The organism is Stenotrophomonas sp. FW305-3-2-15-E-LB1 (assembly GCF_058787375.1).
Window position 1 is genome coordinate 1 of the sequence record NZ_JBYSZR010000010.1, and the last position, 55,590, is coordinate 55,590.

The 55,590-nt window shown below is 69.1% G+C and carries 53 protein-coding genes and 1 tRNA gene (1 of these 54 only partly in view); 28 read left to right on the forward strand and 26 right to left on the reverse strand.

What is annotated here, in order from left to right; genetic code table 11:
- Window positions 1-161 precede the first annotated feature (161 nt).
- The 3 genes from tilS to AC3WL7_RS09360 are packed head-to-tail and all read left to right on the forward strand — an operon-like array spanning window position 162 to window position 2,613.
- Window positions 162-1,448, forward strand: a complete 1,287-nt coding sequence (gene tilS / locus AC3WL7_RS09350) for a tRNA lysidine(34) synthetase TilS (protein WP_492750096.1) — start codon at window positions 162-164, stop codon at window positions 1,446-1,448.
- Between the two features lie 36 nt (window positions 1,449-1,484).
- A complete protein-coding gene (locus AC3WL7_RS09355) occupies window positions 1,485-1,745 on the forward strand; it encodes an exodeoxyribonuclease VII small subunit (protein WP_492750097.1) in 261 nt (86 codons plus the stop codon).
- A complete protein-coding gene (locus tag AC3WL7_RS09360; protein WP_492750098.1) occupies window positions 1,735-2,613 on the forward strand; it encodes a polyprenyl synthetase family protein in 879 nt (292 codons plus the stop codon). Before AC3WL7_RS09355 ends, AC3WL7_RS09360 begins: the two co-directional genes overlap by 11 nt.
- A 117-nt stretch (window positions 2,614-2,730) precedes the next feature.
- Here the strand turns inward: AC3WL7_RS09360 and AC3WL7_RS09365 are convergent, their stop codons facing one another.
- Window positions 2,731-3,093 (reverse strand): DUF4870 domain-containing protein, encoded by a 363-nt coding sequence (locus AC3WL7_RS09365; RefSeq protein WP_079222677.1) that lies wholly within the window; start codon window positions 3,091-3,093, stop codon window positions 2,731-2,733.
- Window positions 3,094-3,180: 87 nt separating this feature from the next.
- On the reverse strand, window positions 3,181-4,548 hold the full coding sequence (gene pmbA, locus AC3WL7_RS09370; RefSeq protein ID WP_492750099.1) for a metalloprotease PmbA: 1,368 nt from the start codon (window positions 4,546-4,548) through the stop codon (window positions 3,181-3,183).
- A 68-nt stretch (window positions 4,549-4,616) separates the two neighbouring features.
- On the opposite strand from pmbA, the gene yjgA reads away from it, so the two are divergent.
- Window positions 4,617-5,204 (forward strand): ribosome biogenesis factor YjgA, encoded by a 588-nt coding sequence (yjgA, locus tag AC3WL7_RS09375; protein ID WP_492750100.1) that lies wholly within the window; start codon window positions 4,617-4,619, stop codon window positions 5,202-5,204.
- Window positions 5,205-5,245: 41 nt separating this feature from the next.
- Here yjgA and tldD read toward each other — a convergent pair whose 3' ends face one another.
- From tldD to AC3WL7_RS09395, 4 genes are all read right to left on the reverse strand, one after another.
- A complete protein-coding gene (tldD, locus tag AC3WL7_RS09380; protein WP_079222680.1) occupies window positions 5,246-6,691 on the reverse strand; it encodes a metalloprotease TldD in 1,446 nt (481 codons plus the stop codon).
- A 64-nt stretch (window positions 6,692-6,755) separates the two neighbouring features.
- Window positions 6,756-10,622: a YhdP family protein gene (locus AC3WL7_RS09385; protein WP_492750101.1), complete on the reverse strand. Its 3,867-nt coding sequence runs from the start codon at window positions 10,620-10,622 to the stop codon at window positions 6,756-6,758.
- A 30-nt stretch (window positions 10,623-10,652) separates the two neighbouring features.
- Window positions 10,653-12,140: a ribonuclease G gene (rng, locus tag AC3WL7_RS09390; protein ID WP_079222682.1), complete on the reverse strand. Its 1,488-nt coding sequence runs from the start codon at window positions 12,138-12,140 to the stop codon at window positions 10,653-10,655.
- Window positions 12,133-12,741 carry a Maf family nucleotide pyrophosphatase gene (locus tag AC3WL7_RS09395; RefSeq protein ID WP_079222683.1) on the reverse strand — a complete coding sequence of 203 codons (609 nt, stop codon included), beginning with the start codon at window positions 12,739-12,741 and terminating at the stop codon, window positions 12,133-12,135. The genes rng and AC3WL7_RS09395 overlap by 8 nt, the downstream gene beginning before the upstream one ends.
- Before the next feature lie 130 nt (window positions 12,742-12,871).
- Between AC3WL7_RS09395 and AC3WL7_RS09400 the strand changes: the two genes are divergently transcribed.
- The 3 genes from AC3WL7_RS09400 to AC3WL7_RS09410 all read left to right on the forward strand — a co-directional run bounded on the left by AC3WL7_RS09400 (window position 12,872) and on the right by AC3WL7_RS09410 (window position 17,733).
- A complete protein-coding gene (locus AC3WL7_RS09400) occupies window positions 12,872-13,609 on the forward strand; it encodes an SIMPL domain-containing protein (protein ID WP_079222684.1) in 738 nt (245 codons plus the stop codon).
- 453 nt (window positions 13,610-14,062) lie between these two features.
- Window positions 14,063-14,722 carry an energy transducer TonB gene (locus AC3WL7_RS09405; protein WP_492750102.1) on the forward strand — a complete coding sequence of 220 codons (660 nt, stop codon included), beginning with the start codon at window positions 14,063-14,065 and terminating at the stop codon, window positions 14,720-14,722.
- A gap of 221 nt (window positions 14,723-14,943) precedes the next feature.
- Window positions 14,944-17,733 carry a TonB-dependent receptor gene (locus AC3WL7_RS09410; protein ID WP_492750103.1) on the forward strand — a complete coding sequence of 930 codons (2,790 nt, stop codon included), beginning with the start codon at window positions 14,944-14,946 and terminating at the stop codon, window positions 17,731-17,733.
- Between the two features lie 227 nt (window positions 17,734-17,960).
- Here AC3WL7_RS09410 and AC3WL7_RS09415 read toward each other — a convergent pair.
- From AC3WL7_RS09415 to AC3WL7_RS09450, 8 genes are all read right to left on the reverse strand, one after another.
- Window positions 17,961-18,037, reverse strand: a tRNA-Asn gene (locus AC3WL7_RS09415).
- A gap of 22 nt (window positions 18,038-18,059) precedes the next feature.
- A complete protein-coding gene (gene rlmH, locus AC3WL7_RS09420; RefSeq protein WP_079222687.1) occupies window positions 18,060-18,530 on the reverse strand; it encodes a 23S rRNA (pseudouridine(1915)-N(3))-methyltransferase RlmH in 471 nt (156 codons plus the stop codon).
- Between the two features lie 65 nt (window positions 18,531-18,595).
- Window positions 18,596-19,009, reverse strand: coding sequence for a ribosome silencing factor (rsfS, locus tag AC3WL7_RS09425; protein ID WP_079222688.1), 414 nt, complete (start codon window positions 19,007-19,009; stop codon window positions 18,596-18,598).
- Between the two features lie 71 nt (window positions 19,010-19,080).
- Entirely contained in the window at window positions 19,081-19,746 is a 666-nt protein-coding gene (gene nadD, locus AC3WL7_RS09430) for a nicotinate-nucleotide adenylyltransferase (protein ID WP_079222689.1), read from the reverse strand.
- Between the two features lie 3 nt (window positions 19,747-19,749).
- The gene (gene holA / locus AC3WL7_RS09435; RefSeq protein ID WP_492750104.1) at window positions 19,750-20,787 is read right to left on the reverse strand and encodes a DNA polymerase III subunit delta; all 1,038 of its coding nucleotides are present in this window, start codon (window positions 20,785-20,787) and stop codon (window positions 19,750-19,752) included.
- Between the two features lie 13 nt (window positions 20,788-20,800).
- The gene (locus AC3WL7_RS09440) at window positions 20,801-21,385 is read right to left on the reverse strand and encodes an LPS-assembly lipoprotein LptE (protein ID WP_108747128.1); all 585 of its coding nucleotides are present in this window, start codon (window positions 21,383-21,385) and stop codon (window positions 20,801-20,803) included.
- Between the two features lie 138 nt (window positions 21,386-21,523).
- Entirely contained in the window at window positions 21,524-24,166 is a 2,643-nt protein-coding gene (gene leuS, locus AC3WL7_RS09445) for a leucine--tRNA ligase (RefSeq protein ID WP_492750105.1), read from the reverse strand.
- A gap of 105 nt (window positions 24,167-24,271) precedes the next feature.
- A complete protein-coding gene (locus AC3WL7_RS09450; protein ID WP_492750106.1) occupies window positions 24,272-24,871 on the reverse strand; it encodes a DUF998 domain-containing protein in 600 nt (199 codons plus the stop codon).
- 163 nt (window positions 24,872-25,034) lie between these two features.
- On the opposite strand from AC3WL7_RS09450, the gene trxA reads away from it, so the two are divergent.
- The 4 genes from trxA (at window position 25,035) to AC3WL7_RS09470 (ending at window position 29,895) form a co-directional block, all read left to right on the forward strand.
- The gene (gene trxA, locus AC3WL7_RS09455) at window positions 25,035-25,895 is read left to right on the forward strand and encodes a thioredoxin (protein ID WP_312739055.1); all 861 of its coding nucleotides are present in this window, start codon (window positions 25,035-25,037) and stop codon (window positions 25,893-25,895) included.
- Window positions 25,896-26,002: 107 nt separating this feature from the next.
- The gene (locus AC3WL7_RS09460) at window positions 26,003-27,703 is read left to right on the forward strand and encodes a FecR family protein (RefSeq protein WP_492750107.1); all 1,701 of its coding nucleotides are present in this window, start codon (window positions 26,003-26,005) and stop codon (window positions 27,701-27,703) included.
- Complete coding sequence (locus AC3WL7_RS09465; RefSeq protein WP_492750108.1) at window positions 27,700-29,325, forward strand: CHASE2 domain-containing protein; 1,626 nt, start codon at window positions 27,700-27,702, stop codon at window positions 29,323-29,325. Before AC3WL7_RS09460 ends, AC3WL7_RS09465 begins: the two co-directional genes overlap by 4 nt.
- Window positions 29,326-29,430: 105 nt before the next feature.
- Complete coding sequence (locus AC3WL7_RS09470; protein ID WP_492750109.1) at window positions 29,431-29,895, forward strand: DUF4442 domain-containing protein; 465 nt, start codon at window positions 29,431-29,433, stop codon at window positions 29,893-29,895.
- A gap of 1 nt (window position 29,896) precedes the next feature.
- Here the strand turns inward: AC3WL7_RS09470 and AC3WL7_RS09475 are convergent, their stop codons facing one another.
- A complete protein-coding gene (locus tag AC3WL7_RS09475) occupies window positions 29,897-31,174 on the reverse strand; it encodes a GAT domain-containing protein (protein WP_492750110.1) in 1,278 nt (425 codons plus the stop codon).
- 75 nt (window positions 31,175-31,249) lie between these two features.
- On the opposite strand from AC3WL7_RS09475, the gene AC3WL7_RS09480 reads away from it, so the two are divergent.
- The 9 genes from AC3WL7_RS09480 to AC3WL7_RS09520 all read left to right on the forward strand — a co-directional run bounded on the left by AC3WL7_RS09480 (window position 31,250) and on the right by AC3WL7_RS09520 (window position 40,023).
- Complete coding sequence (locus AC3WL7_RS09480; protein WP_079222700.1) at window positions 31,250-31,933, forward strand: DUF502 domain-containing protein; 684 nt, start codon at window positions 31,250-31,252, stop codon at window positions 31,931-31,933.
- The gene (locus AC3WL7_RS09485; RefSeq protein WP_108747133.1) at window positions 31,930-32,727 is read left to right on the forward strand and encodes a queuosine precursor transporter; all 798 of its coding nucleotides are present in this window, start codon (window positions 31,930-31,932) and stop codon (window positions 32,725-32,727) included. The genes AC3WL7_RS09480 and AC3WL7_RS09485 overlap by 4 nt, the downstream gene beginning before the upstream one ends.
- A gap of 94 nt (window positions 32,728-32,821) precedes the next feature.
- On the forward strand, window positions 32,822-34,762 hold the full coding sequence (locus tag AC3WL7_RS09490; protein ID WP_108758080.1) for a DUF885 domain-containing protein: 1,941 nt from the start codon (window positions 32,822-32,824) through the stop codon (window positions 34,760-34,762).
- Window positions 34,759-35,166: an SMU1112c/YaeR family gloxylase I-like metalloprotein gene (gloA2, locus tag AC3WL7_RS09495; RefSeq protein WP_492750111.1), complete on the forward strand. Its 408-nt coding sequence runs from the start codon at window positions 34,759-34,761 to the stop codon at window positions 35,164-35,166. Before AC3WL7_RS09490 ends, gloA2 begins: the two co-directional genes overlap by 4 nt.
- 511 nt (window positions 35,167-35,677) lie before the next feature.
- Complete coding sequence (locus AC3WL7_RS09500) at window positions 35,678-36,127, forward strand: DUF2147 domain-containing protein (RefSeq protein WP_079222704.1); 450 nt, start codon at window positions 35,678-35,680, stop codon at window positions 36,125-36,127.
- Between the two features lie 102 nt (window positions 36,128-36,229).
- Window positions 36,230-38,311, forward strand: coding sequence for a methionine--tRNA ligase (metG, locus tag AC3WL7_RS09505; RefSeq protein WP_492750112.1), 2,082 nt, complete (start codon window positions 36,230-36,232; stop codon window positions 38,309-38,311).
- Window positions 38,312-38,386: 75 nt separating this feature from the next.
- Complete coding sequence (locus tag AC3WL7_RS09510; protein WP_492750172.1) at window positions 38,387-38,977, forward strand: HAD family hydrolase; 591 nt, start codon at window positions 38,387-38,389, stop codon at window positions 38,975-38,977.
- 25 nt (window positions 38,978-39,002) lie between these two features.
- Window positions 39,003-39,416, forward strand: coding sequence for an Rnf electron transport complex subunit RnfB (gene rnfB, locus AC3WL7_RS09515; RefSeq protein WP_079222707.1), 414 nt, complete (start codon window positions 39,003-39,005; stop codon window positions 39,414-39,416).
- 250 nt (window positions 39,417-39,666) lie between these two features.
- Window positions 39,667-40,023, forward strand: a complete 357-nt coding sequence (locus AC3WL7_RS09520; protein ID WP_492750113.1) for a hypothetical protein — start codon at window positions 39,667-39,669, stop codon at window positions 40,021-40,023.
- 57 nt (window positions 40,024-40,080) lie between these two features.
- Here the strand turns inward: AC3WL7_RS09520 and AC3WL7_RS09525 are convergent, their stop codons facing one another.
- Entirely contained in the window at window positions 40,081-40,428 is a 348-nt protein-coding gene (locus AC3WL7_RS09525; RefSeq protein WP_079222708.1) for a RidA family protein, read from the reverse strand.
- A gap of 192 nt (window positions 40,429-40,620) precedes the next feature.
- On the opposite strand from AC3WL7_RS09525, the gene mprF reads away from it, so the two are divergent.
- On the forward strand, window positions 40,621-43,185 hold the full coding sequence (gene mprF, locus AC3WL7_RS09530) for a bifunctional lysylphosphatidylglycerol flippase/synthetase MprF (RefSeq protein WP_492750115.1): 2,565 nt from the start codon (window positions 40,621-40,623) through the stop codon (window positions 43,183-43,185).
- A gap of 46 nt (window positions 43,186-43,231) precedes the next feature.
- Here the strand turns inward: mprF and AC3WL7_RS09535 are convergent, their stop codons facing one another.
- The 4 genes from AC3WL7_RS09535 to AC3WL7_RS09550 form a co-directional block, all read right to left on the reverse strand.
- Complete coding sequence (locus tag AC3WL7_RS09535) at window positions 43,232-44,578, reverse strand: virulence factor family protein (RefSeq protein WP_492750116.1); 1,347 nt, start codon at window positions 44,576-44,578, stop codon at window positions 43,232-43,234.
- Between the two features lie 78 nt (window positions 44,579-44,656).
- Window positions 44,657-45,274, reverse strand: a complete 618-nt coding sequence (locus tag AC3WL7_RS09540) for a DUF998 domain-containing protein (protein WP_492750117.1) — start codon at window positions 45,272-45,274, stop codon at window positions 44,657-44,659.
- Window positions 45,271-45,444, reverse strand: a complete 174-nt coding sequence (locus AC3WL7_RS09545; RefSeq protein ID WP_174208733.1) for an oxidoreductase-like domain-containing protein — start codon at window positions 45,442-45,444, stop codon at window positions 45,271-45,273. The genes AC3WL7_RS09540 and AC3WL7_RS09545 overlap by 4 nt, the downstream gene beginning before the upstream one ends.
- 58 nt (window positions 45,445-45,502) lie before the next feature.
- Window positions 45,503-46,105, reverse strand: a complete 603-nt coding sequence (locus AC3WL7_RS09550) for an HD domain-containing protein (RefSeq protein WP_492750118.1) — start codon at window positions 46,103-46,105, stop codon at window positions 45,503-45,505.
- Window positions 46,106-46,335: 230 nt separating this feature from the next.
- Here AC3WL7_RS09550 and AC3WL7_RS09555 point away from each other — a divergent pair, with 230 nt between their 5' ends.
- Complete coding sequence (locus AC3WL7_RS09555; RefSeq protein ID WP_492750119.1) at window positions 46,336-47,487, forward strand: tetratricopeptide repeat protein; 1,152 nt, start codon at window positions 46,336-46,338, stop codon at window positions 47,485-47,487.
- Between the two features lie 7 nt (window positions 47,488-47,494).
- Here the strand turns inward: AC3WL7_RS09555 and AC3WL7_RS09560 are convergent, their stop codons facing one another.
- Window positions 47,495-47,830: a zinc ribbon domain-containing protein YjdM gene (locus AC3WL7_RS09560; RefSeq protein WP_200734310.1), complete on the reverse strand. Its 336-nt coding sequence runs from the start codon at window positions 47,828-47,830 to the stop codon at window positions 47,495-47,497.
- A gap of 581 nt (window positions 47,831-48,411) precedes the next feature.
- On the opposite strand from AC3WL7_RS09560, the gene AC3WL7_RS09565 reads away from it, so the two are divergent.
- The 3 genes from AC3WL7_RS09565 to AC3WL7_RS09575 all read left to right on the forward strand — a co-directional run bounded on the left by AC3WL7_RS09565 (window position 48,412) and on the right by AC3WL7_RS09575 (window position 50,489).
- Window positions 48,412-49,773 (forward strand): Hsp70 family protein, encoded by a 1,362-nt coding sequence (locus AC3WL7_RS09565; protein WP_108747142.1) that lies wholly within the window; start codon window positions 48,412-48,414, stop codon window positions 49,771-49,773.
- 228 nt (window positions 49,774-50,001) lie between these two features.
- On the forward strand, window positions 50,002-50,295 hold the full coding sequence (locus AC3WL7_RS09570; RefSeq protein ID WP_108747862.1) for a YkgJ family cysteine cluster protein: 294 nt from the start codon (window positions 50,002-50,004) through the stop codon (window positions 50,293-50,295).
- A gap of 11 nt (window positions 50,296-50,306) precedes the next feature.
- Window positions 50,307-50,489, forward strand: a complete 183-nt coding sequence (locus AC3WL7_RS09575) for a hypothetical protein (RefSeq protein WP_079222716.1) — start codon at window positions 50,307-50,309, stop codon at window positions 50,487-50,489.
- A gap of 48 nt (window positions 50,490-50,537) precedes the next feature.
- Here the strand turns inward: AC3WL7_RS09575 and AC3WL7_RS09580 are convergent, their stop codons facing one another.
- The 3 genes from AC3WL7_RS09580 to AC3WL7_RS09590 are packed head-to-tail and all read right to left on the reverse strand — an operon-like array spanning window position 50,538 to window position 52,551.
- Complete coding sequence (locus tag AC3WL7_RS09580) at window positions 50,538-51,416, reverse strand: DUF4097 family beta strand repeat-containing protein (protein ID WP_492750120.1); 879 nt, start codon at window positions 51,414-51,416, stop codon at window positions 50,538-50,540.
- Window positions 51,417-51,427: 11 nt separating this feature from the next.
- Window positions 51,428-51,970 carry a hypothetical protein gene (locus AC3WL7_RS09585; protein WP_492750121.1) on the reverse strand — a complete coding sequence of 181 codons (543 nt, stop codon included), beginning with the start codon at window positions 51,968-51,970 and terminating at the stop codon, window positions 51,428-51,430.
- Window positions 51,967-52,551 (reverse strand): RNA polymerase sigma factor, encoded by a 585-nt coding sequence (locus tag AC3WL7_RS09590; RefSeq protein WP_108747145.1) that lies wholly within the window; start codon window positions 52,549-52,551, stop codon window positions 51,967-51,969. Before AC3WL7_RS09590 ends, AC3WL7_RS09585 begins: the two co-directional genes overlap by 4 nt.
- 122 nt (window positions 52,552-52,673) lie before the next feature.
- On the opposite strand from AC3WL7_RS09590, the gene AC3WL7_RS09595 reads away from it, so the two are divergent.
- On the forward strand, window positions 52,674-52,853 hold the full coding sequence (locus AC3WL7_RS09595) for a hypothetical protein (protein WP_079222720.1): 180 nt from the start codon (window positions 52,674-52,676) through the stop codon (window positions 52,851-52,853).
- Window positions 52,854-52,888: 35 nt separating this feature from the next.
- The gene (locus tag AC3WL7_RS09600; protein WP_079222721.1) at window positions 52,889-53,482 is read left to right on the forward strand and encodes a mechanosensitive ion channel family protein; all 594 of its coding nucleotides are present in this window, start codon (window positions 52,889-52,891) and stop codon (window positions 53,480-53,482) included.
- Window positions 53,483-54,178: 696 nt separating this feature from the next.
- On the opposite strand, the gene AC3WL7_RS09605 is transcribed toward AC3WL7_RS09600, so the two are convergent.
- On the reverse strand, window positions 54,179-54,445 hold the full coding sequence (locus AC3WL7_RS09605) for a DksA/TraR family C4-type zinc finger protein (protein WP_079225322.1): 267 nt from the start codon (window positions 54,443-54,445) through the stop codon (window positions 54,179-54,181).
- A 106-nt stretch (window positions 54,446-54,551) separates the two neighbouring features.
- Window positions 54,552-55,109: a DUF2058 domain-containing protein gene (locus AC3WL7_RS09610; protein WP_079222722.1), complete on the reverse strand. Its 558-nt coding sequence runs from the start codon at window positions 55,107-55,109 to the stop codon at window positions 54,552-54,554.
- A 62-nt stretch (window positions 55,110-55,171) separates the two neighbouring features.
- On the opposite strand from AC3WL7_RS09610, the gene AC3WL7_RS09615 reads away from it, so the two are divergent.
- Window positions 55,172-55,590, forward strand: partial view of a M48 metallopeptidase family protein gene (locus tag AC3WL7_RS09615; RefSeq protein ID WP_079222723.1) — the 5' portion only. Its footprint extends 82 nt past the window's final position; 419 of the gene's 501 nt are visible here — the first part of the coding sequence; its start codon is at window positions 55,172-55,174; its stop codon lies beyond the right edge, outside the window.

The window sequence follows — 55,590 nt, forward strand, 5'->3', positions numbered from 1 at the left end:
ATGGATGCGGCGACCGAGCTTACATGGACGTACTTGCAGCGTCCCCCTCAACCGGACCCACCCCGCCAACCCACGGAATGCAGGCTTTTGCTGTTGCTGTCGCTTCGGCCTCGGCGGGTGCAGGGCGCAGCCCTGCCAGGCCCCCCCTTATACTTCCCGCCGTGAGTACCTTCCCCACGCTCGTCACGCTGGAATCCCCCCTGCTGGTCGCCTACAGCGGCGGGCTGGATTCGACCGTGCTGCTGCACTGGCTGCAACGCAGCGCACTAGCCAGCGGCACGCCGCTGCGGGCAGTACACGTGCATCACGGCCTGCAGGCCAGCGCCGATGACTGGGTGCAGCACTGCCAGCAGCAGTGTGATGCCATGGGCATCGCGCTGGCCGTGCACCGCGTGCAGGTCGATACCGGCGCGGGGCTGGGCCTGGAAGCTGCGGCCCGCCAGGCGCGGCGCGCGGCGTTCGCCGCTGAACTGCGCGAAGGCGAAACGCTGGCCCTGGCCCAGCACCAGGATGACCAGGCCGAAACCTTCCTGCTGCGCGCACTGCGCGGCTCCGGCATCGATGGCCTGGCGGCGATGGCCGAAGACAGCCTCCTGCACGGCCACCGCCTGTGGCGGCCGCTGCTGCACACCGCGCGCAGCGCGCTGCGCGACTACGCCCATCACCACGCCCTGCGCTGGATCGAAGACCCCAGCAACGGCGAGGACCATGCCGATCGCAACTTCCTGCGCCTGCACGTCCTCCCTTTGCTTCGCCAGCGCTGGCCGCATGCGGCCACGGCCCTGGCCGGCAGTGCCGCGCACTGCGCGCAGAGCCGCACGTTGCTGGACGAGGAAGATGCAGAACTGATCGCCCACCTGGAAGTGGCGCCACGCGTGCTGTCACTGGAACTGCTGCGCCAGGTGTCACCGGCGCGCGGTGCCCGCGTGCTGCGTGCCTGGGTGCGCGCGCATGGCGCCGCGCCGCTGCCGGCCACGGTGCTGCGGCAACTGCAGCAGGAGCTGCTGGACGCGCCCAGCGATCGCCAGGCACAGGTGCGCTGGCAGGACCACGCCATCCAGCAATGGCGTGGCCACGCCTATCTGCTGCCGGCGCTGCTGCCCGCGCTGCCGGCTGACTGGCAGGCCGCATGGGATGGCCGCGCACCGCTCCCGCTGCCCGATGGCGGCCAGCTGCGCCTGCTGGGCTGCGAGGCATTCGAGCGGCCCCTGCAGGTGCGTACGCGGCAGGGCGGCGAGCGCATCCTGCTGCCCGGCCGTACCCATTCACACGCGCTGAAGGATTGCCTGCAGCGCGAACACCTCGCGCCCTGGCGGCGCGCGCAGCTGCCACTGCTGTTCGACGGCGGGCAGCTGCTGGCCGCTGCCGACGTGGTCGTTTCCGCGCCGCTGCAGGCGTGGCTGCTGGCCCACGACGCACAGCTGCAGTGGCGCCCCGGCGGCTGGTGAATTGACCCCCGCGCGGCTGCCGTCCACACTTGTCGCATGGCCAAGAAGTCCCCCGAAAACGCCTCCCCCGTCGCCCAGTTCGAGCAGTCGCTTGAATCGCTGGAACACCTGGTGGAGCGGATGGAAACCGGCGAGCTGAGCCTGGAAGCTTCGCTCAGTGCTTACGAACGCGGCGTCGGTCTGTACCGCCAGTGCCAGCAGGCGCTGGAGCAGGCCGAACTGCGCGTGCGCCTGCTCAGCGATCCGGCCCAGCCCGAAACCGCAGAACCCTTCGATCCGCCCAGCCATGACGGCTGAAGCGCAGTTCGCACGCTGGCGCGACCGTATCGAAAGCCAGCTCGACGCCGCCCTGCCCTCGCCGGCCGGTGCCCCGCAACGCCTGCACCAGGCGATGCGCTATTCGGTACTGGGCGGTGGCAAGCGCATGCGCCCGCTGCTGGTGTATGCCAGCGGCCAGCTGTTCGGCGCACCGCTGGACCAGCTCGATGCCGCCGCCATGGCGGTGGAAATGATCCACGCGTACTCGCTGGTGCATGACGACCTGCCGGCGATGGACGACGACGCACTGCGTCGTGGCAAGCCCACCACCCACATCGCCTTCGACGAGGCCACTGCGATCCTCGCCGGCGATGCCCTGCAGGCACGCGCCTTCGGCCTGCTGGCCGATGCACCGCTGGCGGCCAGCCTGCGCGTGGCCTGCCTGCAGACCCTGGCGCACGCGTCCGGTGCGTCCGGCATGTGCGGCGGCCAGGCGCTGGATATCGATGCCACCGGCCAGCAGCAGTCGCTGGCCGCGCTCACCCGCATGCATGCCCTGAAGACCGGTGCGCTGATCCGCGCGGCGGTCCGAATGGGCGCGCTGTGCGGCCACGCTCCCGAGGCGCAGCTGGCCCAGCTGGATGACTTCGCCGACGCGCTCGGCCTGGCCTTCCAGGTGCGTGATGACATCCTCGATGTCGAAGCCAGTTCCGAACAGCTCGGCAAGACCGCCGGCAAGGACCAGGCGCAGGACAAGAGCACGTTCCCGGCACTGCTGGGCATGGACGGTGCCAAGGCGCACCTGCGCGCGCTGGCTGCACGCATGCAGTCGGTGCTGGCCAGCCATGGCGAAGAGGCCGACGCACTGCGTGCGCTGGCGACCCTGGCGGTGGAACGGGATCATTGATCGCGCTCGCTGAAGCAGCCGCGCTTTGCGCTCGCCGGGCGTGGCCCGGCGCTACCGGCGACGCACACAAAAACGCCCGGCAGTGCCGGGCGTTTTCGCGTCCACGTGCGGCGGATCTTACTTGATCAGGCGCAGGGTGAACGGGTAACGGTAGGTTTCGCCGTTGTTGGCCTTCACTGCGGCGATGATGCACAGGACCAGGTTGGCCACGTACACGATCGGCATCAGGATGGCGCCGATGATGACGAAGCTGAGGATCACGCAGACCAGCACGGCGATGGCAACGGTGATCTGGAAGTTCAGCGCTTCCTTGGACTGGTCGGTCACGAAGCCCTTGCCCGCATCATCCTTGTTGATGAGCCAGATGATCAGGGCGCCGATGAAACCGGTGAAGATGCCCAGCAGGTGCGCGGCCAGCGCCATGGTGCGCTGGTCGCTCGGCACGCTGGACGCGGCCGGCACGTTTTCGAAATCGCTCACGACAAAACTCCTTGTTTTTGGGTGGTCTTGACCAACCGGCAGCAGGCCGATCGCGTCAGGCGGCCATAGCTTACGCCATCAATGGCATCAATCATTACCGGCGATGGTCATCCGCCCGACCAGGATCGAGCCGGTACGGATGTGCGAGCGCGGGTCGACATCGCTGCCGACGGCCTCGATGGCGGCGAACATCTCCCGCAGGTTGCCGGCGATGGTGATGCCGTCGACCGGGTACTGGATCTCCCCGTTTTCCACCTTGAAGCCACCGGCGCCCCGCGAGTAATCGCCGGTCACCCCGTTCACGCCCTGCCCCATCAGCTCGGTCACCAGCAGCCCGTCGCCCATCTGCCGCGAGATCTCCTGCAGCGAACCGGCATTGGCCGCCAGCTGCAGGTTGTGCACGCCGCCGGCGTTGGCCGTGGTCTGCAGGCCCAGCTTGCGCGCCGAATAGCTGCCCAGCACGTAGCGCTGCAGCACGCCATCGCGCACCAGGGCCGAGGCCCGGGTCGCCACGCCGTCGCCGTCGAAGGCGGCCGAGCGCAGGCCCCGGCGCAGGTGCGGCAGTTCCTCGATCTGCATCCAGTCCGGGAACAGCTGCTGGCCCACGCTGTCCAGCAGGAAGCTGGCCTGGCGGTACAGGGCACCCCCGGACACGGCCGACAGCAGGTGGCCGACCAGGCTGCGGGCCACTTCCGGGGAGAACAGCACCGGCATGCTGCCGGTCGGCAGCGAACGCGGCTGCAGCCGCGACACGGTGCGCTCGGCGGCGCGGCGGCCCACGCTGTCGGCCGCCTCCAGGTCCTGGCGGGCCGGGCCGCCGGTGTACCAGCCGTCGCGCTGCATGCCATCGCCGCTACCGGCGATCAGGGCGCAGCCGACCGAATGGTGGGTGCCTCGCTCACGACCGATGAAACCGTGCGAATTGGCGTAGACCGAGACACTCTGCATGCTCGACACCGAGGCGCCGTCAGAATTGCTGATGCGCGCGTCGGCCTCGCGGCCGGCTGCCTCGCAGGCCAGGGCCAGGTCCACCGCCTCGTCGGCCTGCAGCGCCCAGGGGTGCCAGCTGTCCAGGTCGGGGAACTCGCGGGCCATCAGCGCGGCGTCGGCCAGGCCGGCGGCCGCGTCGTCCTCGGTATGGCGGGCGATCGCGCAAGCCTGTTCGACGGTGGCCGCCAGGCTCGCCTCGTTCAGGTCGGCGGTGCTGGCACTGCCCTTGCGCTGGCCGAAGTACACGGTCACGGCAATGCCGCGGTCGCGGGTGGACTGCACCGTCTCGACCTCGCCGAGACGGACGTTCACTTCCATCCCGCGGTCTTCGCTGCAGCTGACTTCGGCCTGGCTGGCGCCCAGCGCGCGGGCGCGCTCCAGCAGCTGCTGGGAAAGGTCGGCCAGGCGTTCCAGACGGGCCGGGCTGTCGTCGCCGACGGCCACTTCAGGGGCGATCACGTTCAATGCTTTATCCTGTGCGGGTTGGGCCCGGCATCACGCCGGGCGACTTTTTTTGAGATCAGGTAGGGACGATGCGCGGACGCGACGAAGAAACCGGTGAATTCCACGACAAGAGCCGCAGCCAGAACCGGCGCGACGCGCTCGATGTCCTGGCCCTGGGCGAAAAACTGGTGTCGCTGACCCCGGCCCAGCTGGCGCGCCTGCCGGTGCCGGAAGACCTGCTGCCGCATATCGCCGAGTGCAAGCGGATCACCGCCCACATCGCCCACAAGCGGCAGCTGGCGTTCCTGGCCAAGCACATGCGCCGCGAAGAAGACGCCACGCTGGACGCGATCCGCGACGCGCTGGACGCCAACAGTGAAACCGGCCGCCGCGAAGTGGCGATGATGCACCGCGCCGAAGACTGGCGCGAGCGCCTGCTGAACGACGGCGACAAGGCGCTGGGCGCCCTGCTCGACGATTACCCGCAGGCCGACCGCCAGCAGCTGCGCACCCTGGTGCGCAACGCGCAGGCCGAGAAGGCGAAGAACAAGCCGCCGCGCGCCTACCGCGAGATCTTCCAGGTGCTGCGCACGCTGATGCTGCCGGCCGCGCTGGGCCTGAAGGCCGCGGCCGATGAAACCGACGACGTCGAGACCGACGAAGCCGACGAGGACTGAGTCCCCGCCGGCCCGGGCGGTGGCGCTGGCCATCGCCCGGCTCAGGCCTGGGTACCGCCGACAGTGATGCCTTCGATCAGCAGCGAGGGCTGGCCGACACCCACCGGGACACTCTGGCCGTCCTTGCCGCAGATACCGACACCCTCGTCCAGGGCCAGGTCGTTGCCGACCATGCGCACCTTCTGCATGGTTTCCGGGCCGTTGCCGATCAGGGTCGCGCCCTTCACCGGCGCGGTGATCCGGCCATCCTCGATCAGGTAGGCCTCGGTGGCCGAGAACACGTACTTGCCACTGGTGATGTCGACCTGGCCGCCGCCGAAGTTGACCGCGTACAGGCCCTTCTTCACCGAACGGATCATTTCCTGCGGGTCGTGCTGGCCGGCACGCATGTAGGTGTTGGTCATGCGCGGCATGGTCAGGTGCGCGAACGACTCGCGACGGCCGTTGCCGGTGGGGGCCACGCCCATCAGGCGTGCGTTGAGGCTGTCCTGCATGTAGCCGACCAGGATGCCGTCCTCGATCAGCGTGGTGCACTGGCTCGGGTGGCCCTCGTCATCGATGTTGAGCGAACCGCGACGCCCGTCCAGGGTGCCGTCATCGACGATGGTCACGCCCGGGGCGGCCACGCGCTCGCCGATGCGGCCGGCGTAGACGCTGGTGCCCTTGCGGTTGAAGTCGCCTTCCAGGCCATGGCCCACCGCTTCATGCAGCAGCACGCCGGGCCAGCCCGGGCCGAGCACCACCGGCATCACCCCGGCCGGTGCCGGTACGGCTTCCAGGTTCACCAGCGCCTGGCGCAGGGCCTCGCGGGCGAAGGCCTCGGGGCGACCGTCGGCAAAGAGTTCGGCATACCCATAGCGGCCACCGCCGCCGGCGTAGCCCGATTCACGGCGGCCGTTCTGCTCGACGATCACCTGCACGTTCAGGCGCACCAGCGGGCGCACGTCGGCACCCAGCACGCCGTCGGTGCGGGCCACCAGCACGGTATCCACGCCACCGGACAGGCTCACCATCACCTGCTTCACCCGCGGGTCGGCGGCGCGCAGGTAGCCGTCCAGGCGCTTGAGCACCTCGACCTTGGCCTCGTTGCCCAGGCTGTCGATCGGGTCCAGCGTCGGGTACAGCGCGCGCGCGTTGCCACGCAGCAGCGAACGCCCGGCCTGGGCGCCGCCTTCGCGGGAAATCGCGCGGGCCGACTGCGCAGCGGTCAGCAGCGCATCGGCATGGATGTCATCGGAATAGGCGAAGCCGGTCTTCTCGCCGGCGATGGCGCGTACGCCCACGCCCTGCTCGATCGAATGGGCGCCGTCCTTGACGATGCCGTCTTCCACGCTCCAGCTTTCGCGCCGGGCATGCTGGAAATACAGGTCGCCGAAGTCCACGCCGGGGCCGAGCAGCTGGCCGAAGGTGCGCTCCAGGCCAGCGGTGTCCAGGCCACCGGGGCGCAACAGGCGGTCCTGGGCAAGCGTCAGTGCGTTATCAGTCATGGTCTCGATCTGGGGGTCTGGAGGCGGCCAGGCAAGGCCGCCGGATGAACAGGGGCCGCGGCGCTCAGCGCGGGCGCGGCAGGTCGGTGACGGTCGGCGGCACCGCCGGGGCCGGTGCAGGCGCGCGCGGCGGGGCCGGGGGACGGTCGCGGCTGCGTTCGATCACCTCCACCTTGGGCTCCTTCCACGGGCCGGTGACCCGGTAGGTGCGGGCGCCGATCTCGCCCAGTGGCTTGGACAATACCGCATTGGTAGCCGCACCCAGCGCGGCGCCCACCGGCCCGCCGGCCACCGCGCCGACCACGGTCAGCAGGTTGCCGGCGCGCGGGTTGACGTCGATGGTCTGGTCGAACTGCTGCTGGCGCAGGTCGGTCTGGCCGCGGATGGTGATGTTGGCCGCCGGGCCTTCGATCAGCACCTTGTCGGTGCGCGCCATGCCATCGGCGAACTGCATGCCGCCTTCAATGTGGTTGAACGCAAAGCCCTTGGAGAAGAAATCGCGGAAATCGAACATCAGGCGACGTGGCAGCTGGGCCACGCTGAGCAGGCCCAGCACGCGGCCGGCACCGGGATCCAGTTCCAGCAGCTGGCCGTTGCGTGCGTCGATGTCGAGCGTGCCCTGCAGGTTGCCCAGCTGGAAATCGGACGGCCCGCCGGCCCACGCGGCCTGCAGCTGCGCCTGGCCGGAGCCGCCGCGCAGCTGGCCGGCGTAATCCAGGTTCTGCATCAGCCCGCCGAGGTCCTGGCTGCGCACCTTTGCGGTCAGTTCGGTGCGTGCGCCCTCGCCCTTGCCCAGCCAGCGGCCGGTGATGTCGATCTCCTGGTCCGGCGCGCGGAAGCGCAGGGTGTCCACGTTCAGGCCGTTGCCCAGCGGGCGCGTGCGCAGCACGGCCTGGCCCAGCACCACCTTGCCGAATGTCAGGTCGGCGATATCCAGCGCGAACGGCGGCAGCTTGGCCGGGTCCATGTCATCGGCACCGGTCTGCGGCCGCGCCGGTGCCGCGGCAGTGTCCGCCCCGGGCGCTGCCGGCGAGGACTGCCAGTGCACACGATCGAGCTGGCCGCTGATGGTGCCGCCATCGGCATTGGGGACGCTCAGGTGACCGGCCAGCGACGGGCCGTCCAGGCGCACGTCCAGCGCCTGCGCGCCCGGCCGCAGCTGCAGGCGGGTCTGTTCGAAGATGCCGCCGATCAGCATCAGCCTGCCGACCTGCACGTCCACCGCGCGCAGCGGCATCGGGTCGCCATCGCCACCGGCGCCACGCGCCAGGCCGATCCATTCCAGCGCATCCAGGGTCGGGCTGCGGCCGTTGATGGCCAGCCCGCTGGGCGGCGGATCGCGGTCGACGCGGTCGCTGCCCATCGTCACCTGCACGCCGGTCTGGTTGTTGTGGGTGCGCGCCGCCAGCGCCAGGCGCTGGCCGAAGGCCACGTCGATGCGGCCATCGCCCATCGGCAGCTGCGCCGACACCGTGGTCGCCAGCGCATCGGCGGCCGGCTTGTCCAGCGGCGCCGGCAGGTCCAGGCGGGTGCCCACCAGGTCCGAATGCAGGCGCAGTTCGCTCGGCGGGGCCGGCGCACCGGGTGCCACCTTGGGCAGGTTGACCGCAATGGTCCAGGCCGAGGTGCCCTCGAGATAGGGTTTCAACCAGGCCATTTCCGGCGCACGGTCGATCAGCACCTTGGCATCCAGGCGCGCGGCCAGTTCCGATTCAAAGGCCCGCGCGGGATCGCGCACGTAGCCGCCGGCGCGCAGGCTCAGGAGGCCGTCCTGGCCCAGGTGCCGCACTGCCAGGTCCTCGGCGGCGAAACCACCGCTGCCGTACCGGGCCTGGCCCTGCATGGCGTCGAATTCCAGATCGAAGCGCTTGTCCACCAGCTTCACGCCGGCCAGGTCCACCGTGCCCTGCAGGTGCCCGCCGCTTTCGTCGTGGTGCAGCGGCTGCAGCAGGTCGAAGTGTACGTTGGCCGGTCCGCTGGCCACGAGGTTGTCCAGGGTGTCGCCGTAATCCTTGTGCAGGCCACTCTGCCGCAGCATCGCCAGCAGCCGCCCCGCCTCGCTCTGGCTGTCGGCACGCACGTACAGCGGCGCATGGCCGAAATCTTCGATGCCGGCCTCGAACTTCTGCACCGCCACGCCGGCCAGGTCACCACGGCCCTGCATGTGGAAACCGGGGCCGATGAAGGCGATGTCGGCGTCGACCTGGCCCATCAGCGGCCAGTCGTGCTGGAAGCGGATGTCGCCGTTGCTGATGTGGCCGGTGGCCTCGAAGCGGCCATCGTTGTTGTCGAACGGCCAGTCATCCAGGTCACCGCTGACCAGGCCGATGCCGCCGCGCACCTGGCCGCCGACCAGGGCGGCATCCAGCCAGTCAGTGGCGCCCTTGCTCATCTTGGAATGGATCCAGAACCGCTTGGCGGCGGTCATCGGCACGTCGTCCAGCTTGGCGGCCAGCTGCAGCCACGGCCGCGTGCCATCGCCCTGGAACCAGACCCCGCCGCGCACGTCGGCCGCGTAATTGGTGCCCTCCACGCGCATGGCGGGCGTACCGATGCGCCAGCCACCGGCTTCATCGCGCCAGCCGACGATCTGCCCGGCCAGGTGCAGGTCGTGGCGCTCGCCGAAGCCGGTCGGCCAGTCGAACTGCAGTTCCTGCTGGGGCTTCAGCTGCAGGCTGAAACCATCGGCATCACCTTCGAAGCGTCCGCCGAGGCCCCGAACGCCGGGGGCATCGCCGACGCTGGCAAAACCCAGCGCCTGCAGCTCACCCTGCGCCCACAGCGGGCCGTCGCGCTGGCCCTGCAACTGCAGCGCCTGCACGTCCAGCTGCGGCCTGGACAGGTACAGCCAGCGCCGCAGGCCCGGTTCCAGGCGGTCGCTCAGGGCCAGCGCGCGCAGCGCGGTACCGGCCTGCACCGCCCCGCTGCTGATCCGCAGCTGCTTGCCCACCTGCACCTGCAGGCCATCGAGTTGTTGCTGGTCCGGCCCGGCCTGCAGGCGCAGGCGCGGCACCTGCAGCGCCCAGCCGTCGCCCTGGCGCTGCCAGCGCAGGCGGGCCTGCACGCGCTGCAGCTGCAGGCCCGGCGTGGTCATCCCCGGCAGCGGCGCGCCATCGATGCGCACCTCGCGCAGGTCCGAATCGGTGGTCAGGGCCACCGGCGCGAAATCGCGCAGGGCCAGCCACAGGTTGAGTTCGCCCTTGCCCTCGCGCAGGCGCACGCCGCCGGCCGCCAGCAGCGGCGACCATGCATGGAAATCGACCGGGTCGGCACCCAGCCATGCCTGGCCGTTGCCGTGGCGGCGGTCCAGGTCCAGCACCGCCGTCAGCGGCAGCGCATCGGTCTGTGCCCAGGCGCGCACGCCCACCCGCAGGCGGTCGCCATCCACGCGCAGGCGCAGGTCGATGCGCGGCAGCGTGGCATCCACGCCCAGGCCGGGCGCATGCACGCCCAGGCGGCCACCGATCACCTGCAGTTCGCCCAGCCGGCGCAGCGCATCCAGCGGATCACCGCTGCTGGATTGCGGCAGCCCTCGCACCGACCAGCGGCCATCGCTGGCCTGCTGCAGGTCCAGGGCCAGGCCGCGCAGGCGCAGTTCGGTCAGCGAACGGCCCGGCAGCAGGCCGCTGTACATCGACACCAGCACTTCGGCCTCGCCGATGGCCAGCCCCTGCCCGGCGCCGATGCGCAGGCCCTTGAGCTGCAGCAGCGGGCCACGGCGGGTCCAGGCGGTGTCCAGTTGTTCGAAGCGCACCGGTTGCCCGGCGCGCTCGCTCAGCCAGGCCGCAATCGCCTGGGGATGGCGCTCGGCCAACGGCAGCAGCTGGCTGAGCGTACCCACCAGCAGCGCCAGCACGACCAGACCGACCGCGCATGCAGCAACGAAATGACGGCGGATCCTTCGCAGTCGCAGGCGCGGCGGCGCGCTCATCGGCCTCGACCGATGCCCGGCCCGCATGCTTCAGAGCAGAACGACATCGAACTGCTCCTGCAGGTACTGCTCATCGGCCTGGAAGCGGATGCTCTTGCCGAGGAACTCCTCCAGCTCGGCCACCGCCGCCGACTCCTCGTCGGTGATGCGCGCCACGACCTTGGTCGAGGCGATCACCAGCAGGCGCGCCGCTTCGAACTGGCGCACTGCGCGGGTGATCTCGCGGAAGATCTCGTAGGTCACCGTCTCGGTGGTCTTGATCGAGCCCCGCCCGCTGCACTGCGGGCAGGTCTCCGACAGCTGCCGTTCCAGGCTTTCCACGGTGCGCTTGCGGGTCATCTCGACCAGGCCCAGCGGCGAGAAGTCGTACACCGTGGTCTTGGCGTGGTCGCGGGCCAGGGCCTTTTCCAGCGTGCGCAGCACCTGGCGGCGGTGCTCGGCGTCATCCATGTCGATGAAGTCGATGATGATGATGCCGCCCAGGTTGCGCAGCCGCAGCTGCCTGGCCACCGCCTGCGCGGCCTCCAGGTTGGTGCGGAACACGGTCTCTTCCAGGTTGCGCTGGCCAAGGAACGAGCCGGTGTTCACGTCGATGGTGGTCATCGCCTCGGTCTGGTCGATGACCAGGTAGCCGCCGGACTTCAGCGGCACCTGCTTGTCCAGCGCGCGGCCGATCTCGTCCTCCACCCCGAACATGTCGAAGATCGGCCGGTCGCCCGAGTACAGCTCCAGCTTCTCGGCCAGCACCGGCATGTATTTGGCCACGAAGGCCTGCAGCTGGGCGAAGGTTTCCTTCGAGTCGACCTTCACCTTGTCCACGTCCTTGCGGATGAGGTCGCGCACCGAACGCAGCGGCAGGCTCAGGTCTTCATAGATGTTGCTGCACGAGGGGGCTTCGCGGCCCCGCCGTTCGACCACGTTCCAGACGCGCGACAGGTAGGCCACGTCCTCGGCGATGGCCTCGGCCGGCTGCCCTTCGGCATTGGTGCGCACGATGTAGCCATAGCCGCCATGCTGGGCCGACAGCTCGGTCACCAGCGCCTTCAGCCGCGCGCGCTCGCCTTCATCCTCGATGCGCGCCGACACGCCCACCACCTTGGACTGCGGCAGCAGCACCATGTAGCGGGACGGAATGCTGATCTGGGTGGTCAGGCGGGCGCCTTTGGTGCCGATCGGGTCCTTCACCACCTGCACCACGATGTCCTGGCCGTCGCGCAGCAGCTCGACGATGGGCACGCTGGACGGCGGCGGCAGGGTGGTGTGCTCGGTATCGGCGCTGGCCACCGGGGCCGGCCGCACCACGTCGTTGGCGTGCAGGAACGCGGCGCGCTCCAGGCCCACCTCGACGAAGGCCGCCTGCATGCCGGGCATGACCCGCTGCACCTTGCCCTTGTAGATGTTGCCGACCACTCCGCGGCGCCAGCCGCGTTCGATGTGCAGCTCCTGCAGCATGCCGTTCTCGATCACCGCGACCCGGGTCTCGCGCGGGGTCACATTGACCAGGATTTCCTCAGACATCGGCAGCCTCCCTGGCGGCATCGGCAATGGGGGCCGGAACGCCGCAGCGCGCCAGCAGACGATCGGTATGAAGCAGCGGCAACCCCATCACGCCGGAGTAGCTGCCGGAAAGGTGTTCGATCCAGCGCTCGGCGCCTCCCTGGATGGCGTAGGCACCGGCCTTGTCCAGCGGCTCGCCGGTAGCCACGTAGGCGGCGATGTCGGCCGCGCTGATCGGGGCGAAGGTGACCTCGGAAACGACCAGTTCACTGTCCAGCCCGCCAGCGCCCACCACCACCACGGCCGTCATCACCTGGTGGGTGCGCCCGGCCAGCCGTGCCAGCATCGCCCGCGCGTCGGCCGCATCGGCCGGCTTGCCGAACACCTCGCCGTCGAGCACGACCTCGGTATCCGAGCCCAGCACCCGCGCCTGCGGGTCGCTGGCCAGCACCCCGGCCAGGCCGGCGCGCGCCTTGTCGGCCGCCACGCGGCATACATAGTGTTCGGCGCTTTCGGCAGCCGCGCGCACCTCGGGCACCTCCAGGTCGAGGGCCTGGAAGGGGCGTCCGAGTCGGGCCAGCAGCTGGTTGCGTCGGGGGGAGCGGGAAGCAAGATAGAGCATCGGCACAGCATAACCTGAGGGCGCTGCCTGAATCGTCGGCAACCCCGCCCGGCACGCCTCAAACCCCGAACGGACTCACAGCGCGTTCATCGCTACGACACCACCCTCACCGCCACAACAAGGAGATCCCATGCGCCGCACCGTCACCCCGCTGCTGCTCGCCCTGTCCCTCGCTCTTGGAGCCTCGATGACCGCCCACGCCGCCCCGTCGTCGCCGTCGATCGCCGCCGCGGCCGAAGGCACCCTGCTGAACATCTCGGCCAATGCCGAAGCCACCCGCGTGCCGGACGTGGCCACCCTGTCGGCCGGCGTGGTCACCCAGGCCGCCGACGGCAACAGCGCCATGCGCCAGAACGCCCAGCAGATGGACAAGGTGCTGGCCGCGATCAAGGCCGCCGGTATTGCCGAGCGCGACGTGCAGACCAGCGGCGTCAGCCTGAACCCCCAGTACCGCTATGCCGACAACGAAGCGCCGAAGATCACCGGCTACCAGGCCAGCAACACGGTCAGCCTGAAGGTGCGCGACATCGCCAAGCTGGGCAAGGTGCTCGATGCCCTGGCCGCCCAGGGCGCCAACCAGATCAACGGCCCGCAGTTCGAGATCGACCAGCCCGAGCCGGTCTATGACGAAGCCCGCCTGGCCGCGCTGAAGAAGGCCCAGGCCCGCGCCCAGACCTATGCGACGTCGCTGGGCCTGCAGGTGCGCCGCATCGTCAGCATTTCCGAGAACAGCAACGGCGGCTTCCGCCCGATGCCGATGATGCGGGCCATGGCCGCCGGTGCGGCGATGGACAAGGCCACCCCGGTCGCCCCCGGTGAATCGACCGTGTCGGTGAACCTGGACGTGGTGTTCGAACTGGGCCGCTGATCGCGCGCGCCAGGCGAGCGCGGGGCCGGCCCATGGGTAGCGCGGGGCCGTGCGCCGCGAGCGCAGCGGCGCGTCTTCTTCCGCCGGGCGTGGCCCGGCGCTACCGGCAGATGGGTCGCACGGTGCCGCCACATGGGTAGCGCGGGGCCGTGCCCCGCGAGCGCAGCGGCGCGCCTTCTCCCGCCGGGCATGGCCCGGCGCTACCGGCAGACGGGTCGCACGGGGCCGGCACATGGGTAGCGCGGGGCCGTGCCCCGCGAGCGCAGCGGCGCGTCTTCTCCCGCCGGGCATGGCCCGGCGCTGCCCCTTCATGAAGGCCAGCCCAACGGCAGCGCCCCTGCCTCTAGGCAGTGGCCGGGCGCCGGCGCTAATGATTGACTGCCAGCCGCGTGCGGCAACCCCGATGGCGGCCCTGGTGCGTTGAGGACTTCGTCACTGGCATGGAGGTGGACCATGGTTCGTACGTATCCCGTTGTACCGCTGCAGTTCGATCCCGCCCGCGTCGCCGCCTGGAGCGCGGCCATTGCCCTGCACCTGCTGGCCTTCCTGTTGCTGCTGATCCCGGCAACCTACCAGGCCATCACCGCCCTTCCCCGCGACAGTACCGAAGTCAGGCTGATCCCCAAGGAGCAACCGAAACCGCCGGAGCCGACCCCGGTGCCGCCGGAGCTCGTCCAGGTGAAGGTCGACCCCAAGCCGAAGACCACGCCGACGGTCGTCCCGCCCCTGCCCACCCCGACCGCCACGCTGGAAGAAGCCCAGGGCATCATCCTGCCCGCCGCCGAACCGGCACCGGTACAGGCGGTGCCGAGCGTGGCGCCCTCCACCCCGATGGCCGGGGTGCAGCTGCAGTACCGCAGCGCCCCGCCGCCGGCCTACCCGGTGCAGGCCGTGCGCAACCACGAACAGGGCACCGTCCTGCTGCGGGTCGAGGTGGACCCCAGCGGCCAGCCGGTGGATGTCAGCATCGAGCGCAGCAGTGGCTCGCGCAGCCTGGACCAGGCGGCCCGGCAGCAGGTCCTGCGCCACTGGCGCTTCGTGCCGGCCGAGCGTGATGGCCACGCGGTAGCGGCCATCGGCATGGTGCCGGTGCAGTTCTCCCTGCCGCAGTAAGGCCCGTGCCGGCCCGGCGCACTGCCGGGCCGGCCATACGCACCGCCTGCACCCCGTCAATAGCCGTTCACGCCAAAACATTTCGCTTTGGTCGAAAGATCGTTACGAATTCAGTAAAACTTCACACCGTCGTCACCTGCCAGAAACCTAGATTGATGCGTCCCCGGGGCACACCGGGTGACAGCCCTCAATGCTCGAGTTTTCCAGTCAGGAGAGAAGCTGTGAAACACCCGATCCAACGGCCCGCCAGCCGCCGCCAAAACCACCTGGCAACTTCCATCACCCATATCCTCGCTGGCGGCACCCTGCTGCTGGCCGGCGCCGCGGTCTCCTCCTCTGCCTTCGCACAGGAACAGGCCACCAACCTTGACCGCATCACGGTCACCGGTTCGAACATCCCGCGCACCAACACCGAAACGCCGTCCCCGGTGCAGGTGGTGACCCGCCAGGAAATCGACCGCACCGGCAAGACCACGGTCGCCGAATACCTGCAGACGCTGACCGCCGACGGCGCCGGCTCCATTCCCAAGACCTTCGGCAACGGCTTCGCCGGTGGCGGCGCGGGCATTTCGCTGCGCGGCCTGGGCGCCGGCTCGACGCTGGTGCTGTTGAACGGCCGCCGCATGGCGACCTACGGCCTGGCCGACGACGGCCAGAAGGTGTTCACCGACCTCAGCACCATCCCGCTTGACGCCGTCGAGCGCGTGGAAGTGCTGAAGGACGGCGCCTCGGCCATCTACGGTTCCGACGCGATCGCCGGCGTGGTCAACATCATCCTGCGCAGCGACTTCCAGGGCGCGATCCTGCGTGGTTCCTACGGCGTGTCCGGCGATGGCGACGGCGATGCCAAGAAGGCCACCCTGACCGCCGGTACCGGCGACCTCGCCAGCGATGGCTGGAACGCCTTCTTCAGCCTGGACGTCGGCAAGACCGACCGCATCCAGATCAGCGACCGCAAGAACCGCAAGTGGATCGGCACCGGCGACATCCGCCGCTGGGGCTACGATGCCGCCGATGCGCAGTTCCTGGGTGGCGCCTACCTGTCCGGCGGCACGGCCGGCGGCACCGGCCCGAACGGCTCGGTGTTCGACAACACCGGCCACCTGGTCGCCCTGCCCGGTTGTGCGGGCCTGAGCACCATCCCGGGCCAGACCGATGCCACCGCCCAGGCACAGGGTTGCCTGTGGGATCCGGCACAGCTGTACCGCGACCTGAGCCCGGAAGAAAAGTACGTCAACGTGTTCGGTCGTGCCAGCTTCGCCTTCGGTGAAGGTGGTGAGATCTACACCGAGATCGGCTACTCGAAGAAGGAAACCATCTTCAGCAACACGCCGTCCGGCGTGTCCGGCGGCTGGGGTTACCCGGGCGGCCCGGTCAACGCCAACAGCGGCCCGGGTGCAACCATGCTGTACGCCGGCCACCCGGACAACCCGCTGCCCTACGCTGCGCGCCTGCGCTACAGCGCCTGGGACGTGGGCCCGCGCGTGACCGACAACACCAATGAGTTCAACCGCTTCCTGGTGGGTGCCAAGGGCAACTGGGGTGAGTGGAGCTACGACACCGCCTACCTGCATTCGGGCACCGACCTGGTCAACAAGCGCACCGGCTTCCTGAACTACGACGCCGTGCGCTGCGTGCTGGGCAACCCGGCCTGCCCGTACGGCACCTGGCGCATCGGCGACAACGCGTCGCAGACGCCGCAGTCGGTCTACGATGCGATCAGCCCGACCATCAGCGCCCGCGCCAAGTCCAGCCTGGACATGTTCGACTTCACCATCTCGCGCAGCCTGATGGACCTGAAGGGCGGCCCGCTGGGCCTGGCCTTCGGTACCGAGTGGCGCAAGACCAGCAACAGCCTGACCCCGCAGACGTTCACCGACGTTGGCCAGATCATCGGCCTGGGCTACTCGGCCTATGACGGCACCCAGAACGTGTACGCCGGCTACGCCGAACTGTCCGCGCCGGTGCTGGAATCGCTGGAACTGTCCGGCGCCGTGCGTTACGACAAGTACGAAAGCGGTGAAGGCAAGGCCACGCCGAAGCTGGGCGTGAAGTGGACCCCGGCCGACTGGATCGCCCTGCGCGCCAGCTACGCCGAAGGCTTCCGCGCGCCGAACCCGGCCGAGAACGGTGACGGTGGCCTGGCTGCCTTCTCCAACGCACGCGATCCGGTGCGTTGCGGCATCGATCCGGCCAACGAGTGCACCGCGCGCTCGGTGGCGATCATCACCCGCCCGAACAAGGACCTGAAGCCGGAAGAGTCCAAGAGCTACTCGGTGGGTATCGTGCTGCAGCCGACCTCCAGCACCTCGATGACCGTTGACGCCTGGGAAATCAAGCGCACCAACGAAATCGCGCAGGGCAGCACCGCCGACGCCATCGCCGCCGGCAACGTGCTGCGTGACTCCAACAACATCGGTGGCGTGCTCAACAGCGGCACGATCCTGGCGGTCAACACGGCCTACGTGAACGCCAACTCCTCGCGTGTCCGCGGTATCGACACCGACGTGCGCCAGACCTTCGACCTGGGTCCGGGCCAGCTGGAGATGGACCTGCAGTGGAGCCACATCCTGAAGTTCGAACGTACCGAGGGTGACACCACCGTCGATTACGTCGGCACCCACGGCAACTGCGACGTGACCAACTGCATCGGTACGCCGCAGGACAAGATCAACTTCGGCACCACCTGGAAGCAGGGCCCGTGGAGCGTCAGCGGCGTGGTGAACTACATCGACAGCATGGAGAACAAGGACCGCCGCGGTGGCGACTACCTGGCCTTCTATGAAGATGGTTCGCCGGTGGAGAAGATCTCCTCCTTCACCACCTTCGATCTGTCCGGCCGCTGGAACATCACCGAAGCCTTCGAACTGAACGCATCGGTGCAGAACGTGTTCGATCGCATCGCTCCGCTCGACCCCAGCACCTACGGTGCGGTCAACTACAACCCGCTGCACTTCAGCGGCGCCATTGGCCGTTACTTCACCGTCGGCGCCAAGTACACCTTCAAGTAATCGAAGGCGTGTCACCTGCAAAGGCCCGGGCAACTGCCCGGGCCTTTGTTTTTTGCGGGATCTGTAGACCGGAGCCATGCTCGGCTGCTTCGCCTTGTAGAGCCGAGCCATGCTCGGCTGCGGTCATGAAGCAGAGCAGCCGAACGTGGGTTCGGCTCTACAGGGATCTCAGCGCCGGACAGTCGACACAAAAAAAACCCGCATCTCGCGATGCGGGTTTTCAAAGGTGGCGCCCGAAGTTGGACTCGAACCAACGACCCCCTGATTAACAGTCAAGTGCTCTAACCGGCTGAGCTATTCGGGCAGACGACTAGTATAACCACTCTTCACGCGCGATGGTAGGGGTGATTGGCAATCATTGCCGCCGCGCGATACAGCTGCTCGGCCACCACCAGGCGCACCAGCATGTGCGGCAGCGTCAGCGGTCCGATCGACCACTTCTCATCGGCCAGCGCGGACACTTCCGGCGAGTGACCTTCGGGGCCACCGATCAGGAAGGCGAGATCCCTGCCCTGCCCGCGCCAGTGCTCGAGGCGCTGCGCCAGCTGTTCGGAACTGAGCTGGCGGCCCGGCACATCCAGTGCCACCACGTAGGCGTTCTTCGGCAGCGCGGCAATCACCCGCTTGCCTTCATCCTCGGTGGCGCGGCGCGCATCGCGCCCCTTGCCACGCAGGCCCGGCTCGATTTCCACCAGCTCGAACGGCAACCAGTGCGACAGCCGTTTCTGGTACTCGGCAAAGCCCTGCGCGACCCAGCTGGGTGCGCGTTCACCGGTGGCGATCAGGCGCGCTTTCATCGATGGCATCTCCAAAACGTCGACGGCGCCATCGGCGCCGTCGAAGGGTGCAGCAACGCCGTGGCTCAGGCCACTTCGTCGTCGTCGCTCGGCGGCGGCTGGTCGCCAACCGTCCACAGGCGCTCGAGCGCGTAGAACTCGCGCACGCGCGGCAGCATGACGTGGACGATGACGTCGCCCAGGTCGACCAGCACCCACTCGGCTTCGCGCTCGCCTTCCACGCCCAGCGGCATCACGTCGATGTTCTTGGCGAAGCGCACGACTTCATCGGCGATCGACTTGACGTGGCGGGTCGAGGTGCCCGAAACGACGATCATGTAGTCGGCCACGCTGGACCGGCCGCGCACGTCGATCTCGACCAGGTCCTTGGCCTTCAGGTCTTCGGTGGCTTGGCGGACGCTGGCCAGCAGTTCCGGCACGGAGGGCGGCGGGCTGGGCAGATCGACCTTGATGGTCTGGGGCTGGGTCTGGTTGCTCAAAGTGGATCGACTCGATAAACGTGGGGGCGATTATACGGGCATGGCGCGCCTGCGCCATTCACGGCATGCATTCAGGGCGTATCGGGCCGGTACAGGCGCTGGTCGGCCACGTAGTCGGCCACCGCCGGCGGCAGCATGGCCCGCCAGGGCCCGGCGGCGGCGATCTGGGTGCGGACGGCGCTGGCCGATTCACCGCGCAGGGGCTGGTGCAGGCGCAGCACGCGCCCGGCCGGGCTGGCGAACAGCGACTGCTCGTTGTCGGCCCAGCGGCCCTCCAGAGCCTGGCCGAGCTCGCCGGCGACGGCATCGCGCAGCGGGCTGCCCGGGCGCTCGGCCACGATGAAATGGGCCAGGCCGAACAGCGCCTGCCATTCATGCCAGGCCGGCAGGGCCAGCAGGCTGTCGGCACCCACCAGCCAGGCCAGCGGCCGGCTCGGGCCGAGTTCGGCGCGCAGCTCGCGCAGGGTGTCCACGGTATAGGACGGGCGGCCGGGATCCCGTGCGGCCCGGTCCAGCTCGCGGCGGTCCAGCAGCAGGCCGGGCTCGTCACCGATGGCCAGCGACAGCATGCGGCAGCGTTGTTCGGCGGTGGCGCCCGGTGCCGCGCGGTGCGGCGGGTCGGCGGCCGGCAACATGCGCACGGCCACCTGCAGTTCGTCGCGTGCGGCGCGCGCGATGGCCAGATGGCCCAGGTGCACCGGATCGAAGGTGCCGCCGTAGTAGATCCGCAGGCTCATCACTCAGGCGCGCGCGAGCAGGCGCACGGCGCGGGCTTCGGCCACCGCGACCAGCAGCCGCTCCAGCGCCAGCCAGGCGTCACCGTCGGCGCGGCCCTTGGCGATGCGGTCGACCAGACCCGCCTCGGCCACGAAGCGTTCCCAGCGCTTGCCTTCCGGGTGCCGCTGCAGCGCGCGCTTGTACGGCGCCTGCCGCGATTCCCAGATGCCGCGCGATTTCATTTCGGCAGCCAGGTTGCCGCCACGGGCCTGCACCCGCGCCAGGCCGGCACCGGCCAGCAGCTCGCGGATCACGATCGGCATCAGCGCGGCCACGGCCTCGCCTTCGCCACGCAGGCCGGCCAGCATGCGCAGCACTGCCTGCGGCTGGCCCGAGAACGTTGCTTCGACCAGACGGAACACGTCGTAGCGGGCGGCGTCGGCCACCAGCGATTCCATCCGTTCCACGTCCAGCAGCTGGCCGTCGGCCAGCAGGGCCAGCTTGTCGATTTCCTGCGCGGCGGCCAGCAGGTTGCCTTCCACGCGTTCGGCCAGGCGCTGCACCGCTGCACCATCGGCACGCAGGCCCTTGCTGCGCAGGCGGCGCTCGATCCAGTCCGGCAGTTCATGCGGCTTGATCGCCCAGGCCACCGACAGCACGCCGACGCGGTTGACCGCCTCGGCCCACTTGCCCTGGTGGGCCTTGCTCCATTCGTTGGCGGTGATCAGCAGCACCACGTCCGGCGCCGGGTCGGCGCAGAACCGGCTGATGACTTCGGCGCCGTCCTTGCCCGGCTTGCCGCTGGGCAGGCGCACTTCCACCAGGCGCCGCGCACTGAACAGGCTCGGTGCGTTGAAGCTGGCATCCAGCTGGTTCCAGTCGAAATCGCGGCCGTCGGCGTCGAACACCTCGCGCTCGTCCACGCCGCTGGCGCGGGCACGGGCGCGCACCGCATCGGCGGCTTCCAGCACGCGCAGGGTTTCCGGGCCGGCGATCAGGTACACCGGCGCCAGCGCGGTGTCGCCGCCCTGGCTGGCCAGCTGTTCCGGTCGCAGTTCCATCGTATGCGGCAGCTCAGGGCTTGACCGGCGCCGGCACGGTGGCCGGTTCGCCATCGGTCGACACGGCCGGCTTCGGTGCGGACAGGCTGCCGCCGCGTTCCAGCTCGGCACGCACCACGCTGTCGATGCGGCGGATGATCGAGGCGGACATTTCCCGGCGCAGCTCGTCGGCCAGGATCTCGCGTTCGGTGGTGGTACCGGTGGCGTCGGTCGGCGGCGACACGTAGTCGCGCGACAGTTCGATCACCTGCTGCGGCACCAGCTCGCTGCCGTCCTCGCGGCGGAAGATGAAGATGACCGCATAGCGCAGGCTGTATTCCTGTGCGCGGCCCTGTGCGTCGATGGCGATGGGCAGGTCGCCCCAGCGCTCGGACAGCACCTGCAGCTGTGCCGCCGGATCCGTGCTGTCCTCGTCGGCCAGCTTCGCACCGGACGCCAGCAGGCTGCGGTTCAACAGCTTGACCAGCTCGCTGTAGGGCGCAGTGGAAACCACCTTCACCGGTGCGGTGTCGGTCGGCAGCATCAACTTGTTGCGCAGGTGGAAGCCACAGCCGGCAAGGCCGAGGACAAGGACGAGGGCAAGCAGAATTCGGGTCATGGGAACAGTCTGGCGGAGCCGGGCGATCACGGCAACAGACAGCGTGCCCGAGGACGCGTGAACGCAGGGCCATCGGCACGTGGCCGTGGCATGGCGACAACGCACCGGCCGCCAGGGCGGCGGCCGGTGCCGGGTGCATCAGGCAGCGACGATGTTCACGATCTTGCCGGGGACGATGATGATCTTGCGCACCGTCAGGCCTTCCATGAACTTGGCGGTGTTCGGCTCGGCCAGGGCCAGTGCCTCCACCTGCTCGCGCGCGGCGTCGGCGGCCACGTCGATGGTGCCGCGCAGCTTGCCGTTGACCTGCACGGCCAGGGTCAGCGCATCACGCACCAGCGCGGCACTGTCGGCCTGCGGGAACGGCTGGTCTTCCAGCAGCGTCTGGCCGTGGCCCAGCACCTGCCACAGGGTGTGGCTGGCGTGCGGGGTGATCGGGTTGAGCAGCAGCACCACGGCCTGCAGCGCTTCCTGGCGCACCGCGCGACCCTGTTCGCTGGTGTCCTCGAACTTGGCCAGTGCGTTCATCAGCTCCATCACCGCAGCGATGGCGGTGTTGAAGCTGTGGCGGCGGCCGTAGTCGTCGCCGACCTTGCCGATGGTCTCGTGGGTCTTGCGGCGCAGTGCCTTCTGGTTGGCATCCAGCGCGGCCACGTCCAGTGCCGGGGCGGCACCGTCGGCAGCGTGCTTGTGCACCTGGGCCCACAGGCGGCGCAGGAAGCGGGCCATGCCGTCCACGCCGGCTTCGTTCCACTCCAGCGACTGTTCCGGCGGCGCGGCGAACATCGAGAACAGGCGCACGGTGTCGGCGCCGTACTTGCCGACCATCGCCTGCGGGTCCACGCCGTTGTTCTTCGACTTGGACATCTTCTCGGTGCCACCGACCACCACCGGCTGGCCGTCGGCGATCAGCGTGGCGCCGGTGATGCGGCCGCGCTCGTCGCGCTGCACCTCCACGTCGGCCGGGTTGATCCAGTCCTTCGAGCCATCCGGGTTCGGGCGGTAGTAGGTCTCGGCGATCACCATGCCCTGGCACAGCAGGTTGCGCGCCGGTTCGTTGCTGTCCACCATCCGCGCGTCACGCAGCAGCTTGTGGTAGAAGCGGAAATACATCAGGTGCAGGATCGCGTGCTCGATGCCACCGATGTACTGGTCCACCGGCAGCCAGTAGTTGCCGCGCTTGTCGACGGCATCACGGGCACCCGGCGAGGTGTAACGGGCGTAGTACCAGCTCGACTCCATGAAGGTGTCGAAGGTGTCGGTCTCGCGCTCGGCCGCGCCGCCGCAGTCCGGGCAGGTGGTCTTGCGCCATTCCGGGTCGGTCTTGATCGGCGAACCGGTGCCCGCAAAGGCCACGTCCTCCGGCAGCACCACCGGCAGCTGTTCTTCCGGCACCGGCACCGCGCCGCACTTGGCGCAGTAGATCACCGGAATCGGGCAACCCCAGTAACGCTGGCGGCTCACGCCCCAGTCGCGCAGGCGGTAGTTGACGCGGCGCTGGCCCTGGGCCTTGCGCTCGAAACGCTCGGCCAGCGCTTCGAAGGCGCCCTGGAAGTCCAGGCCGTCGAATTCGGCCGAGTTGACCAGTTCGGTCTGGCGGCTCTTGTCGCTGTACCAGTCCTGCCAGCGGGTGGCGTCCCAGGTGCGCTCATCGTCGTTGCGCGCATCCTTCAGGGCGATGACCTGCACGATCGGCAGGCCGTACTTGTTGGCCACCTCGTTGTCGCGCTGGTCGTGGCCGGGCACGGCCATCACCGCGCCGGTGCCGTAGCCCATCAGCACGAAGTTGGCCACCCACACCGGCACCTGCTCGCCGGTGACCGGGTGCACGGCGCGCAGGCCGGTATCCATGCCGCGCTTTTCCTGGGTTTCCAGTTCGGCTTCGGACACGCCGCCCTGCTTCAGGTCGGCCAGCATCGCCGCCAGTTCCGGGTTGTTCTTCGCCGCGTGCAGCGCCAGCGGGTGCTCGGCGGCAATCGACACGAAGGTCACGCCCATCACCGTATCCGGGCGGGTGGTGAACACGCGCAGCGGGTCCAGCGCGCTGCCATCGACATCGCGCACGTCGAACTGGATTTCCAGGCCTTCGGAACGGCCGATCCAGTTGCGCTGCATGGTCTTGACCGATTCCGGCCAGCCGTCCAGCTCATCCAGGCCGTCCAGCAGTTCCTGGGCGTAATCGGTGATGCGCAGGAACCACTGCGGGATCTCGCGCTTCTCGACCAGGGCACCGGAGCGCCAGCCGCGGCCGTCGATGACCTGCTCGTTGGCCAGCACGGTCTGGTCGACCGGGTCCCAGTTCACCACCGCGTTGCGGCGGTAGGCCAGGCCCTTGCGCATCAGGCGGGTGAACATGCGCTGCTCGTGGACATAGTAGTCCGGGCGGCAGGTGGCGAACTCGCGCGACCAGTCGATGGCATAGCCCAGCGACTGCAACTGGCTGCGCATGTGGTCGATGTTCTTGTAGGTCCACGCCGCCGGCGCGGTCTTGTTCTTGATCGCGGCGTTTTCCGCCGGCAGGCCGAACGCGTCCCAGCCCATCGGCTGCAGCACGTTGTGGCCGGTCATGCGCTTGTAGCGGCTGATCACGTCGCCGATCGTGTAATTGCGCACATGACCCATGTGCAGCGCGCCGGACGGGTACGGAAGCATCGACAGGCAGTAGTACTTCGGCTTGTCCGAGGTCTCGTCGACCTCGAAGGCGCGGGTGGCATCCCAGAAGCTCTGGGCGGCGGATTCAACCTGCTGCGGGTCGTAAACGTTGGGTTCGGCGCTGGTCATGTAACACGCGGTTGCGGCGGCAAAGCGGTACAGCGTACCGCAGTGCGGCAAACGTCTCCAATCCCGGGCCGGAAAGCCCCGCGCGGCGGTCGCCCGGCCGCCGTCTCAGCGCGCCCGCGACAGCGGCAGGGCCAGGGCCAGCCAGACCGCCCAGCAGGCGAAGGCCAGCCGCTGCGCCAGCGGCGCCGGCAGCACGCCCTGCAGGGCAAATGCGGCCAGGCCGGCCAGCACGCCGCAGCCCAGGGCCAGCAAGGCCATCGCACGCCCATGCCCGCCGCGCAGGCGCGGGATGCCCAGCATCAGCGTGCCGACCACGAAGCCCAGGACCCAGACCATCCAGGCGCTGGCGTGCAGCTGGCTGGCGCCGCCATGCAGGTCTTCCGGGTCGAGCGGCAGCAGGCCCATGGCCGCGAAGGCCAATCCCGCCAGCAGCAGCATCTGGCTGCCCACCCGCGGCGCCCAGCCCGCCCCCACCGGCAACTGCCGGCGCAGGCGCTCGGCCACCACCACCGCCAGCGCACCCGGCAGCACCAGGCCCAGCAGGTTGAAGGCCAGCGCATGCGGCACGCCCTGGGCACCAAGCAGCGCCACCGGGTGCACGGCCTGGGCGTAGCCCACCAGCCCCGCGCCGAAACCAAGCACGGCCAGCACGAACAACACGGCGGCCAGCAGCCCCAACCAACGATCAAGCCAGAGCACGGACATCGCGCGGACCTACCTGTAATGAAAGACCGCTGCATTGTCGCGGCAGGCACGACAACCGCCAAGCCACGGCGTGTTTGCCCGTGCCGGGTGTGACGACAGGGTTGAGACCGACATGGATCGACACCATAGAATCGGTCTCCAGTTGCCAGGCGATACCTCCCCCATGACCGAGACGACGACACACGTATTCGACGCCACCACCGCGACCTTCGAGGCCGAGGTGCTGCAGAAATCCCTGCAGACGCCGGTGCTGGTGGACTTCTGGGCCACCTGGTGCGGCCCGTGCAAGACCCTGGGCCCGATGCTGGAAAAGCTGGCGGCCGAGTACAACGGCGCGTTCGAGCTGGCCAAGGTCGATGTCGACGCCGAGCAGCAGATCGCTGCCGCTTTCCAGATCCGTTCGGTCCCGACCGTGTTCCTGGTCAAGGGCGGCCAGCTGGTGGACGGCTTCCCCGGCGCCATCCCCGAAGGCCAGCTGCGCGAGTTCCTGGCCCAGCACGGCATCGTGCCGGCCGATATCGGCGATACCGTGGCCGAAGACGAGGCGCCGCTGGACCCGCAGGCGCAGGTGGACGTGCTGCGTGCGCAGATCGCCGCTGAACCGGACAAGGACGAGCTGAAGCTGGACCTCGCCCTGGCCCTGCTGCAGGTGGGTGGCGTGGATGAAGCCGGCACGCTGATCGATGCCCTGCCCGCCAACCTGGCCACCGATGACCGCGCGGTGCGCGGCCGTGCGCGCCTGGCCTTCGCCACCGCGCTGAAGGATGCGCCCTCGGCCGAGGCCCTGGATGCCCGCATCGCCGCCGATGGCAAGGACCTGCAGGCCCGCCATCTGCGCGGCGTGCAGCTGCTGCTCGGCGGCCACGACGAAGCGGCGCTCGAGCAGTTCCTGGAGATGCTGCGGATCGACCGTACCTTCGCCGAAGGCCTGCCGCGCAAGGTGCTGATCGATGCCTTCAACGTCATCTCCGACGAGGACCTGGTCGGCCGCTACCGTCGGAAGATGGCCTCGCTGCTGTTCTGAACGAAGGCACGCTCCGTTCAGAATTCCTGCACTGAACGCGGGCAATAATGTGATCGGTAGCGGCCTTTTGGCCGCTACGATCCATTCGGGGGGATGAGGTCGGGGCCATGGGGTCTTGCAGCTGCGCCCCCGCACAGCCGGGACAGCACTCCGTGACCGTTGGCCGTTCGTCGTCTTCCCTCGCCCGCCGTTTCGCCGCACTGCTGTGCGCCCTGCTCCTGCTGCCCGGCCTCGCCGCCGCACAGGACTGGAACTACCGGGTCCGCCCCGGCGATACCCTCTGGGATCTGGGCGGCCTGTACCTGAAGGCGGACGTGCCCTGGCAACAGCTGCAACAGCACAACCGCATCGACAACCCCTACCGCCTGCCGCCCGGCGGGCTGCTGCGCTTCCCGGTCAGCTGGCTGCGGGTCGAACCGGCCCCCGCGCGCGTGCTGGCCGTGCGCGGCACCGTGCAGCTGGCCGCTGCCAATGGCAGTGCCACCCGTGCCCTGCTCGCCGGCGAGCGGCTGCACATCGGCGACACCGTGCAGACGGCGGCCGATGCCAGCGTCACCCTTGAATTCGCCGATGCCTCGCGCCTGCAGCTGCGCGAGCACTCGCGGCTGCGCCTGGACCAGCTGAGCCGCTACGGCCGCACCGGCATGGTCGATACCCGCGTGCGCCTGCAGCAGGGCCGGGCCAGCAACCGCGTCACTCCCGCCCGCGGCCCGGCGTCGCGCTACATCATCGATGCCCCCGCAGCCACCAGCAGCGTGCGCGGCACGGTGTTCCGGGTCAGTGCCGGCGACGGCACGCAGGTCGGTGCCACCGAAGTACTGGAAGGCCGCGTGCAGGTGGGTAATCCGCACGGCCAGCGGCTGGTGCGCCCGGGCCAGGCCAGCCGCAGCGCCAGCGCCGATGCGGCACCTGAAGCCGTTTCCGCGCTGCTGCCCGCGCCGCGGCTGCGCAGCGATGCCACCACGCTGGCGCCGCTGCCGGCACGCCTGGCATGGGAGCCGGTGGCCGCTGCCGACCACTACCGGGTCGAAGTGGTGCTGGCCGCCACGCCGGAGATCCTGCTGTTCGCGGCCACCACCACCGGCACCTCGCTGGTCATCGACGACCTGCCGCCCGGCGTCCTGCGGCTGCTGCTGCGCGCCGTCGATGCGCAGGGCGTGGAAGGCCTGGACGCCAGCGCCGATTTCCTGCTGAGCGACCAGCCGCCGCCGCCGCTGACCGTGTCGCCCCTGCACGGCCAGGCCGTCAACAGTGACCGGCCGCGCTTCCGCTGGACCCAGGCCCCGGGCGCGAGCAGCAGCGTGCTGCAGATCGCCGGCGAGCCACACTTCCTGCAGCCGCTGCAGCAGCAGGCCAGTGCCGGCACCGATCTGCGCCTGGCCACGCCGCTGCCGCCGGGCCAGTACTTCTGGCGCGTTGCCTCGCGCGATGGCCAGGGCCACCAGGGGCCATTCGGGCAGGCGCTGCCCCTGCAGCTCACCGACGATCCGGTCGACCCGGCCCTGCAGCCACCCGAAGCTGCCCACGGCGAGCTGACCCTGCGCTGGCAGGCCGGCAGCGAAGGCCAGCGCTACCGCGTGCAGGTGGACCGCCGCAGTGACTTCAAGGCACCGCTGGTGGATGAAACGCTGGCGCAGCCGCAGGTCAGCTTCAAGCGACCGTGGCGCGGCACCCTGCACGTGCGCGTGCAGTACATCGACGACGACGGCCACGCCGGCCCGTTCTCACCCGCCCAGCAGGTCAAGCTGCCGTGCCGGCTGTGCTACGGCGCCGGCGGCAGTGCCCTGCTGTTGTGGCTGCTGCTGTGAGACGCTCGCCCCTGCCCTGGTCGCGGCGCATCCTGCTGGCCCTGCTGGCCGGCATCGCCACGGCGGTGGTCAGCCACGGGCAGTTCCTGTGGCGGCAGGATGAAGCCGCCTACGACCTGCTGGTGGGCGACTGGGACTACCGCCCCGACCCCAGCGTGCTGATCGTGGCCATCGACGAAGAGAGCCTGCAGCGCATCGGCCAGTGGCCGTGGCCGCGCTCGGTGCATGCACGACTGCTGGACCGCTTGACCGATGCCGGTGTCGAACGGGTGGCGCTGGACCTGATGCTGTCCGAGCCGGACCGCCGCGACGCGCGGCAGGATGCCGAACTGGCCGCGGCCATCCGACGCAATGGCCGCGTGGTGCTGCCGGTGCTGGCGGCGCCGGCGGCAGGCGACCGCCTGGCCGAGGAACTGCTGCCCATCCCGCTGATCGCCGCCAGCGCCGCGGCCATTGGCCACAGTGACGTGGAAGTCGATGGCGATGGCGTGGCGCGCGGTGTCTACCTGCGCGCCGGCATCGGCCAGCCGCACTGGCCAGCCCTGGGGCTGGCGCTGTCCGGCCTGCCGGCCCAGCGCATGCATGGCCTCGCCGACCCCGCGCCTGCACTCGAATCGCCCTATCAATGGCGTCGCGACGACTACGTGCGCGTGCGCTATGCCGGCCCGCCCGAGCGGCTGCCGCACGTCTCCTACGCCGATGTGCTTGATGGCCAGGTCGAGGCGTCGCTGCTGCATGGCCGCCGCATCGTGGTCGGCATGACCGCCAGCGGCATCACACCACGCCTGCTGACCCCGACCACCCGCGAGTACTGGATGAGCGGCAGCGAGTACCAGGCCAACATTGCCTCGATGCTGCTGCAGGACAAGCAGATCAACGTGCTGCAACGCATCGGGCAGGACGTGCTGTCCGGTCTGATGGCGGCGCTGTGCGTAATGCTGCTCGGCCTGCGCCTGCCGTGGCTGGCCGCGCTGTGCTCACTGCCGCTGGCTCCGCTGCTGGGCTGGCTGCTGCTGCGCGTGGGCAACCTGTGGTGGGCACCGGCCAGCGCCCTGCTCGGCGTGCTGCTGATCCTGCTGGTGTGGGCGGTCTGGCGCATCTCGGCCTGGCACCGCCAGGCCAACCGCGATGCGCTGACCGGGCTGGGCAATCGCCTGCGTTTCGAACAGGCCCTGCAGGAGGAATGCGATGCCGCGCGGCGCAGTGGCAAGCCGCTCAGCCTGGCCCTGATCGATGTGGACCATTTCAAGCATCACAACGACCGCCACGGCCACCAGGCCGGTGACGGCGTGCTGCGCGATGTCGCGCGGCTGATCGCTGCACATGCACGACGCCCGCGCGACATGGCCGCACGCTACGGCGGCGACGAGTTCGCGCTGGTACTGCCGGACACCCCGGCCGATGGCGCGCGCCTGGTGGTCGAAGACCTGATCGCCGGCGTGCGCGCGCTGCCGCCCCCGGGCGACGGCCGCGGTGCCGGCATCACCCTCACCATCGGCGTGTACACGCGCGTACCCGATGGCAATCTGCATCCCCACCATTTCGTCGAAGGCGCCGACGCCGCGCTGTACCGCGCCAAGGACAACGGCCGTGACGGGTATGCCATGAGTGGTGACGTGTAACGCCCGCTGGCCCGGTTTTGGGGTTTTGGGTTCTGCGGGCCGGGGTTCAACATACGCATGCGAATGGTTAGACTCGAGTCCTCGCCCCCCGCGCCCCGCCCGCCCATGAAAGCCAGCACCTTCCGCCTCGGCATCAACCTGTGGCCGCCGTTCCTGTTCACCGGCATCCATGTCATCCGCATCACGCCGGACTACCGGCAGATCGAAGTGGAGCTGCGGATGCGCCCCTGGAACCGCAACTACGTCGGCACCCATTTCGGTGGCAGCCTGTTCGCGATGACCGATCCGTTCTGGATGCTCGGCCTGATGCACACCCTGGGCCGCGATTACTACGTGTGGGATCGCGCCGGGGCCATCGAATTCCTCAAGCCGGGGCGCGGCACCGTCCGCACCGCCTTCCATATCGACGAGGCGGTGCTGGATGAGCTGCGCGCCGAGGCGGCCAACGGCGAAAAGGTGCTGCGCTGGTTCAGCAACGACGTGGTCGATGCCTCCGGCGAAGTCGTCGCCCGCGTGCGCAAGCAGGTCTACGTGCGCCTGAAGCCGCAGGCGCGCGCCAGCGCCGCCTGACCTACAGCGGCACCGACAACAGCGGCTCTGCCCCGGCCGGCATGTCGCGCGCCCGTCGCGGCACCTGCAGGTGCTTTCCATCGGCCGACAGCACCGGCGTCCGCGAGGGTGAGCGCCAGTGCGCCGGCAAGCGTTGCAACGCGTGCTCCGGTGCATCCGCCTGCTGCCGCAGCCAGCGCTGGGCGCCCAGCAGGCGCAGCCACGCCGCCGCATCCTGGCTGCGTGCGGCGTAATCCTGGTAGGCCGGTGCGGCGATGTCACCGAGGACACAGCCGATCATGTTGGACAGGCAGCCGACGTCCCATCGGCCCACGCTGCCCACGACAACCGGCATGTCGGCCGCCAGCCGGCCGGTGGTGGCCGGGTCGCAGGCCCATCCCAGGTTCAGCGCGATGCGGCCCAGGGTGTGTTGGCGATCCAGCATCAGCACGGTGCCGGCCTGCTGCAACGACGCATCGATGGCAGCCCTGCTCATCGCGAACTCGCCCTGCATTGCCCGACACAGGCTCTGCTCAGCGGCTTCCATCGGCTGTAGTGCGCTTTCGCAGGCCGCCGGCAGCACCTGGCCCGGCGGCAGTTCCGCCAGCATCTCCGCCAGCAGGTACACGTTGGCACGCACCATGGCCGCGCCGATCATGCTGTCAATGAGCGCATTGCCACCGCGCATCAGGCGCCGTCCCACCTGCACCGAACGGCAGCTGCCAGCCAGCGCCGCGGGAACATCGCCCCGCACGAAGGCCAGCGCATGCACGCCGCTGGCATCCATCAGGGTCTGGTAGCGCGGCCAGGGGTAGATCCCGGGGGAACCCGAGGGCAGGAACGGCGTATCGAAGCGGTCGGCATCGGCCAGCGCGTCGAGGCGTTCATGCAGGCCCTCGTGCCCGGCGTGGGCGGCACGGAACTGCGCGGTATCGGCGCGCACCTTGACCAGGCAGCTTTCACCCGTGGACCGGCAATAGCCCTGGCTGTCGACCTTCACCTCCGGATGCGTGGCCGCCAGCACCGAATCGGTCCGGTCCGGCGCCGGGTCCACCTGCCAGTGCCGCACATCCTCGGCCAGCGCGGCCTCGCGCTGGGCCCGGTCCAGGCCATCGAAGGGCAGCGTCCATAACAAGGCGAAGCCGTCCTTCCCCGGTAGCGGCCGCACGTCCTCCAGCCAGCGCACCTGTTCACGCTGGGCGGCCGGCATCGGCCAGAGCCGCGACAGGCTCCACAGCAGCACCACCAGCACGACCAGCCCCAGCAGGGCCCAGCCCACTCCGCGCAGAATCCTCAACACAGCATCCGTTCCCTGTCTGGCTCCCGCCCCGACCTTCCAGCGTAATCCAGCGCAATCGGCCGCTACAATGCGCACATGTCGCTCGAAGCCCCCGCCCTGGTCCCCCGCCCTTCCCTGCAGCGCCTGTTCCTGACCGGCCTGCTGACCCTGTTGCCGATCTGGCTGACCTGGGTCGTGGTGAAGTTTGTCTTCGTGTTGCTGTCGGGCATTTCCAGCCCGCTGGTGGTGCCGCTGTCCGAGCAGATCGCGACCAGCTTCCCGCACTACCTGGGCTGGGTCCACGCCGAGTGGATCCAGGACACCATCGCCCTGCTGGCCACCCTGCTGGTGATCCTGGCGGTGGGCGTGGCCAGCCGCCGCGTGGTCGGCCAGCGCCTGCTGCGCTGGGTCGGCGCCATCATCAAGCGCATCCCGCTGGCCAGCATCATCTACGACAGCGCCAAGAAGCTGCTGGACATGCTGCAGACCGAACCGGGCAGCACCCAGCGCGTGGTCCTCATCGACTTCCCGCACCGTGACATGAAGTCGGTCGGCCTGGTCACCCGGGTCATCAAGGAACAGGGCACCGACCGCGAACTGGCGGCGGTGTACGTGCCGACCACGCCCAACCCGACCTCGGGCTACCTGGAAATCGTGCCGGTGGAACTGCTCACCCCGACCGACTGGACTGTCGACCAGGCGATGAGCTTCATCATTTCCGGCGGTGCGGTGGCTCCGGCCAGCGTGCCCTTCACCCGCGCCGGCGAACGCCCGGAGTGAGCGGCACGCCCAGCGACGCGCCCTACGCGCGCCCCCTGCAGGACCGCGCGGTCCTGCTGTTCATCATCCTGGCCACCTTCTTCTGCGGCAACGCGGTGCTGGCCGAGCTGATCGGGGTGAAGATCTTCGCGCTGGAAGACACGCTGGGCATCGATGCACTGAACTGGAACCTGTTCGGCCAGACCGGATCGTTGAGCTTCACCGCCGGCACGCTGTTGTGGCCGGTGGTGTTCATCATGACCGACACCATCAACGAGTTCTTCGGCAAGCGCGGCGTGCGCTTCATCTCGTGGCTGGCGGTGGTGCTCATCGCCTATGGGTTCCTGTTCGCGTTCGCCGCCATCTCGCTGGCACCGGCCAGCTGGTGGGTTACTTCGATGGATGCGCACGGCGTGCCGGATTACCAGGCCGCGTTCGCGGCGGTGTTCGGCCAGGGCATGTGGACCATCGCAGGTTCGCTGGTGGCCTTCCTGGTGGGCCAGTTGATCGACGTGGCCGTGTTCCATCGCATCCGCCAGGCCACCGGCGAGCGCCATGTGTGGCTGCGCGCCACCGGTTCGACCGCCGTCTCGCAGCTGGTGGACAGCTTCGTGGTGATCTGGATCGCCTTCGTGCTGGGCCCGCAGAAATGGCCCACCTCGCTGTTCCTGGCCGTCAGCAGCGTCAACTACGTCTACAAGATGGGCTTTGCCATCGCCCTGATACCGTTGCTGTACCTGATGCGGCGCGCGATCACCCGCTATCTGGGCGAACCACGCGCCGCTCAGCTGCGCGCTGCCGCTGCGGCTGACTGAAGCCCCAGCGACGGCAAGCTGACTGCGCGTTCACGCTGGCCGTACGCGTCCGGATCGTGCAAGCTCCACGGTCTGTGTTCCACGGAAGCTCCTGATGCCGTATCCCACCCGCGCCCTGGCCGCCGCCATCGCCGCGTTGTTCCTGTTCAGTGCCGTGCCGTCGGCAGAGGCAGCGAAGAAGAAGGCCAGCCGCCCCGCCGCCGCGCAGACCCGGCAGGCCGCCAAGCCGAAGGCCAAGCCTGCGCGCGCCACCCCGGCACGCGGCAGCTCCACGCGCCGCGCCGCCGCGCGCCCGGTGGCACCGGCCCGCGCCGTGCCCAGGCAGGTGCAGCTGGAGCGCCTGTACGACGAATACTGGGACGCTTCGATGCGGTTGAACCCGCTGCAGGCCACCTTCCAGGGCGATGCCCGCTACAACGACCAGCTGCCCAACATCCTGTCGGCCGCATGGCGCCAGCAGTCGCACGATTTCACCACCGAATGGCTGGGCAAGGTCGAGAAGGTCGGCAGTGACGGCCTGCAGGGCCAGGACCTGCTCAGCTACGAAATCTTCGTGCGCGATGCGCGCGCCTCGCTGGCGGCCGAGCGCTACCCGAGCTGGATGATGCCGATCAGCCAGTACTACAACATCGGCAGCATCATGGCGATCCTCGGTGCCGGCGCAGGCGCGCAGCCGTTCAACACGGTCAAGGATTACGACACCTGGTCGCGCCGCTCGCTGGGCATCCCCGACCTGTTCAACCAGGCCATCGACAACATGCGCCAGGGCATGAAGGCCGGCGTGGTGCAGCCGCGCGACCTGATGGAGAAGGTGCTGCCGCAGCTGGACGCGGTGATCACCCCGACCGCCGAGGAAAGCATCTTCTGGTCGCCGATCAGGACCATGCCGAGCGACATCCCGGCCGAGGAAAAAGCGCGCATCAGCGCCGAGTACAAGCGCATGATCGAGCTGCGCATCATGCCGTCCTACCGCGCCCTGCGCGGCTTCATCGCCACCGAATACCTGCCGGCCACCCGCAGCAGCAGCGGCCTGGGCGCCCTGCCCGACGGCCAGGGCTGGTACGCCAACCTGATCGTGCAGACCACCGCCAGCGACCAGACCGCCGCCCAGCTGCATGCACTGGGCGAGCAGCGCGTACAGGAACTGAGCGCGCAGATCGCTGCGGTGATGAAGGACAACAAGCTGCGCGGCTCGCAGGCCAAGCTGCTGAAGAACATGCGCACCGATCGCCAGTTCCAGTACGGCGATGCCAACGCGCTGATCAATCGCTACCGGCAACTGCAGCAGCAGGTGGATGCGCGCCTGCCGCAGGTGCTGGACACCCTGCCGAAGGACCGCCTGGAAGTACGCGCGGTCGAGCCCGACCGTGCACTGACCGCCGCTGCCGCCGCCTACCAGCCCGGCCAGCCGGGACAACCGGGCGTGCTCTACGTCAACACCCGCGACCTGCCCAGCCGCAAGCGCTGGAGCGTGCCGGTGCAGTACCTGCATGAAGCCATCCCCGGCCACCACGTGCAGCTGGGCCTGCAGCAGGAACTGGCCAAGCTGCCGCGCTTCCGCCGCCTGGGTGGCGACCTCGCCTTCGTCGAAGGCTGGGGCCTGTATGCCGAAACCCTCGGCGACGATCTGGGCGTCTACACCGATCCCTACGACCGTATCGGCTACCTGTACTCGCGCCTGCTGCGCGCGGCCCGCGTGGTGGCCGACACCGGCGTGCACTCGCAGGGCTGGAGCAAGCAGCAGGCAGTGAACTACCTGCAGAAAGCCGTGGACATGAGCGAGGACGACGCCAGCGCGGAGGTCGAACGGATCATGGCCCAGCCGGGCCAGGCGCTGTCCAACGTGGCGGGCCTGAGCCGCATCCTGGCCCTGCGTGACAAGGCCCGAGCGCGCCAGGGCGCAGCCTTCGACCTGCGTCGCTTCCACGCCGAAGTGCTGAAGGACGGCTCGATGCCGCTGGACGTGCTGGAGCGCAAGGTGGACCGCTGGCTTGACCAGCCCGCCGCGACGGCACCGGCCACGGCAACGCCATGACCCGCGCAGCGACCGGCGGCCTGCTGGGCATCCACCATGCCGCCGTCATCTGCAGCGATTACGCACGTTCGAAGGATTTCTACGTGCGCATCCTCGGCCTGCGCGTGCTGGCCGAGAACCACCGTGCCGCGCGCGATTCGTGGAAGCTGGACCTGGCCCTGCCCGACGGCGGTCAGCTGGAGCTGTTCTCCTTCCCCGCACCACCGCCCCGGCCCAGCCGCCCCGAGGCCCAGGGCCTGCGCCACCTGGCCTTCCGGGTGGCCGCGCTGGAACCGATCATCCAGCGCCTGGCCGAGCATGGCGTAGCCTGCGAACCGATCCGCGTGGACGAGTACACCGGCGCCCGCTTCACCTTCTTCGCCGACCCCGACGACCTGCCGCTGGAGTTGTACGAAGTCGGTTGATCCGACCCCGTGCCGACCAACGGTCGGCACCCACCAACAGCCGCGATCCGACCCCGTGCCGACCAACGGTCGGCACCCACCAACAGCTTCGTGAATCGGCACCCACCACCAGCCGCGATCCGGCCCCGTGCCGACCAACGGTCGGCACCCACCAACAGCTTCGTGAATCGGCACCCACCACCAGCCGCGATCCACCCACCATCAGCTGTGTGAATCGGCACCCACCATCAGCCGCGTGAACCTGTCGAAGGCGGGGCACTGTGGGTTTGCGGGGTGTGAGCCGCATGGATGCGGCGACCAAGCCCCCATGGATGGGTTTACGGCGTCCCCGCAAACCCACAGTGCCCCGCCATCCCACGGAATGCCCGCTGTTGCTGTTGCTCTTGCTTCGGCCTCTGCAGGTGCAGGGCTGCAAGCCCTGCAAAGCCCCCCCCCTTCCCCATACCCCGCCGAATGGGTATACAGTCGCCCTGTACCGGCAACGTGCCGGAATGAACCCTGGGAGGGGACCATGCGCAAGACCTTCAAGACCCTGTTGCTGGCACTGCCGCTGTGCCTGGCCGCCCTGTCGGCCCAGGCCGCCGACAGCGCCGCCGGCCGCTGGAAGACCATCGACGACAAGACCGGCAAGGTGAAGTCGATCGTGGAGATCAGCCAGGCCGCCAACGGCGGACTGAGTGGCAAGGTGGTCGAGATCCTGCAGTCCGACAAGGGTCCGAACCCCGTCTGCGACGGCTGCGAAGGCGCCAACAAGAACAAGCCGGTCAAGGGCATGACCATCCTGTGGAACCTGTCGCAGGACAAGGGCAGCCACAGCAAGTGGTCCGGCGGCACCATCCTCGACCCGGCCAACGGCAAGACCTACAAGTCCAAGCTGGAGCTGCAGCCGGGCGGCGGCAAGCTGGACGTGTCCGGCTGCATCGCCTTCATCTGCCGCACCCAGACCTGGGTCCGCGAGTAAGCCCCCCGGCCCGCGCAGCACCCCCGTGACCCGGCCCCGGCCGGGTCACCTCGTTGCAGGCATGCGATACTCTGCGGTTCCCCTCGGCTGCACCCCGCGACCATGACCCGTACCGCGCTCGTCACCACCGCCCTGCCCTACGCCAACGGCCCCCTGCACCTGGGCCATCTGGTCGGCTACATCCAGGCTGACATCTGGGTGCGCGCGCGGCGAATGAGCGGCGGCAAGGCCTGGTTCGTGTGCGCCGACGATACCCACGGCACGCCCATCATGCTGGCCGCGGAAAAGGCCGGGGTCACCCCGGAAGCCTTCATCGCCAACATCCAGGCCGGCCATGAGCGCGATTTCGCCGCCTTCGGCGTGGCCTTCGACCACTACGACTCGACCAACTCGGCGGCCAACAAGGCGCTGACCGAGCAGTTCTACCTGAAGCTGGAAGCGGCCGGCCACATCAGCCGCCGTTCGGTGGCGCAGTTCTACGACCCGGCCAAGGGCATGTTCCTGCCCGACCGCTACATCAAGGGCATCTGCCCGAACTGCGGCAGCGCCGACCAGTACGGCGACAACTGCGAAGTCTGCGGCGCCACCTACAACCCGACCGACCTGAAGGATCCGAAGTCGGTGATCTCCGGCGCCACGCCGGAAATCCGCGATTCGGAACACTTCTTCTTCGAGGTCGGCCGTTTCGAAGGCTTCCTGCGCAACTGGCTGGCCGGCGATGTCGCCCTGCCCGGCGTGAAGGCCAAGCTGATGGAATGGCTGGACGCCGAAGGTGGCCTGCGCGCGTGGGACATCTCGCGCGATGCGCCGTACTTCGGCTTCGAGATCCCCGGCCAGCCGCGCAAGTACTTCTACGTCTGGCTGGATGCGCCGATCGGCTACCTGTCCAGCTTCCAGACCCTGTGCGGCACGCTCGGCGAAGACTTCGAATCGCACCTGCGCGAAGGCACCAGCACCGAACTGCACCACTTCATCGGCAAGGACATCGTCAACTTCCACGGCCTGTTCTGGCCGGCGGTGCTGAACGGTACCGGCCACCGCGCGCCCACCCGCCTGCACGTCAACGGCTACCTGATGGTCGACGGCGCGAAGATGAGCAAGTCGCGCGGCACCTTCGTGATGGCGCGCACCTTCCTCGACGCCGGCCTGGAACCGGAAGCCCTGCGTTACTACTACGCGGCCAAGACCAGCGGCGGCGTGGACGACCTCGACCTGAACCTGGGTGACTTCGTCGCACGCGTGAATGCCGACCTGGTCGGCAAGTTCGTCAACCTGGCCAGCCGCTGCGCCGGCTTCATCAGCAAGCGCTTCGACGGCCTGCTGGCCGCGCAGCTGCCCGACGCCGCGCAGTACCAGCGCTTCGTGGATGGCCTGGCGCCGATCCGTGAGGCCTACGAGCGCAACGACCCGGCCGCGGCCATCCGCCTGACCATGACCCTGGCCGACGAAGCCAACCGCTACATCGACGAGGTCAAGCCGTGGGTCATCGCCAAGCAGGAAGGCGCCGACGCGCAGCTGCAGGCGGTGTGCAGCCAGGGCCTGAACCTGTTCCGCGTGCTGGTCACCGCCCTGAAGCCGGTGCTGCCGGCCACCGCCGCGCAGGCCGAGGCCTTCCTGGCCGCGCCGGTGAACGACTGGACCGCACTGGCACAGCCGCTGCTGGGCCACCGCATCGCCGAGTACACCCCGCTGTTCACCCGTATCGACCCGAAGAAGATTGACGCCATGATCGACGCCTCCAAGGACACCCTGCAGCCGGCCGCCGCTGCCGCCCCCGCCGCCAGGACCGAAGCCGTGAAGCCGGCTGCCCCAGCCCCGGCCAAGGACGACGCGAAGAGCGCCGACGCACCGGCCTACATCGGCATCGATGATTTCGCCAAGCTCGACCTGCGCATCGGCAAGGTGCTGGTGTGTGAGTTCGTGGAAGGTTCGGACAAGCTGCTGCGCTTCGAACTGGATGCCGGCGAGCTGGGCAAGCGCCAGATCTTCTCCGGCATCCGCGGCAGCTACGGCGAGCCCGAAGCGCTGGTCGGCCGCAGCGTGGTGTTCATCGCCAACCTGGCCCCGCGCAAGATGCGCTTCGGCCTGAGCGAAGGCATGATCCTGTCGGCCGGTTTCGACGGCGGCGCGCTGGCGCTGCTGGACGCCGACAGCGGCGCGCAGCCGGGCATGCCGGTCCGCTGATGCCCTGCGGGCGCGGCCCTCGCCGCGCCCTCCACGCAGACCGCCCCGGAAGGCACCGCCATGGGAGTGAGCAGGATGGAACTGGCGCTGTTCGATTTCGACCACACCGTCACCACCTGCGATACCTATGGCCGCTTCCTGCGCCGCGTGGCCACGCCGGAACAACTGGCGCGCGCGTGGTGGAAGGTCGGCCCGTGGCTGCTGGCCTACCGCCTGCGCATCATTTCCGCCGAGCGCATCCGCGCCCGCGTCACCCGCCTCACCTTCAGCGAACGCCACGCCGATGACATCGCAACGCTCGCGGCCGGTTTCGCCCGCGAAGTGCTGCCCGAGGTGATGCGTCCGGAAATGCTGGAGCAGATCCGCTGGCACAAGGAACAGCAGCACACCGTGGTGATCGTGTCCGGCTCGCTGGACCTGTACCTGAAGCCGTGGTGCGAGCAGCTGGGCCTGCAGCTGATCTGCAACCGGCTGGAAAGCCAGGACGGCCGCCTGACCGGTCGCTATGCCGGCGGTGACTGCGGCCCGCGCAAGGTCGAGCACATCCGTCGCCAGTTCGACCTGTCGCGCTACCTGCGCATCCACGCCTACGGCGACAGCTACGAAGACCGCCCGATGCTGGCCCTCGCCCACGAGCGCTGGTACCGCGGCAGACCCCTGAAGTGATTCCAACGCGCAGCCTTCGCCACGCATGAGCCTGATCCCGCCCCTGACCGAACGACTGGACCGGTTGCTGCCGCAGACCCAATGCGGGCAATGCGGCTATGACGGCTGCCGCCCGTATGCACAGGCGATGGCGCGCGGCGACGTGGGCGTGGACCGCTGCCCGCCCGGTGGTGATGCCGGCGCACGCGCACTGGCCCAGGTGCTGGGCGTGCCCGCCGTGCCGTTCGACCGCACGCGCGGCACGCACAAGGCGCCGCAGGTCGCGCTGATCGTCGAAGCCGACTGCATCGGCTGCACCAAGTGCATCCAGGCCTGCCCGGTGGATGCCATCGTCGGCGGCGCCAAGTACATGCACACGGTGATTGCCGACCTGTGCACCGGCTGCGAGTTGTGCATTCCGCCGTGCCCGGTGGACTGCATCGATCTGGTGCCGGTGTAGCGGGCGTCTCAACCCTCGTCGCAATCGCCCTCTCCTGCGCGGTCCACGCCCTCAGAGAAAGAGATGCGCCTCGCAGATTGATCCACCGACTGCGATAGATGCGACACCGCGCTGCCGCATGCGCAGCGGCATGCAAGACTCCCGCACACGTCCTGAAACGGACCACCCGAGCAGGTGGCCGGTTTTCAAGCCACGTTCCGCCCGCCACCTTGCCGCGGCGGCAACCGATTGCCCTGAACGGAGCTGTGCCATGACCCCTTCGGACCTATCCGGCGCCTGCGCCAGCGACGCCACCGATGCAGCGGACGAGATCCAATGCGATCCCGCCAGGTTGATGGCGCTGCTGCAGAAGATCAGTGCAGGTGCCCCCGCCGGTGGATTCCTGTGGCCGGAAGGCTGCTTCCTGTCTGGCGGCCACGTGGGCCTGACCGAAGCCGACCGCATTCTGGCCGGCCTGCGCGTGGTGCAGGAAGTCGTGCTTGCCGCCGAACGCAGCCGGGGTCATGACGACGCCGACGAATACGTTGGCGACCGCTTCATGACAAGCCTGATGCAGGCGTGCATCGCGCTCTCGGCACACGCCGCCAGCAGGATCCATTCGCAGTAACTGCAGCGGGGCCAGAGCCCTCTCCGCGGGAGAGGGATCAGACCCCGGCTCACGGAATTACGGCACGGCCGCCGTGATCACGATCTCCACCTTCCACTCCGCATGCGCCAGCTTCGCTTCAAACGTCGCACGCGCCGGGGTCGCACCTTCAACCACCCACTCGTCCCACGCCTTGTTCATGCCGTCAAAATCGGCAATGTCGGCCAGGAACACTTCCGCGCGCAGCACGTGCTGGCGATCACTGGCCACCAGCGCCAGCAGCTTGTCGATCTCCGCCAGTACCTGCCGGGTCTGCCCGGTGATGTCCTGGCTGGTGTCTTCCGGAATCTGGCCGGAAAGGTAGGCGACCTTGTTGTGCACGGTCATCTCGGACATGCGCGGTCCGATGTCGTAACGCTCCATCATGGGCGTGGCTCCTGCGGGTGGACAGGCCTTCATTCTCACCCAGCCGGGGCCGGAAGTGTGTACCCGGCGCGGCCGCTCGTTGCCGCCAATCGCCGCACAGTGCCGGTGCTGGTCAAACGCCATCGACAGGCGCACGATGCGCCACGTTCACGTTGACACCACCCTCGCCCCCGCTGACGCACCCTTGCGCCGATGACCCACGCCCCCGATTCCACTACCGCTTCCCATACTCCGGCATGGAAGCGGGTCCTGACCATCGTCATCCCGCTGCTGATCCTGGCGTTGGCCCTGCACGGGCTCGCCAACGAATTCGACGAGCATGGCTACCGCGCCATCCGCGACGCCTTCCACAAGCTGACCGGTGCGCAGATCGCGCTGACCGTGCTGCTGGGCCTGGCCAGCTACGCCTGCCTGATCGGCTTTGATGCCATCGGCCTGCGCCGCAGCGGCATCCGCGTGCATCCCGCACGCGTGGGCATCACCGCGTTCCTGGCCCACACCCTGGGCCAGACCGTGGGCTTTGCCGCATTGACCGGTGGCGCGGTGCGCCTGCGCGGCTACCGCAGCGCCGGCCTGGACGTGGCGCAGATCGGCCAGGTGGTACTGATGAGCACGCTGGGCTTCGTGTTCGGTGCCTGGCTGCTGATCGGCGTGGCCCTGTGCATGGAACCGGCCGCAGCCGCGCTGGCGCTGCCGCTGGATCCGGCGGCGGTGCGCGTGGTCGGCATCCTCGCCCTGCTCGCCTACGCCGCCACCGTGCTGCTGGTCGGCCGCAACGGCCGCCAGTTCCGCATCTTCGGCCATGGCCTGTGGCTGCCCGACCGCCGCACCATGCTCGGCGTCACCGTGCTCAGCGTCATCGAACTGGTGCTGGCCAGCGCCGCGTTCTACGTGCTGCTGCCCAACTCCACGCCCACCGGCCTGCCCGGCTTCGTCGGCCTGTACCTGGTGGCCGTGCTGGCCGGCCTGGTGTCCACGGTGCCGGCGGGCCTGGGCGTGTTCGAGTGGAGCCTGCTGAAGCTGCTGCCGCAGGTCGCACCGGCCGCGGTGCTGGCCGCCGCGCTGATCTACCGCGTCACCTACTACGTGCTGCCGCTGCTGCTGGCCACCCTGCTCGCCCTTGCCCCGGCCCTGCGCCAGCCACTGCAGGCCAGCGCCGGCGCCACCCGCGCCGGCTGGCACGCGCTGCGGCCGTGGCTGCCGCAGATCATCGCCCTGGCCGCTTTCAGCATCGGTGCCGCGCTGGTCATCGATGGCACGCTGCCGACACCGCGCCGCCATCTCCTCAACGCCTCGCTGCCCATCCTGGAAACCTCGCACCTGATCGGCAGCCTCGGCGGCGTGGCCCTGCTGCTGATCGGCCAGGGCCTGGCCCGGCGCAGCCACGCCGCGTGGATGCTGGCGATGGCGGTATGCGTGGTCACGCCACTGCCGCTGTGGCTGCGCGGCGGCCAACCTCTCATTGCCGTATCGGCGCTGCTGGTGGCGATGGCGCTGTGGGCCGCGCGCCGCGAGTTCTACCGCCAGGGCGCGCTGCTGGATGAAGCCTGGTCGTGGCCGTGGCTGCGCAACCTCGGCCTGGTGCTGGTGGCGGTGACCTGGCTGCTGTTCTTCACCTACAGCCACGTCGAATACCAGAACGAACTGTGGTGGCAGTTCGCGGTGTCGGGCAACGCGCCGCGTGCGCTGCGCGCGTTGCTGGTGGTGGCCATCGCGCTAGTGATGTTCGGCCTGGCGCGCCTGCTGCACAGCACGCGCACCCCGTTGCCGGCTGCCGACGATGCCACCCTGCAGGCGCTGGCACCGGTGCTGGCCGGCGCCACCGACACCCAGGCCTGCCTGGTGCTGACCGCCGACAAGGCGGTGCTGCGCGACGAGGCGAAACAGGGCTTCGTGATGATGCAGCGCTACGGTGGCTCGCTGATCGCGATGGGCGATCCGGTCGGCCCGCCGGAGGTGGCCCGTGCGCTGATCTGGCGCTTCCGCGAGGAAGCCGACCGGCTTGGCCTGCGCCCGGTGTTCTACCAGGTGGGCGAGGCGTACTGGCAGACCTACCTGGACCTGGGCCTTGGCCTGGTCAAGCTGGGCGAAGAGGCGATGGTGCCGCTGCACGACTTCGGCCTGGAAGGACGCGAACGCGCCGACCTGCGCCAGGCCTGGAACCGCGGCAAGCGCAGCGGCCTGTCATTCCGGGTGGCGCCGGTGGAAGAGATTCCCGAACTGCTGCCGCGCCTGCACGCCATTTCCAACGCCTGGCTGGACGACAAGGCCGGCGACGAAAAGGGATTCTCGCTGGGCAGTTTCGATCCTGGCTATCTGGTGCGCTTCCCGGTGGCGCTGGTCGAGGCCGAAGGTGAGATCGTGGCCTTCGCCAACCTGTGGCAGGCGCCGGCCGGGGCCGAGCTGTCGGTGGACCTGATGCGCCACGTCAATGAAGCTCCGAAGGGCACGATGGATTTCCTGTTCATCGAACTGTTCCTGTGGGGACGTGCGCAGGGCTATGCGCGCTTCTCGCTGGGCATGGCGCCGCTGTCCGGGCTGGCCCAGCACCGCCTGGCCGGTCGCTGGAACCGCTTGGCCGGCCTGCTGGCGCGGCATGGTGAACGCTTCTACGGCTTCAGTGGCCTGCGCCGTTTCAAGTCGAAGTTCGACCCGCAGTGGCGCCCGCGCTACCTCGCCGCACCGGGTGGGATGCACCTGCCTGCGGCACTGCTGGATGCCACGCGGTTGATCTCGCTGGACCCGCGGCGCGGGTGATGGAAAGTTTCGCCGGGCATGGCCCGGCGCTACCGGTGGGTGCGGCCTACGCGCCGCCCTTGAGGATCACCTCAGCCAGACGATCGTAATCACCGTTGAAGTGATGGTCGCCCGGCAGCTTCACCTTCTGCACGCCATCGTTGGCCGGCAGGTCCGGGCACAGTGCGTCCTCATCATCCTTGCCGTACACGCACAGGGTCTTGGCCGCAGGCAGCTTCGCCACTTCCGGTGCGATCGGCAGGCCGCCGCCGCCACCGCCCAGCCAGTTGCTGACGTGGAATTCAAAATCGGCCTTGCGCCCCACCGACAGCAGCGCGATGCGCTCGATGCCGTCGCGGGTGCCCGCGTCGAGCTGGTTGATGGTGGCCGGCAGGACATCGGCGCCCTGCGAGAAACCAACCAGCATCACTTTGTCGCGGCGCCATTGCTGCTTGTAGTGGGCGATGATCCTCTGCAGGTCGGCGGCGAAGCCCTTGGGCGTGCGCTCGCTCCAGAAGTAGCGCAGTGAATCGATGCCGACCACGGCCACGCCATGCTCGCTCAGCGACGAGGCAACGTTCTTGTCCAGGCCGGCCCAGCCGCCGTCGCCCGACACGAAGATGGCCAGGGTATCGCCGTTGCCGCTGGCCGGCACTTCCACCACCGGCAGTCCCTTCAATGCATCCGGTGGCGGTGCCAGGCTCACTCCGGCCTGTGCGCCGACCACCCGTGCCGCAGCCACCAGGCCGGGCGAGGCATCACCGCGGGCAGTGCGCTTGAACTCACGCGCCATCGCCACCTGCTGCACGAACGCACTGGCCTGGCCGGCCCTGCAGGCATTGCCGCCGGCCGCGCTCAGCCACGGGAAATTCAGATCGGTCGGCTGCAGCCGGTTGTGCTTCACGCCATCGCCGCAGACCATGCGCTCGTGGCTGTGGTCGGGGCAGAAGCCGGTGGTCAGCAGCCCGGCAAACACCTGCGTGTCGGCCTGCGCAGCCAGCGTATAGGCCATTTCCGCGCCTTCGCCATCACCGCCGACCAGCGGCAGGTGGTAGCCCGGCAGGTGCAGCGAGGCCTGCAGCCAGCGCGAGAAATTCTCGACGTCACCCGCACCGAACGAACAGGTCGGATTGCCTTCGCGCTTGAGCACGCCACGCAGGTGGCTGATGTCCACCGACGCCACCAGGGCACCGTCGGCACGCAGGGCTTCAATCGGCAATCGGCTGGTATCGCCACCGGCAGTCGGTTCATGGAACCAGATCACCACCCGCTGCGGTGTTCCCGCAGGCATGTGCACCGGTACCTGGTCGAAGCGCCCATGGCTGAACTGCTGCACGTTCGCTGCCGCCATCGCCGGCAACGCAGCCAGCGCCAGCACCACACCCACTGCCCTGCCCAGCCCTGCACGCTTCATATCGCATCCCCGGTGGAATGCGCACACGATACGCCGCCACCGCGTGCACGGCACGTACCCGTGCAGGCCGTTGGGGATTCAGTCGGATGCGCTGCGCTGGCTGCGCCGGTACAGGGCAAAGGCCAGCCACAGCAGCCAGCCGGCAATCACCACGATCACTGTCTTCTGGCCCAGCCCACGCGGTGGCCCGCCCCGCCACAGCACGTGCAGCCACAGCAGGACAAACGCCAGCCACGCCCAGCCCCACAGCAGGGCTGCACTGCGCTGCCAGCCCGGTTCGCGGCGCAGGTACCACGCCTGCAGCAGCATGCCGACGCTGGCGCACAGGAACGCGGTGTTGGCCGCCAGGCCATGCACCAGCGGCGCCAGCAGTGGCGTCGCTGAGGGCAACCAGCTGTCGCCGATGGAAACGGTGGCCAGGCCGAGCGCAGCCACGGTGAACAGCAGCGGTGCGGCGGCACTGCGCCGCGGCCCCGTGCTGTGCCGGTACAGCGCGATGCCCAGCACCGCGATGGCCAGCGCCAGCAGGCAGTAGGCACTGCGCAGCGCCAGCCCCCAGGGGCCATGCAGGTACAGGCTGAGGGTGGCCTGCACCCAGTCCAGGTCAGCGCGCGCGAACTGGGTCCACACGGCAGTGGCAATGAACAGCAGCAGCGCAACGATGGCCAGCAACGCCGCCGGCCGCGCGCGCGTCACGGTGTCTCCTGCGGGTGCCGCGCCTGCCACTCGGACAGCGCCTTGCGGTAGCGCTGCAGCTCGTCCGAATACAGGTCGAGCACGCACAGCGGGCAGCCGCTGCCGCAGCACTCGTTGGGGCCGGGCTCTTCCGGCGGCAGCGGGCGCGGATCGGGATCAGGTGCGGGCACGGGGTCGGTCACGGGCAGGCAGGACGTTGCGGACAGGCGCCCAGTGTAACGGCCCGGCTCAGGCGTCCAGTTGTCGGCGCAGGTTGGCGCGCGCGGCCGCGTCCAGCCGCTGGTGGAAGAAGTCGCTGAGGAAGATGCGCGGCGCACGCAGCAGGCCCTGCAGGAAACGGCGGCGGCCAGCGCGATAGAGGAAGCCCGGCACCACGCCCTGGTACTCCTCGGCCACGCCGCGGTCGTAGGCGGAAAACACCGCTTCGGGCGCGGCCAGGATGGCCATGTCGCAATCCAGGAACAGGGCCGCCTCGGCATCTACGTCGTCCGGCCCCAGTTCGCCGTGGCGCGCGGTCAGCAGGATCAACTGCTCCACCCGTGCCGCATCCACGCCGGCCAGCTCAGGCGCGTGCGCGATGGCCCTGCGCGCCAGTTCGGCCGAACGCGCTTCGTTGTCCTTGCGCCCCGCCTGGTAGATGGCGTCGTGGTAGAGCACCGCCAGGTACACCTCGGCCGGCTGCTGCCAGCCGGGCCCGGCGGCAACGTCCTGGCAGTGCTGCAGCACCGCGCGCACGTGGCCGAAGTGATGGTAGGCGCGCGGTGGCGTGGCGTAGGCATCCTGCAGTGCCTGCCACTGCGCCGGTGCCAGCGGGATCGGGGCGAAGTCCATGCGGGGATCATCCCGCCGGCAGCCGCTGCGGGCAAGCTGGACAATTTTTCACCAGTCGCTCACATCGCCTGCGCGGCAACGCTGGCAACGGGTTGTCCACAGCTTTGCCGCGGGCTGGTCCACACCGGGTGTGGATGAACCTGTGCCGCCGACCAATGGTTGATACCGGCCTGCCCACGCAGGTCTACACTGCCGGAAGGCGGGGCTGCCCGCCGCTGCAGGGAACTGCCATGCGCCGTCTTGCCGCTTGTTGCCTTGCCCCCTTGCTGGCTGCCACTGGTGCGTCCAGCGCCCTGGCCCAGGACCCGCCGCCACCGGCGCCGTATGTGGCACCGGCCGCGCCGGTTGCCGTGGCCAGCGTGCCGACCCCCGAACAGGTGCTGGCCATTCCCCCGCCGCTGCGGCAGATGCTGCAGGCACGGGTGATCGCCCGCCACAGCTCACGCGAGCAGCGCCTGCAGGCGCTGGCCGAGATGATCTTCGGTGCGCAGGCACTGGACCTGCAGTACGACCCCAATGCGACCTACACGCTTTCGGAAATCTGGCAGAAGCGGCAGGCCAACTGCCTGGCCTTCACCCTGCTGTTTGCCACGCTTGCGCGCGAGGCGGGCATCCAGGCAAGCGTGCAGGAAGTGGATCGCGTCGTGTCCTGGTACCAGGACCAGGACCAGGGCGTGGTCTACAGCGTGGGCCACGTCAATGTAGGCGTGGTGGTGAACGGGCGCAGCGGCACCGTCGACCTGGACCGCAACATCCTCTATGACCGCCGCGGCCCGCATGCGATCACGCTGGAGCGGGCGCTGGCGCATTTCTACAACAACCGCGGCGCCGAGCGGATGACCGCCGGTGACATGGCCGGCGCGCGCGACTTCTTCAACGCGGCACTGGCCCGCGCGCCGGATTTTGCACCTGCCTGGAACAACCTCGGCGTGCTGGACAGCCGCCAGGGCGACCTCGCCGGCGCGCGCACCTCGCTGGAAAAGGCGCTGCGGCTGGATGCCCGCGAGGATTCGGCACTGGTCAACGCCAGCGTGCTCTATCGCAGCCTGGGCCTGGTCACGCAGGCGCAGGCGCTGGAGCAGCGGCTGAAGGCCGTGCAGCGCAATGATCCGTTCGCCCAGTACATGGCCGGTGCCGCCGCGGAGCGCAGTGGCGACCTGGCCCTGGCGATCCGCTATTACCGGCGCGCGGTGCAGCTGTACGACAACGCGCACCAGTTCCATTTCGGGCTGGCGCGCGCCTATTTCCTCAGTGGGCAGTTGGCGCGTGCCGACCGCGAGCTGACGCGGGCACGTGCGCTGGGCGGCAACAGCAACCAGCAGCGCTACCAGGCCAAGCTGGACGGCCTGTCGCGCCTGCGCACGCAGCAGGCGCGGCGCTGAGGACGGCTCAGGCCTTCTTGAGGAAGCAGGTCTTCAGCACCAGGCCCTTGATCTTGTCCGAGTTGCCTTCGATGTGTTCGGCGTCATCCTCGACCAGGCGGATGTTGCGGATGACCGTGCCCTGCTTGAGCGGGATGGATGAGCCCTTGACCTTCAGGTCCTTGATGACGGTGACGGTGTCGCCGGCCTGGAGGGTGTTGCCGTTGCTGTCACGCACGACCAGGGTCGCGCCGGCGCCCTCCTCGGCGGTCCACTCGAAACCGCAGTCGGCGCAGATCCACAGCGCGCCATCGGCATAGGTGTTTTCCAGGGTGCACTGCGGGCAGGCGGGAGCGGACGACATCAGCAAGTACCTCAAAATGAATCAACGGCCGCCATTGTAACCGGCGGGTCCGTGCTTCCATTTTTCCGCGTGCAGCGCCCCCGTGTCATGGCGTTGAGGCGAGGGGCCATGCGGGGCAGGACACGCCGTAAACCCATCCATGGGGGCTCGATGGCGCCATCCATGGCGCCAACGGTCCTGCCCCGCATGGCCCCTCGCCTCCGGACAGTTTCCCGCGCCCGCGGCCGGAAGAATCAAAAGCCTGCGCTGCTGCTTTGCTTTCTGCTGCCGCAGTGCAGGGGAACTGTCATGGCGGCGTGGGGAGGGGCGGACGGGACCGTAGGCGCCATGGGCCCGAGGCATGCCTCGGGCGGGTTGGGCAGGACGCCCAACCCCGGTCTTGCCGTGTGCGCAGGACAGCGCACACGAGCAAGGCGCCTACGAGCTACATGGACGTATTTACCGCGTGTCCCGTCCGCCCCTCCCCGCGCCGCCCGAGCGATCCAGGGAGGCGCTGAACCCATCCGAAGCAGAGGGGGAACTTGCAGGAAGACCCGATCTGCAGCAGAGTGCGCGGCCCCCGCCCGCCCCCGGACCTCCCCATGCGCCTTGGCATCGACTTCGGTACCAGCAACTCCGCCGCCGCCATCGTCCGTGATGGACAGCTGCTGCCGATCCGCTTCGGTGACGCAGAGCAGTTCCGTACCAGCGTGTATTTCCCCGGCGTGGTGCCCGACCCGGACGACTTCCAGCTCGACGCCGGCCAGGAACACGAACTGCAGCAGATGATCGACAGCGCCGCCCGTGCCGCGCGCGCCGCCGGCCAGGAACGCACCCCGCAGGCACTGCGCCGCGAAGCCCTGCGCGCCCTGCGCCGCGAATGGATGGAAGCCCGCGCCGGCAAGGAACGCAGCGCCAGCGACCTGCTGCAGAACGCCATCTACGGCGATGACGCCCTGGAAGCCTATTTCGAGGAGCACGAAGGCAACCTCGTGCAGAGCCCGAAGTCGATGCTCGGCTACAACCTGCACCCGCGCGCGCGGCAGACCATCACCGGCATCGCCGCGCACATCCTCGAGCACATCCGCCTGACCGCCAGTGCCCAGCTCGGCCAGCCGCTGCGCGCGGCCCTGCTCGGCCGCCCGGTGCAGTTCCGCAGCTCGATCGGCGCCGCCGGCAACGACCAGGCGCTGGACATCCTGCGCGAGGCCGCCACCCAGGCCGGCTTCGACCAGATCGACTTCCTCGAAGAACCGGCGGCGGCGGCCATGCATTACCACGCCGAAAGCCGCGAGCGGCACCAGGCCGTCATCGTCGACATCGGCGGCGGTACCACCGACATCGCCCACGCTGAAGTGGGTGGCGATGCCGCCCCGCGCATCCACCGCGCCTGGGGTATCGCCCGCGGCGGTACCGATATCGATCTGTCGCTGAGCCTGTCCAGCTACATGCCGCTGTTCGGCCGCGGCGTCACCCGCGTGCCCGCCCACCACTACGTGGAAGCGGCCACGGTGCAGGACATGACCCGCCAGCGCGACTTCCGCCAGCACAAGTACGACCACGTGGATGATCCGTGGGGTTCGCGCCTGCAGGCGCTGCAGGACACCGGCAACACCGCACGCCTGTACCGCGACGTCGAACGCGCCAAGATCGCCCTGAGCAGCAGCCCCAGCCACCGCAGCACCCTGGATTACATCGCCCGCGACCTGCATGCCGACAGCAGCACCGAAGGCCTGGCCACAGCCGCCTCGGGCTACCTGGCCCAGATCCGCGAGCTGCTGGCCCAGGTCCGCAGCGATATCGGCGGCGACCCGGATGCGGTGTTCCTGACCGGCGGCATGTCCCGCGCCGGCTACCTGCGGCAGGCGGCGGCCGAGGCCTTCCCGGGCGCCCGCATGGTCCATGGCGAGCCCTCGCTGGGCGTGGTCCAGGGCCTGGCACTCGCGGCAGCCAGCCGGGATTAACAAAACGTTACGCGGAGTTTGCTACCCTCGGTAGGCTTGATAGGGCTCTACCTTCCGCCGGCTGCGCCGGTGTGTGTACCCGGGTAGGGCCCGGCCCGCTTGACGGGCCTTGCGGCCATGCCTTCTGGCTCGTTCATGGTCCGCGTACTACCCGAGCCGCCATCGAGACCCGCTTTGGGCACCCGCCTGGCCCCTGTGGCCGCACAACCTGAAGAAGCACCTGCACCCATCGACTGCCGCCGTTGTGACGCGGTCTGTTGCCGGTTGCCCGTGCTGCTGCAGGCCGGCGACGACGTGCCCCGCCAGTATACCTCGCGCGACAGGCACGGCCGTGCCGTGATGGCGCGCAATGACGAGGGCTGGTGTGCGGCGATCGATCCCTATCACCTGCGCTGCACGATCTATTCGCAGCGCCCGGCGATCTGCCGCCAGTTTTCGATGGGTGGCGACGACTGCCGCCGCGAGCGGCAGGATTACCTGCGCCAGGCTGATGCCTGGTCGCTTTCCTCCCCTTCCACCTGACAGGAGCAACCATGCCCCGCAAGGCAAAGACCCCCGCGAAGGCTACCAACAGCATCCGCAGCGAACGCAAGGGCGCGGCCGCCAGCACCACGGTCAGCAGCGATTCGATTGCGTCCGATCTGGCCGCGTTCCGCAAGAGCGGTGGCAAGATCGAAGTGCTTGGCACCACCTGGGCGCTGAAGAAAGCCAGCTGACCCACCGTGACCGCGGCGGCGCTGCCGCCGCGGCCTGCCGGGCCGCGCTCAGCGGTCCAGGCTGACCCGCACGCTGCCCGAATGCGACTGGATGCGGATGTCACCATCGCCGCCGCCCAGCTTCGTATCGAGACTGCTGCCCGGCCCATAGCGCGGCCGCTCCACGGTGCCGGCATCACTGTTGATCGAGCCGGCGAAGCTGTTCACCGACAGCTGGGCCGAGACCTTGACCGGCAACCGCAGGTTGACCGAAGCACTGACCGACTCGACGTTGATGCGACCGCCCGGGGCCAGGCCCGACGTGGACAGATCGATGCCGCCGGAGACCGTCTCCACCGCCAGGCGCTGGATGCGGCCGGCATCCACGCCGACCCGCCCGGACACCGTCTGCGCGCCGATATCCCCTGACACGCCCCCACCCGCCTCGATGCGGCCACTGACGGTGTTCACGTCCAGGCGTGGCGTCTGCAGCTTGGCGATGACGTTGCCGCTGACCGTATTGAGCTTGCTGTCGCCACTGCGCCCGGCGGCGTTGAGGTCGCCACTGACCGTGTCGGCCTGCAGCCGGCGCACGTCGATGCCGCTGATGTCCTGGTCGGCACTGACCGTGCTCAGCAGCAGTTCCGAGGCACGCGGGACATTCAACACCAGGGTGGCCGTGCCGTTGGTGTGACGCCGCGGGTATTCCACTTCCCAGCGCACGCGGTTGGCGCTCTTTTCCTGCCGCAGCTGCAGCCCATCGCCGAGGCTGCCGGTCAGCTGCACTTCGTTGCGGTCCCAGCCGCGCACGGTGACCTTGCCGGCCACGTTGCTCAGCTCGATGCGGCCACCGCTGGCCAGGGTGTGGCGCTCATCCACGCGTGTATCGGCCAGGGCCAGGGCGGGCAGCAGCAGCAAGGCAGCGCAAAGCGGGAAAAGGGTTCGCATGGGGTCTCTCCTCAGGTTGTCAGTCCGGCCGCGGCGGCCTGCGCCGCCTGCCGGGTCAGTTCCAGCCGCAGCGTATAGGTACGCTTGAGCTGTCCAAGCAGGTGCGGTGCGCGCGGATCCTGCGCCAGCGCGGCACGGATCTGTGCCGCACTTTCATCCAGTTCGTGCAGGGCCGGCTGCCATTCCGCGGCGCGGGCACCGGGCAGCGATGCCACGGCCTGCTGGTACTGCTCGGTCATCGCCGCAGCCTGCAGCTGCAGCATCGATGGCGCAGGTGCCTGCAGGGGTGCCTGCCTCCACGGGGCCACCGCATACACCGCCAGGCCGGCGGCCAGCGCAGCACATGCCGGCAGCCACCAGCGCGGGCGGGCACGGCGCGGCAAGGCCACGACGTTGCCGGGATGCTCCAGCGCTGCCGGTGCCGCTTCGCGCGGTGGCAACTGCGCCGCCAGGCGTGCCCAGCCATCGGCCGGTGGCATGCGCTGCCCGGGCAGTGCCCGCAGCCGCGCCTGCAGCGCAGGGTCATGGTCGTGGTCGGTTTCGTGGGTACTCATGTCATGTCTCCCAGACGCGCGCGCAACAGGCTCCGCGCGCGGTGCAACTGTGCCTTGGAACTGCCGACGGCCATCTGCAGCTGTGTGGCGATTTCCTGGTGTTTCCAGCCTTCGATGTCGTGCAGCACCAGCACCGCACGAGCTCGTGGTGGCAGCGTCGCCAGCGCGCGTTCCAGATCGCGCTCGGTGCCGGCGCAGCGATCGTGCACGGCCAGCTCCTGCAGGCCGCCATCGACCTCGTCCAGGCTGTCATGGTCCGGCCCGGCTGCGCGGCCGCGCAGCTCCATCAGCGCGGCGTTGACGCCCAGCCGGTGCAGCCAGGTCGACAGGCTGCTTTCGAAGCGGAACCCCGGCAGCGCCTTCCAGGCCTGCAGGAAAGCTTCCTGCAGCGCATCCTCGGCGCGCGCCTGCTGGCCGCCGCACAGGCGCCACAACACCGCAAACACGCGCGGCGAATGGCGCCGGTAGAGCTGTTCGTAGGCCCCCATGTCGCCCGCCGCCGCGGCCCGCACCAGGGCGGGTTCGTCGACGGCATCGGCGTCGGTGGTGGCAGGCAGCGCGGGCATGGTGGTGTCGAGCATATCGCTTGGATGCGGCGACGCTGGAAAAGGTTTAAGGCCGATTGAAGGCGGCGGCATTGCAACCTTTTCGATGCTGGCTGCATCCATGCAGGGTCCTTGGTGAAAATCCCCGGAGTCCCGCCATGTCCAGCTCCTCCTGCGCCGCCCTGCTGGTGATCGTCGCCTGCGTCGTGCTGCAGGCCCTGGACCTGTCGCTGCAGCTTCGCGCGGACAGCAGCCAGGCCTGCCTGCATCAGCATCGGCAGGCGGTGGTCTGCGTGGCCTGGCCAGGATCGGTCGAGACCCCGGCACGCGCCGGGTAACATCAAGGGCCGTTATCGCCACGTGTTGTCGCCCCATGATGTTGTCGCTGAAGGATCACCTGCCCGCCTGGAGCCATCCGTGGCTGAACTACATCGGCATCGCCCTGCAGATCGTGCTGGTGCTGGTGGTTGCCTGGCTGCTGCGGGTACTGGCCCGCCGCCTGATCCGCCGTTTCGCCGAGCACTACACGCTGCCGCCGGAGATGGCGATGGGCGCGCGCCGGATCACCAGTTTCGTGGTCTATTTCAGTGCGCTGCTGTACATCCTCAGCCTGCTGGGCGCGAAGCCATCGGTGCTGTGGACGGCCTTCACCGGTTTTGCCGCCGTGGGCGCGGTGGCGTTCTTCGCGGCGTGGAGCGTGCTGTCGAACATTTTCTGCACGCTGCTGATCTTCACCACCCGTCCGTTCCGCCTGCATGACTACATCGAGGTGCTGGAGAACGGCGAGAAGCCGGGGCTGAAGGGCCGGGTGATCGACGTGAACCTGATCTACACGACGCTGCAGGAAACGGGCAACGGCCACGAGGGCACGGTGCTGCAGTTGCCGAACAACCTGTTCTTCCAGCGCACGGTGCGGCGCTGGCGGGATCCCTCGCAGGCCCCGGGTGGCATCCAGGGCGACGGCTGAGGGGTTGAGGGTTTTTGCAGGGCTGCGCCCTGCACCTGCCGAAGCAACGTCAACGTCAACGTCAACGTCAAGAGCTGGCATTCCGTGGGATGGCGGGGTGGGTCCGGTTGAGGGGGACGCCGTGAACCCATCCATGGGGGCTTGGTCGCGCCATCCATGGCGCTCACACCCCCTCAACCGGACCCACCCCGCCTTCGACAGATTTTCGCAATCTGTTGGAACCTGCTGCTGATGGTGGGTGCCGACCGTTGGTCGGCACGGGGTCGGATATCGATGTCTGACAGATGTGTCGACCAAGGTCGACACCTACCAACAGCCTGTGGCAGTAGATCCACGCCATGCGTGGATGAATTCACTCGATATCCGACAGATGTGCCGACCAACGGTCGGCACCCACCAAAGCAGAACGCCGTCCCAGTAGATCCACGCCATGCGTGGATGAATTCATTCGATATCTGACAATTGTGCCGACCAACGGTCGGCACCCACCAACAGATCGCAGGGATCTGTCAGAGGCGGGGCACTGTGGGTTTGCGGGGTGTGAGCCGCATGGATGCGGCGACCAAGCCCCCATGGATGGGTTTACGGCGTCCCCGCAAACCCACAGTGCCCCGCCATCCCACGGAATGCAGGCTTTTGACGTTGCTCTGGCTCTGGCTTCGGCAGGTGCAGGGCGCAGCCCTGCAATAGAACCCCCTACCTCAACTGGCTGTCCTTGCTGCCACGCCGGTTGTAGCCGGCATGCGCCTGCTCCTCGTCGTCCAGCGCCTGCTGGCAGGCCACGCACAGCCGTACCCCGGGCACAGCCTGGCGCCGCGCCAACGGAATCGGCGCGTCGCATTCCTCGCAGTGTTCAAGACCCGGGCCTTCGCGCAGCTGGCGCCGCGCGCGGGCAATCGCATCGTCGACGGTGGCGTCGATCTGGTCCTGGACCGCGCCGTCTCCCGCCCAACCGGTGGCCATGGCCATCCTCCGCAGGTGTGTCGCCTGATATGGGGACGATCCACCCCGCCGCAAACGATCGCGCCGGGCCGTGCCCGGCGGTCGTATCCGTTGGTTCAGCCGCGCCTTACCAGACCAGGTCGTCCGGCACCTGGAACTGGGCGTAGTAGGCGTCGTCCTCGGCGTTGCCGGTGGAAATCTCCGCGGTCGAGCCCGGCTGGCCGTGGTCGACGATGATCGCCTCCGGGGCACGCTCGCGCACCTTCTCGGCGGCGGCACGCGGCAGCAGCGCGTAGCCCTCGCCCTGGGCAACGATGACCAGCACGCCCACCGACAGCGCCTTGCGCAGCTTGGGGTCGATCAGCAGGGTGCGGATCGCTCCGCCGTCGCTGAAGCGGTATTCGTCGTCGCCCTTGTGGGGCACGGCATGGGCCGTGATGATCTGCTTCGCCTGCGCCTTCTGTTCAGCCAGCTTGGCCTGGGCGTTGCGCTCGGCGGCCAGCGCGCGGTCGCGCTCGACCTTCTCGGCGCGGGCGCGTTCAGCTTCCCGCTGGACCTCGGCCGAGGTCGATTCGGCCTTGCCCTGGCGGGCCTTGGCCTGCGCGCTCGCGGCGGCGCTGGCCTGCGACTTCTTGGCCAGGCCGGCCTTGAGCAATTGTTCCTGCAGCGCGTTGGGCTTTGCCATGGTCGTTGCGTACCGCGTGTAATCTTGGATGCCCAATTCTACCGACGCCCCGCCGCCCCTGCATGGCAGTCCTGAAGTACCTCACCGGCTATCCCGAACCCCTGGTCGCCCAGGTCAGCGAACTGCTGGCCCAGGGCAAGCTCGGCCCCTGGCTGCAGCAGCGCTACCCCGACCCGCACGAGGTGCGCAGCGACCGCCAGCTGTACGACTACACCCAGGACCTGAAGGACCGTTACCTGCGCAAATCGGTACCGCTCAACAAGGTCTGCTACGACAACACGCTGGAGGTCATCAAGCATGCGCTGGGCACCCATACCGCCATCTCCCGCGTGCATGGCAGCCGCCTCAAGGCCAGTCGCGAGATCCGCATCGCCACCGTGTTCCGCCAGGCGCCGGCGGCCTTCCTGCGCATGATCGTGGTGCATGAACTGGCCCACCTGAAGGAAGCCGACCACAACAAGGCCTTCTACCAGCTGTGCCA

Excerpts from the sequence above, each read along its gene's own strand:
- AC3WL7_RS09355 (WP_492750097.1), top strand. The coding sequence starts at position 1,485 with ATGGCCAAGAAGTCCCCCGAAAACGCCTCCCCCGTCGCCCAGTTCGAG.
- AC3WL7_RS09360 (WP_492750098.1), top strand. The coding sequence starts at position 1,735 with ATGACGGCTGAAGCGCAGTTCGCACGCTGGCGCGACCGTATCGAAAGC.
- yjgA (WP_492750100.1), top strand. The coding sequence starts at position 4,617 with ATGCGCGGACGCGACGAAGAAACCGGTGAATTCCACGACAAGAGCCGC.
- tldD (WP_079222680.1), bottom strand. The coding sequence starts at position 6,691 with ATGACTGATAACGCACTGACGCTTGCCCAGGACCGCCTGTTGCGCCCC.
- AC3WL7_RS09385 (WP_492750101.1), bottom strand. The coding sequence starts at position 10,622 with ATGAGCGCGCCGCCGCGCCTGCGACTGCGAAGGATCCGCCGTCATTTC.
- rng (WP_079222682.1), bottom strand. The coding sequence starts at position 12,140 with ATGTCTGAGGAAATCCTGGTCAATGTGACCCCGCGCGAGACCCGGGTC.
- AC3WL7_RS09395 (WP_079222683.1), bottom strand. The coding sequence starts at position 12,741 with ATGCTCTATCTTGCTTCCCGCTCCCCCCGACGCAACCAGCTGCTGGCC.
- AC3WL7_RS09400 (WP_079222684.1), top strand. The coding sequence starts at position 12,872 with ATGCGCCGCACCGTCACCCCGCTGCTGCTCGCCCTGTCCCTCGCTCTT.
- AC3WL7_RS09405 (WP_492750102.1), top strand. The coding sequence starts at position 14,063 with ATGGTTCGTACGTATCCCGTTGTACCGCTGCAGTTCGATCCCGCCCGC.
- rlmH (WP_079222687.1), bottom strand. The coding sequence starts at position 18,530 with ATGAAAGCGCGCCTGATCGCCACCGGTGAACGCGCACCCAGCTGGGTC.
- nadD (WP_079222689.1), bottom strand. The coding sequence starts at position 19,746 with ATGAGCCTGCGGATCTACTACGGCGGCACCTTCGATCCGGTGCACCTG.
- holA (WP_492750104.1), bottom strand. The coding sequence starts at position 20,787 with ATGGAACTGCGACCGGAACAGCTGGCCAGCCAGGGCGGCGACACCGCG.
- AC3WL7_RS09440 (WP_108747128.1), bottom strand. The coding sequence starts at position 21,385 with ATGACCCGAATTCTGCTTGCCCTCGTCCTTGTCCTCGGCCTTGCCGGC.
- leuS (WP_492750105.1), bottom strand. The coding sequence starts at position 24,166 with ATGACCAGCGCCGAACCCAACGTTTACGACCCGCAGCAGGTTGAATCC.
- AC3WL7_RS09450 (WP_492750106.1), bottom strand. The coding sequence starts at position 24,871 with ATGTCCGTGCTCTGGCTTGATCGTTGGTTGGGGCTGCTGGCCGCCGTG.
- trxA (WP_312739055.1), top strand. The coding sequence starts at position 25,035 with ATGACCGAGACGACGACACACGTATTCGACGCCACCACCGCGACCTTC.
- AC3WL7_RS09460 (WP_492750107.1), top strand. The coding sequence starts at position 26,003 with ATGGGGTCTTGCAGCTGCGCCCCCGCACAGCCGGGACAGCACTCCGTG.
- AC3WL7_RS09470 (WP_492750109.1), top strand. The coding sequence starts at position 29,431 with ATGAAAGCCAGCACCTTCCGCCTCGGCATCAACCTGTGGCCGCCGTTC.
- AC3WL7_RS09480 (WP_079222700.1), top strand. The coding sequence starts at position 31,250 with ATGTCGCTCGAAGCCCCCGCCCTGGTCCCCCGCCCTTCCCTGCAGCGC.
- AC3WL7_RS09490 (WP_108758080.1), top strand. The coding sequence starts at position 32,822 with ATGCCGTATCCCACCCGCGCCCTGGCCGCCGCCATCGCCGCGTTGTTC.
- gloA2 (WP_492750111.1), top strand. The coding sequence starts at position 34,759 with ATGACCCGCGCAGCGACCGGCGGCCTGCTGGGCATCCACCATGCCGCC.
- AC3WL7_RS09500 (WP_079222704.1), top strand. The coding sequence starts at position 35,678 with ATGCGCAAGACCTTCAAGACCCTGTTGCTGGCACTGCCGCTGTGCCTG.
- metG (WP_492750112.1), top strand. The coding sequence starts at position 36,230 with ATGACCCGTACCGCGCTCGTCACCACCGCCCTGCCCTACGCCAACGGC.
- AC3WL7_RS09510 (WP_492750172.1), top strand. The coding sequence starts at position 38,387 with ATGGAACTGGCGCTGTTCGATTTCGACCACACCGTCACCACCTGCGAT.
- rnfB (WP_079222707.1), top strand. The coding sequence starts at position 39,003 with ATGAGCCTGATCCCGCCCCTGACCGAACGACTGGACCGGTTGCTGCCG.
- AC3WL7_RS09520 (WP_492750113.1), top strand. The coding sequence starts at position 39,667 with ATGACCCCTTCGGACCTATCCGGCGCCTGCGCCAGCGACGCCACCGAT.
- AC3WL7_RS09525 (WP_079222708.1), bottom strand. The coding sequence starts at position 40,428 with ATGATGGAGCGTTACGACATCGGACCGCGCATGTCCGAGATGACCGTG.
- mprF (WP_492750115.1), top strand. The coding sequence starts at position 40,621 with ATGACCCACGCCCCCGATTCCACTACCGCTTCCCATACTCCGGCATGG.
- AC3WL7_RS09535 (WP_492750116.1), bottom strand. The coding sequence starts at position 44,578 with ATGAAGCGTGCAGGGCTGGGCAGGGCAGTGGGTGTGGTGCTGGCGCTG.
- AC3WL7_RS09550 (WP_492750118.1), bottom strand. The coding sequence starts at position 46,105 with ATGGACTTCGCCCCGATCCCGCTGGCACCGGCGCAGTGGCAGGCACTG.
- AC3WL7_RS09555 (WP_492750119.1), top strand. The coding sequence starts at position 46,336 with ATGCGCCGTCTTGCCGCTTGTTGCCTTGCCCCCTTGCTGGCTGCCACT.
- AC3WL7_RS09560 (WP_200734310.1), bottom strand. The coding sequence starts at position 47,830 with ATGTCGTCCGCTCCCGCCTGCCCGCAGTGCACCCTGGAAAACACCTAT.
- AC3WL7_RS09565 (WP_108747142.1), top strand. The coding sequence starts at position 48,412 with ATGCGCCTTGGCATCGACTTCGGTACCAGCAACTCCGCCGCCGCCATC.
- AC3WL7_RS09575 (WP_079222716.1), top strand. The coding sequence starts at position 50,307 with ATGCCCCGCAAGGCAAAGACCCCCGCGAAGGCTACCAACAGCATCCGC.
- AC3WL7_RS09580 (WP_492750120.1), bottom strand. The coding sequence starts at position 51,416 with ATGCGAACCCTTTTCCCGCTTTGCGCTGCCTTGCTGCTGCTGCCCGCC.
- AC3WL7_RS09585 (WP_492750121.1), bottom strand. The coding sequence starts at position 51,970 with ATGAGTACCCACGAAACCGACCACGACCATGACCCTGCGCTGCAGGCG.
- AC3WL7_RS09590 (WP_108747145.1), bottom strand. The coding sequence starts at position 52,551 with ATGCTCGACACCACCATGCCCGCGCTGCCTGCCACCACCGACGCCGAT.
- AC3WL7_RS09595 (WP_079222720.1), top strand. The coding sequence starts at position 52,674 with ATGTCCAGCTCCTCCTGCGCCGCCCTGCTGGTGATCGTCGCCTGCGTC.
- AC3WL7_RS09600 (WP_079222721.1), top strand. The coding sequence starts at position 52,889 with ATGATGTTGTCGCTGAAGGATCACCTGCCCGCCTGGAGCCATCCGTGG.
- AC3WL7_RS09605 (WP_079225322.1), bottom strand. The coding sequence starts at position 54,445 with ATGGCCACCGGTTGGGCGGGAGACGGCGCGGTCCAGGACCAGATCGAC.
- AC3WL7_RS09610 (WP_079222722.1), bottom strand. The coding sequence starts at position 55,109 with ATGGCAAAGCCCAACGCGCTGCAGGAACAATTGCTCAAGGCCGGCCTG.